The organism is Pseudomonas pergaminensis (assembly GCF_024112395.2).
GTDB classification, from domain to species: Bacteria; Pseudomonadota; Gammaproteobacteria; order Pseudomonadales; family Pseudomonadaceae; genus Aquipseudomonas; species Aquipseudomonas pergaminensis.
The window spans coordinates 5144159-5200386 of record NZ_CP078013.2 but is presented as its reverse complement, the minus strand read 5'-3'; the positions used below and the strand labels follow the sequence as shown (position 1 = coordinate 5200386).

The window sequence follows — 56228 nt, the reverse complement described above, 5'->3', positions numbered from 1 at the left end:
CGGCCGGTGTCAGTGTCGGCTTGCGGCTGCTGCGATCGAACAGCACCACATCCAGGTCAATCTCCAGGCTTGCCACCGCCGCGCTGACGGTTGACTGGCTCTTGCCCAGCTTGCGCGCCGCCGCGGAAAACGAACCCTGGGTGGCCGCCTGGACAAACGCTTGCAACACTTCGTGGGAGGCCATGACTATCGCCTTGATCGATGGTTATTAGTTATGAAGTATCGATTCAAAGGATAATCATGGCAACCATCACCACTCACGGAGACGGGTTATGCACCCCACCAAGTCGATGACTGAACGTGTTTGCCAAGCCTTGGGTTTCGAAGGCCTGGCCCTGTTGATCTGCACACCGCTGCTGGTCTGGATCACCGGCAGGCCGGCCCTGGAAATGGGCGCGGTGACCTTGGGCCTGAGCCTGCTGGCGCTGACCTGGAACATCATTTTCAACAGCCTGTTTGATCGCCTCAAGGTGCGCCTGCGACTCTCCGGCGGGGGCTGGACGCGGGTGCTGCACGCGCTGATGTTCGAAGGCGGGCTGATCATCGTCGCCGTGCCGTTGATCGCCGCCTGGCTGAATATCAGCCTGATGCAGGCGTTCATGCTGGATATCGGGGTGCTGCTGTTCTTCTTGCCGTACACCTATGTGTATCACTGGGGGTATGACGTACTGCGGGAAAAATTCATGCAACGCCGCGCACTGGCCCTGTAGGAGCCGGCAAGGGCGTGAGCGAGGCCACGAAGTCGAGGAACGCCCGCACTTTGGCGGCGGGCAAATGCCGCGACGGGTAGTAGGCGTACAACGGAAAGCGCTCGTCCGGCCAGTCGGGGAATAATTCCACCAGGGCGCCGCTGTTCAGCGCCGGCGCCAGGCCGAGGTCGAGCATCTGCGCCACCGCATGGCCGTGCTCGCACACGCTGTACAAGGTGCTGGCATCGTTGACCACCAGGCGGCCGTCAGTGCGCACGGTCATCTGTTCGCCGGGCCGGTGGAATTCCCAGGCAAACGGGCGGCCGGTCTGAGAGTCGCGAAAGTCCAGGCACATGTGCCCGGTTTCCAGCGCTTGCGGCGTATTCGGCCGACCGTAGTGCGCAAGGTAAGCGGGGGAGGCCAGGGTGAGCACGCGCACTTCCATCAGCTTGCGTGCGATCAACGAAGACGACTGCGGGATACCAAAGCGGATCGCCAGGTCGAAGCCGTCGGCCACCAGGTCGCCGAGTTGGTCGCGGGTGTGCAGGTCCAGTTGCAGGTGTGGGTACTGGCGCATGAAGTCGCCCAGCACCGGGCCCAAGACCAGTCGCGAAAAATAGGGGTCGATATTCACCCGCAGGCGCCCGCGCACGGTCAGTGCACTGTCGGCGGCGGCGTTGGCGGCCTCTTCAAGGCCGGCCAGCAGCGGGGCGATTTCCTGATAGAAACGTCGCCCCTCATCGGTCAATTGCACCGAGCGGGTGGTGCGGTCGAACAGGCGGATGCCCAGGCGTTTTTCCAGGCGTGAAATCGCGCGGCTGACCCCCGAGGGGGTCATGTCCAGGCTGTCGGCGGCGCGGGCGAAACTGCCACTGTCGACCACCGCTGCCAACACGCCCATGCCACCGGCCAAGCCTGGATCAAAACTCATCGATGATTGCCCGTCAGTGATCTGAAGGCATTGATGCTAGCGCAGAATGTTTAAAGAAACATGCCGCCCGAGGCCTCGATGCGCTGCCCGGTGATCCAGTTGCTGCCATCGGCCAGCAAGGTGGAAATCGCGCCACCAATGTCGTCTGGCAAACCGGCGCGACCCAGGGCGGTGTTGTTGGCGACCATCGTATTGAGCGCCGCATTGTCGCGCACGGCGCCGCCGCCGAAGTCGGTTTCGATGGCGCCGGGCGCGAGGATGTTCACGGTGATCCCACGGCCGCCCAACTCCTTGGCCTGATAGCGGGTCAGCACTTCCATCGCACCTTTCATCGACGCATACGCCGCATACCCCGGCAGGCTGAATCGCGCCAGACCGCTGGAAATATTGATGATACGCCCGCCATCGCTAATCAGCGGCAGCAGTTTTTGCGTGAGGAAAAACGGCGCCTTGAAGTGAATCGCCACCAGTTGGTCGAACTGCGCTTCGGTGGTCTCGGCAAAGCTGGCGTGGGCGCCGATGCCGGCGTTGTTGATCAGAAAGTTGAAGTGATCCTGTGCAAATACATCCTTGAGCAAGCGGCCGACTTCACCGACAAAGCCATCGAAGCTGCCACTCTGCCTCACATCCAGTTGCAACATGGCGGCGCGGCCACCCAGTGCTTGAACCTGTTCGACCACCGCTTGGGCTTCAGCCGCCGCGCTGTGGTAAGTGCCGATGATGTCAACGCCCTGCGCCGCCAGGTGCAACGCGGCGCTTTTGCCCAGGCCACGGCTGGCGCCGGTGATGAGTGCGATTTTACGGGTCATGGTGCGGTCCTCTCAGGTGATCAGTGGGGCCCAGTGTATTTATTCGCCCATAACGTGATAAACAGCGCTATACCGGAATCACTGGTCGGATAAGGCGAACAATCCCATGAACAAACTTGAGCTGCTGCGCACCTTCGTGCGCGTCACCGAACTGTCGAGTTTTACCCAGGCCGGCGAGAGCCTGGGCCTGCCGCGCTCTACCGTGTCGGAACATGTGCAAGCGCTGGAAGAGTTGCTCGGCGCGCGTTTGCTGCAACGCACCACGCGCAAGGTGCAGGCGACCCAGGATGGGCGTGTGCTGTATGAGCGCAGCAAGGACTTGCTGGCGCACATGGAAGAGTTGGAAGGGTTGTTTCGCCAGGATGAGGCGCAACTGACCGGGCGGATTCGCGTGGACATGCCCAACGTGATGGCGCGCGGCATGATTCTGCCGCACCTGCCGCTGTTCATGGAACGCCATCCGCTGATCCAGATGGAAATCAGCAGCTCGGACCGCCAGGTCGACCTGATCGCCGAAGGCTTCGACTGCGTGTTGCGCGTAGGCGCCCAGCCCGATCAAACCGTGGTGGCGCGCCGGGTGTGCAGCATGCCGATGGTCAACTGCGCGAGCCCGGCCTACCTGCAGCGCTACGGTGTGCCGCAGACCCTGGCGGACTTGGCGGATCATCAATTGGTGCATTACGTACGGCCGTTGGGCGCTCGCTCATCCGGCTTCGAATACCTGTCGGGCGGCAAAGTGCTGCGGGTGCCGATGGCCGGGCGTGTCACCGTCAACAGCACGGATGCCTATCAAGCGGCGTGCCTGGGCGGCTTCGGCATTACCCAGGTGCCGTTGCTGGGGATACGCACCTTGTTGGCCAATGGAGAACTGGTGTCGGTGCTGCCGGATTACCCGGCGCCGCCGTTGGACGTGTCATTGCTGTACGCCGGCCAGCGTCACTTGCCGTTGCGGGTGCGGGTGTTCATGGACTGGTTGGCGGCGACGTTGCACGCCCACCTTTAACGCCGCGCCGACAATTGCTGCGGTGCCAGGAAGGCGTCGTGGAAGTAATCGCGCACCGCCTGCATCGCCGGGGTGAACGCGCGCTCGCGGTGCCAGGCCAGGCCCACACTCATCGGCGTCACTGGATCGGTGACGGTGAGTGTTTCGATACGCTTGCCTTCCAGGGACCAGGGCCTGTGCACCAGGTCCGACAGGATCGCCACGCCGCTGCCATTGGCGACCATGCTGCGCACCGCCTCCACCGAACTGGTGCGCAGGCGCACCTTGGGCGTCTGCCCGGCTTGTTCCCAATAACGCATGGCGCTGTGTTCGGCCTCGTCGACGGTGAGCAGTATGTAAGGCTCCTGGGCCACATCCGCCAGGCTCACGGCGCCGCGTTCGCACAGGGGATGATGGCTGGGCAGCCATAGGCGGCGCTCCGAATTGAACAGGATTTCCGAGACAATATCCGGGTGGGTGAGGTTGGCGGTGAGCACCACCGCCATATCAAATTGACTGTCGAGCAAGCCCTGTTCGATGGCCTGGCGTTCCTGTTCGAAGACCTCGATGGTCACGTCCGGGTGCCAGTGTTCCATGCGCTGCAAGTGGTGCGGCAGGAAGTAGCCGAGCACCGTGTAGCTGGCGGCCAGGCGCAGCACGCCGCTGGCACGGTAGTCGGGCAGCGGGCTGTTCAGGGCATCGTCGACACTGCGCAGGATCACGTAGGCACGGTTGAGAAAGTGCCGGCCCGCGTCGGTCAGGTTCATGCCCTGGGCTGAGCGCACGAACAACTGCACGCCGAGCATGGCTTCCAGTTCCTTGATCGCCGTGGTCACCGCCGACTGGGAGATGTTCAGGTGGATGGCCGCCTGGGAAATCTGGCCGATTTCGGCGGTGGCGACGAAATAACGTATTTGGCGCAAGGTCAAGGACATAGCGGTATCTGTTTTTCAGAAGATGGGCCATCTGATAATAGATCTTCCCAAGGGGTCAAGCCGCAGCCTACTTTTCCAGCATCACTTAGGCGGAGCGACTCTGATGCAGGCAGTGGATTTCAACTCGGACATGGGCGAAGGCTTCGGCCCCTGGACCATCGGCGACGGTGTCGACGCGGAGCTGATGGCCTATATCAGCTCGGCCAACATCGCCACCGGCTTTCACGCCGGCGACCCCGGCACCATGCGCCGTACTGTCGAACGCGCCAAGCAACTGGGCGTGGCCATTGGCGCACATCCGGGCTTTCGGGACCTGGTCGGCTTCGGTCGTCGTCACATCAACGCCCCGGCCCAAGAGTTGGTCGACGACATGCTCTACCAGCTCGGCGCCCTGCGCGAAATCGCCCGCGCCCAAGGCCTGACCCTGCAGCACATCAAGCCCCACGGTGCGCTGTACATGCACCTGGCTCGTGATGAAGAAGCGGCGCGCCTGTTGGTGCAAAACCTGCGCATCATCGAGCCCACGTTGCGGCTGTACTGCATGCCCAACTCGGTAATCTGGCGCATTGCCACGGAACTGGGGCAGCCGGTGGTGCGCGAGTTTTATGCTGACCGTGAGTACGACCTGACGGGCTCCATCGTGTTTACCCGCACCGTGCGGGCGTTGGATCCTGCAACGGTGGCGGCGCGCGTCCTGCGCGCCTGTCAGACCGGGCTTGTGCGAACGGTAGAAGGCGAAAACCTGTTCATCGAATTCGATTCCATCTGCCTGCACAGCGACACCCCTGGTGCACTGGAGTTGGTGGAAGCCACCCGCGAAGCCTTGGACCAAGCCGGCATCACGGTCAAAACACCCCAATAAAAACGGTCCCCTATTTTTTTCGCCTGCCTTTCTACAATGATTCCAAGAGGAACAGACATGGCTGAAACGTCCCCCATCCGCTACAGCTTCGGCGGTGATGAACACCTGTTTGCCGAGGTCAGCGACAGCATGTCCCTGGAGGCTTTTTTCAAAGGCATGGCGGTGACCCGTGCAGTCGAGCGCCTGGCGCTGGAAGGCGTGCTGGATGTGTGCCTGGCCAATGCGTCGTTCCAGATTCGCTTCGACCCCGACCGCATCGCGCCCCACATATTGCTCGATGCGGTGCAGACCGCCGAAGCCCAGGCCGTGGCCGAACGCACCCTGCGCACGCGCATCATCGAAATCCCGGTGCTCTACAACGACCCCTGGACCCATGAAACCCTCATGCGTTTTCGCGATCGCCATCAAGACCCCAGCGGCACCGACCTGGAGTACGCCGCCCGCATCAACGGCCTGGCCGATGTCGACGCGTTCATTGCCGCCCACAGCGGTGCGCCGTGGTTTGTGTCGATGGTCGGCTTTGTCGCAGGCTTGCCGTTCATGTTCCAGATGGTCGAGCGCGAGCGCCAATTGCAGGTGCCCAAGTACCTGCGCCCGCGCACCGACACGCCAAAGCTCACCCTCGGCCATGGCGGCTGTTTTGGTTGCATCTACTCGGTGCGCGGTGCCGGCGGTTACCAGATGTTTGGCGTGACGCCGGCGCCCATCTACGACCCGGCGCAGCAGTTGGCGTACCTGAAGGAACACATGGTGTTCTTCCGCCCCGGCGATATCGTGCAGTTCAAACCCATGGACCGTGACGCCTATGACCAGGCAGTGACTGAAGTGGACGCAGGACGTTTCGACCTGCGCATCCGCCCGGTGGAATTTTCCCTCGATGCCTTTCTCGCCGACCCCACCGGCTATCCGAAAACCCTGCAGGAGGCGCTGGCATGATCAAGGTCCTCAAACCCGGCCTCGCCACCTCCGTGCAGGACCTTGGCCGCGAAGGTTACTACCACTTGGGCATCCCGCCGTCAGGTGCGCTGGACCAGTACGCGCTGAGTGCGGCCAACCACCTGGTGGGTAACCCGGCCAGTGCGGCGGGCCTGGAATGCACGCTGATCGGCCCCGAGCTGGAGTTTCAGCAGGACGCGCTGGTGGCTCTCAGCGGTGCCTTGATGTCGCCGCGCCTGGACGGTGAAGTGGTGCACCAGGACACCGCGTTCCAGGTGCGCGCCGGGCAGGTCTTGCGCTTTGAATTTCCCAAGGCCGGCGCCCGCACCTACCTTGCAGTGGCCGGTGGTATCGACGTGCCATTGGTGCTTGGCAGCCGCTCCACCTACACCCTCGGCGCACTCGGCGGGTTTCACGGTCGACGCTTGCAGGAGGGCGATGAATTGCCCATAGGTGAAGCCAGCGGCACGGGCCGGGCGGGCAACAGCCTGCCGATGGCGTTGCGCCGGTCAGTGGGTGGTGACGTGACCCTGCGCGTGGTGCCGGGGCTGTATTACGAGCGCCTCACTGATGCGGCCAAGAGCAGCTTCTTTGCCGAGCCGTGGACCGTGGGTTCCGAAGCCGACCGTATCGGCTATCGCTTCAAAGGTGGCAGTGCCTTGAGTTTCCAGCCACGGGAGCAGCCGTTTGGCGCGGGGTCGGATCCGTCGAACATCGTCGACAGTTGCTACCCGATTGGCTCGATCCAGGTACCGGCCGGCCTGGAGCCGATCGTGTTGCATCGAGACGCGGTGTCGGGCGGTGGCTACGCGATGATCGGCACGGTGATCAGCGCCGACCTGGACCTGATCGGGCAAATGCAGCCGAACCAGCGCGCTGGGTTTGTGCCGGTGACGCTGGAGGAAGCGTTGGAGGCAAGGCGGGTGTACAAGAAGCGCAGCAAGGCCATGGCTGGACTCTTCAGCAACTGAATACGGCAGGACAAAATGTGGGAGGGGGCTTGCCCCCGATAGCGGTGTATCAGCCAGTCTATCTGTAGCTGACCTACTGCTATCGGGGGCAAGCCCCCTCCCACATTTGATTCTCTGTTCAATTTTGCTTTTGTAGCGTGTCAGAAGAGTTGGGTGAACAGCCAGTACAGGCTACCTGACAGCAGGATGGCCGCCGGCAACGTCAGCACCCACGCCATCGCCAGGTTGCGGATCGTGCGCATCTGCAACCCGCCCCCGTTCGCGACCATGGTCCCCGCCACACCCGACGACAACACGTGGGTGGTCGACACCGGCAACCCATACATGTCCGCCGCGCCGATGGTCAGCATTGCCACCATTTCTGCCGAGGCGCCCTGGGCGTAGGTCAGGTGTGTCTTGCCGATCTTCTCGCCGACGGTCACCACGATGCGCTTCCAGCCCACCATGGTGCCCAGGCCCAACGCGATGGCCACGGCGATCTTCACCCACAGCGGAATGAAGCGCGTGGCGCTGTCGATCTGCTGCTTGAACAGTTGCAGCTTGCCCTGGGTGTCGGCATCGAAGTTACCGACCTTGCCCTTGTCCATCAGGCGAATGGTTTCGCTGGTCAGGTACATGTCATTGCGTACGTTGCCCACAGCCTCGGCGGGCACTTTGGCCAAGGAACCGTAGCCTTTGACTTCATCACCGATCTGCCCGGCCAGGGCGGCGAGGGCGGGGACCAGTTCCGGGGTAGCTTCCTTGGTGCGCACGTAGGTCGAGAGGATCGGGCGCGGGTCGCCGGTCAGTGCCTGCGGCGCGCTTTTCACCAGCGCCACTTGGGTAACTTCGGCCACGGCCGCGAACTGCAACGACTGCTCGGCCGGCATGGTGCGGTTCAGCGCGTAGGCCATCGGCAGGGTGCCTACCAGGATCAGCATGATCAGGCCCATGCCTTTTTGCCCATCGTTGGAACCGTGGGCAAAAGACACGCCGGTGCAGGTGGCAATCAGCATGCCGCGTATCCACCACGGCGGCGGGGTGTCGCCTTTTGGCGCCTTGTACAGCGCGCGGTTCTTGACGAAGGCACGCAGGGCCAGCAACAGCATCGCCGCAAACGCAAAGCCGATCAGCGGCGACAGCAACAAGGCGTAGCCGATCTTGATCGCCTGGCTCCAGTCCACACCGCTGGTGCCGTCACGCCCGTGCATCAAGGCATTTGCCACGCCCACGCCGATGATCGAGCCGATCAGGGTATGGGACGAGGACGCCGGCAAACCCAACCACCAGGTGCCGAGGTTCCACAGGATTGCCGCGATCAACAGGGCGAAGATCATCGCGAAACCGGCCGACGAGCCCACCTGCAAAATCAGCTCGACCGGCAACAGCGCAATGATCCCGAAGGCCACCGCGCCACTGGAAAGCAATACGCCGAGGAAGTTGAAAAAGCCCGACCACACCACCGCAAAATGCGGCGGCAGCGAGTTGGTGTAGATCACCGTCGCCACGGCGTTGGCGGTGTCGTGGAAGCCGTTGACGAATTCGAAACCCAGGGCGATCAACAGCGCCACACCCAGCAGCAAGAACGGTGTCCAGGTGGTGAGTTGGGCGCCCATTTCATGCATGTCGTGCATCAGGCTGTAGGCGGTGAACAGCAAGCCCATGGCGAGCACGGCGAAGAAGATGATCACTGTCACCAGGCTGGGCTTCTTGTCCAGCCTGGGTTTGGGGGCAGCAGGTGAGGCGTGGGGGGAGGCAGTCAGGGAAGGGGTGGCCATGCCGGGGCATCCAGTGTGGGGAGGATGTCGTTCATAGTCATTGCAGAATGTTACAGAGATGCTGCCACAGGTCAGTGTTTTTGGAATTAAGCGATCCTTGCGCTGTGATTATGGACAATGCGTCTTGAAGGCGGGGATTGCAGTGTTGTGTGACTCATATACGGCCTCGTTAACTATTTTAGTTTTATTGTTTTACGAGTACTCGCATGTACCTGTTATTTCTAACAGTAGACGCTTGTTAGTCGGGTTGTTCTAATCGTGGTGAAGCCTGTGTCTTACTAACGTTAAGAGGTATGTGCCATGAGTTTTCCTACACTTCGTCAAATTGAAATCCCTCAAGGTTCTCCAAATGCGTACGGTATAACTGTTCAGATAGGGCATTTTGATAGGTTGGAGGTTGTTGTTCCTGAAATTAAGAATCGCCCAACGTTTGGATTTACTACGGTCAAGGTAAACATTGATGGAAATCCAGCCCAGTCAGTGGTGCTCGGTCCAGAACATACTGGCCCTGTACTGGTTGAAATTCCTCCCTACGCGGTGCGGTGCTGCTGGCAAAAAATCGACTACACAGTGACGATTTTTGGTAATGAGGAACACTCAGAGGCGGTGATGGTGCTAAATGAGGGCAAGAAAAGTAAATCGGTCTGAAATGAATGTTTTAATGAGCGCCAACTTGGGTTGGCGCTTCCCTGTCATTCAGGTGATGTGCTTGTCTTTTAATGTGCCGCTACTTTAGCCTTGAGATTTAACTGGAACCTCCAGCTGTAGGGGGGGCTTAAATGGCTGGGTTAATAGTCTTTGCGTTTGCGGAACGCCCACCGCCCGGCGATCAACGTGAACGTCGCCACCAACGCCACCAATATCCAGAAGCCTTCCGGGTCCTGGGAAAGCGGCACTCCGCCCACGTTCATGCCAAAAAAGCCGGCGATGATGTTGATGGGCAACGCCAGCACTGTCACCACGGTAAGGGTGAACAGCGTGCGGTTGCTTTGCTCGTTAAGGTTGGCGGCGATCTCTTCCTGCAACAGCTTGATGCGTTCGCCCAGGGCCATCAGGTCGTTGATGATCAGCGCAAACTCCTCGGTGGATTTGCGCAGCTCCTTCACGTCTTCCTTTTGCAGCCACTGTGGCGGCCGGTTGAGCAGGCGCAGCAGCGAGCCCGGCTCCAGCGCCAGCAGGCGTTGCAGGCGCACCAGCACCCGGCGCGCCGCACCGAGTTCGGCGCGGTTGGTAGACAGGCGCGAAGACAGCAACTGGTCTTCGATATGGTCGACGCTGATGCTGGTCTTGCGCACGATCTGGGTCAGCACTTCACCCTGGTCGCGTAACAGGTGCACCAGCAGGGCCAGCGGCGAGCGAAAGCTTTCACCGGCTTTCACCGACGAGCGCAGCTTGTCCACCGAGTGCAGCGGTTGCAGGCGCGCGCTGATGAGCAAGCGACTGCGGGCGCAGACCCATAGCGTGGAAATATCCGACGAGACCATGCTGCTGAAGTTGAACACCACGTCGTTGACCACCGCCAGCAATGCCGAGTCGACGTGCTCGATGCGCGTGGAACGCGAGCCTTCATGCAGGGCTTCGAAGAACTCTTCCGGCAGGTCCAGGTTTGCCTGCATCCAGCGCTCGCACGCCGCGTGGGCGAGGTTCAGGTGCAGCCACAAAAATTCTTCCGGGTCGTCTGGTTGCCGCAGCGCCTGGAGCGCGGTGGCTGAATCGATCTGCTCGCCCTTTTCACCGGGGCGAAAGCGGAAACCGTAAAGCAAGCCAAACAGGTCGGAGTCCTGGTGGCTGTGGTCAATGCTGTGGTTCATGAGGGCTCGCAGGAGAAGCGCCCGTAGGAGATTTTACAGGTTCGCATGCGCAAATCATTGCAAGGAGATTTGACAGTTTTGTGACCGTTTACTGAGTTGACGGCCCGCCTGGGCGCTTGATCAGGCCGTTGGCAGGCGGAACGTAAATACAGTGCCGTGCTCGGCGCTGGTGGAGACGCTCAATTCACCGCCATGGGCGTCGGCAATCTGCTTGACGATATACAACCCCAGCCCCAGGCCGGCCTGGGGTGTGTCCTTGGCGGGGCGTGAGTAGGGCTCGAACAGGCGGGGCAAGGCCAATGCGTCGATTTGCCCGGGGTTCTTGACCGTCAGGTTGAAATGGCCTTGCTCGATCTTTGCCGTGACTTCCACCGGCCCCTCGTGACGGCCATGGTGGATGGCATTCGCGACCAGGTTGGAGAGCAACTGCGCCAGGCGGTCGCGGTCGCCACTTACGCCCTGCAGGTCGCCGATGTCCGCGTGGATCAGCCGTTGCGGGTGCACGCTTTGCACTTCCGAGACCACATGCAGCAAGGCCTCCTGCAAACCCAGGCAATCGCTGATGTTCAGCGGGATGCCGCTGCCCAGGCGGCCACGGGCAAAGTCCAGCAAGTCTTCGACCAACTGCGCGGCGCGGCGACCGCTGGCGAGGATATGGCGTACGAGGGTGTCGGTGGCAGGGTCGGGGAATTTGCGCAGCAGCCGCTCGGCACCGAAGTTGATCGCGAACAGCGGGTTGCGCAGGTCGTGGCCGAGCACGGCAATGAACTGCTCGCGCAGTTCGGCGGTGCCGCGCTCTTCCTGCAATTGCGCTTGGGTGTGAAGCGCGGCTTCCTCGGCTTCGATCTGCAGGGACAGCACCCGGGCGAATGACTCCATGGTCGACTGGATGCTGCTGCTGCGCAGGTCGGCCGGGTTGGGGTCGAGGGCGCAGATAGTGCCGAAGAACCTGCCGTCGGTGCGGAACACGGGAACCGAAATGTAGCTTTCGAATTGGTAGAGGCGCGGGGTGTGGTGGTCGTGGTAGAGCGAGTCTTCGCTGGCCTTGTCGATTACCACGGACACATGGGAGCCGCGAATTTCGTGGCAGATCGTGGTGGTGAGGTCCAGTTCACCGCCCACACCGAGGCCGAAGTCCAGTTGGTCGAGCACGGCGCAGGCGGTCCAGGTGTCGTCGGTCACCCGCGCTACGGCGGCAAAGCGCAGGCCGGTCATGTCGCTGATGACCTTGAGCATCGCGGGGACGGCACTGATGCGGCCAATGGTGGCGATGTCGGCGGCTTTTTGCCCCATGCAGCACTCTCGATCCGGAAGGTGGTGAGCGTTATGCCCCGGCCAATGAGTGGGATTTTAGCGACCTTGTGGGTTGTAGGTGTAATTTCATTCGTTAAGTGGGGATTTTCCTATGCGCGGGCACAAAAAAGCCGCGCTACCCGAAGGCGCGCGGCGTTGAATGAAGCGGTGACTCAGCTGTCGATCTTGTCTTCCAGCACAGCACCGGTCTTGGCATCGAGCTTCACTTCAAACTTCTTGCCGGCGGTGTCGGTCAGGTCGACTTCGTAGACCAGTACGCCGCTGTTGTTGTGGTCCAACTCGGTGTCAGTGATAGTGGCACCCGCGTGTTTGGCCACGGCGGCAGCATTGAGTTTTTCGAAAGGCATCACTGCGCCGGACTTGAGCAGGCCTTCAATCTGGTCTGGGCGAATATCTGCCTGGGCCAGGCCGGCGGTCAGGGTCAGGGCGGTAGCGGCGAACAAAGCGGTCAGGGTTTTCATGGTGTGTGTCCTTCTCTGGTGAGCTGTTTAAGTGGGGCCAGATTAACCAGCGCAACTTAATTCACCCTTAATTAATTCAAACAGTTGCGCAGTTTGTTCAATCCGCCAGGCGCGGGGGATTTCATGCTGGAGGCTCACTTGAAGGGAGACTCGGCATGAAACGGTTAGTGAGTTGGATCTATGCGCCGGCATTTCTGTTCGGCTTTATTGGCTGCGGACTGTGGCAGCCAGACACGCTGATTTTGCTGTTCATTGCAGCGGTTGGGGTGTCGTTCCTGGTGGAGCAGTGGTTGCCTTATGAACCGCAGTGGAATCGCAGCCTGGGCGATCGTCGGCGCGACACGTTGCACGCCCTCGTCAATGAAAGCCTGAATGCCGTGGGCTTGTTGATCTTGCCGGGGCTTACCGCGCTGTTGGCGATTGAAGGCCTATGGCCGCGCGGTTGGCCGCTGTGGGAGCAACTGCTGATGGCGATTGTGCTGGCCGATGCCGGTATCACCTTGATGCATTACGCCAGCCACCGCATTGCCGCGCTGTGGCGCCTGCATGCGGTGCATCACAGCGTGCAGCGGCTCTACGGCTTCAACGGCTTGATGAAGCACCCCCTGCACCAGATGATCGAGGCCACGGCAGGTCTGTTGCCGTTGATCCTGCTGGGTATTCCCTTGGACGTTGCACAACTGCTGGCGCTGGCCATTGCCCTGCAATTGCTGTTGCAGCATTCCAACGTCGACATGCGCCTGGGGCCGTTGCGTTGGGTGTTCGCCTGGGCGCCGGTGCACCGGTTTCACCACATGAAGTACGGTCGCGCCGGAGATGTGAATTTCGGGCTGTTCTTCAACCTGTGGGACTGGCTGCTGGGCACGGCGTTTTATCGCGAGGGCTATCGGATGGGGCCGGGGGACTTGGGGATTGGCAGCCGGCCGGATTTTCCGCGGGCGTATGGGGCGCAGCTGTGTGATCCGTTCAGGCCGGTTGGCCTGAGCAAGGAACCACCACTGCCGGACGATTTACGTTAACAGCTGAACATCCAGCTGGCGCAATGAGGCCGCCGCTGTCACACCAAACAACTGCTTCATGGTCCGCGAGAAATGCGCTGAATCAGCAAAGCCCGCGCCGTGGGCGGCCTCGGTCAATGTGCCGCCAGCCAGCGCCAGTTGCAGGGCGATGCGCAACCGTCGCCACAGCACCAGCCGGCGCACGGGCAAGCCGAGTTGATCGCAGAACAGCCGCTCCAGTTGGCTTAATGACAGGTGCGCGGCCTGGGCCAGGGCCTGGGCTGACACTTTGCCGGTGAGTTGTTGATCCAGTGCGGCGAGCGCACGCGCCAGGCGCGGATCATCCAGGCTGCGCCGGGGGAGTTGGCGCAAGGCCTCAAGCGACAGGTCCTGGTGCAGCAGAGGGGCGATATCAAACACGGCAGGTTCGGCATACAGCACCGTGACCTCACCTTGAGTTTCAAGAATGGCGTGAGCCTGTCGCGACGGGATAAACAGGCGATGGGCCGAAGTGACCTGCCCCTCCAGGCTGACCGTGATCGGCGCGCCGGGGCAGACCATCAACTGGTGGGCGTAGTGCGCATGGGGCGCGGTGCGCCCCAGCTCGCCGACGATCAGGCCGTAGTCACGCCCCAACCACAGGCGGCCTGACCATTCGGCCTTCACTCAGTACTTATAGTCGTTCAGCAGGTCCTGCACGCTGGACGACGGCCAGCGCTTGTAGAACTTCAGCAGTTCGGCGGCACGGTTGGTGAAGATGCCATCGACGCCGGCCTTCATCACTTTCTCGAAGTCCACCGGCTCATCGACGGTGTAGACGTGCACCAGCAAGCCTTTGTCGTGGGTCAGCTTGTTCATTTCCGGTTTGACCAGGTCCGAATAGCTCTGGTCGCCGTGGTCTGTCAGCTCAGCCGAGGGACCGGTGCCGATGGCGCCAAGGCTCTTGGCTTCGTCGACCCACTTTTCGAACTCGGCCGCGTCTTTCGGCTCTTGCTTGGCGTAGTAGGCGGCCTTGGTGGTTTCGCCGGATTCAGCAAATGTCTGCTTGTTCTTCGGCTCGATGCTGCCTTCACCCACCCACAGCAACAGGATCTTCGGGGTGTTGGGCATTTCTTTCTGCAGCTCTTTCAGGCTCGCCACTTCGAAAGTTTGCAGCACCACGCGACCCTTGCCCTGGCCGACGCCGGTGTTGCTCTTGCCCAGCTTGGAGCCGGCGGAGCTCAGCCAGCCTTTGTCCAGGAGCTTGTTCTTGAGGTCGGCTTCGATGCCCGGGAATTGCTTGGGCTCCTTGGTTTCGATGTACAGGCCGGGTTTGTGCTGCGGGTTGCCTTCGGCGATCTTGATGATGTCGTCCAGGCTCTGGATTTTCAGGCCGACGAAACCTGGGCGCGCGCGGTCCGGGTAGGCGGCGTTGAACCAGCTGCCGGCGTCGAGGGTTTGCAGTTCTTTCCAGGTGAACTCGTTGGCCGGGGCGTCCTTGCGGTCGGGGAACTTGGTGGCCACGTCGGTGGTGCGCTGCAGGTTGTTGTCATGCAGGGCGAACAGCACGCCGTCCTTGCTGCGCTGCAGGTCCATTTCCAGGTAATCGGCACCCAGGTCGCGGGCGACCTTGTAGGCGGCGGCGGTGGACTCGGGGGCATCAAAGGACGCGCCACGGTGGGCGATCACGGCCGGGTACGGAATGCCTTCGTTTGTCGCCAATTCAGCCGGGCTGATCGGGTCTTGCGCATGTGCCTGGCCAAGGCCGAGCATCAGGGCGAGCAGCAGGGCGCTCTTGGTAAACGTGACAGGCATATGCGAAGTCCTTTCGTGGAGGTAGCTTTGAGAAGGCCTCCTTTTTAACAATTGATTGCGAAAGGCGCTATCACCAAACCGACATTAACGTGCGCACGGGCAAAATTTTCGGGTTTTTAAAGGAGGCATTGCAGTATTCTTGGCCGCAGCTGCCCCGTCAGAGGGCGGTACTTCCCGCCACGCGTGTAAACCATCTTTCCAGTCCCAGTGGGACTTTTCAGTGAGGTTTACCATGCGCATCACTTCCGAGCTTATCTGCCAGGCCGCCGACCAACTCCACGGTTTTGTTGGCCTCAACCGCAAGACGGGCCAGTACATCGTGCGTTTCAGCGAAGATTCCTTCGGCATGGACGTGGCCGATGACGGCATCATCCCCACCGCCGAATTCGTCTGGCTACCGGCCCCGGAGCAGACCATGACGCTGTCCCGCGAACGCATCCAGTTGCTGCTGGACCAGAACATCGACGACCGCATCAATATCACCGAGCCGCTGCGGGTGTATATGCGGCGCGTGGAGATCCCGCAGATCAGTGCGTTGCGCAGTCTGGTGAGCTAGCCCTGTGGCGCTCGGCTTTTTTTGGCAGGCGTACTTGTTGTGGTGAGCGGGCTTGTCGAATCGTAGGCCCGTTCGACTTTGCATACCCGGGTCTGGAAGGCCGAGTACCAAGTGGCGCGCCCCTGTTCGCGCACCGCCTGGTGCTCGGCCTGCTGCTTCCAGGCCAGGATCGCCGCTTCACTCTCCCAGTACGACACGGTGATGCCCAGGCCGTCTTCCCGTGCGGACTCCACGCCGATGAACCCCGGTTGTTCACGCGCCAGTTCCAGCATGCGGCTGGCCGCCTGGCCGTAGCCTTGATCGCCTTCGGTGCGCAGTGAGCTGAAGATCACCGCGTAATAGGGCGGCGAAGGTGTGCGGGCGATCATTCGGACGTCGCCTGACAAGCTTTGAGCAGGGCCATCGCCAAGGGCGGGGTAATACCTTGCAGCGCGGCGCGTTCGGGTTGGAAGAGGGTGGCGACGAAGAACGGGTGGTCGAGCAGTTCCACCGCGCGCAGGTCGCCAGCCGAATCATGGCCGCTGGGGATCAGGTCGCCTTCGAGCAGGGCATCGAGGAACTCGGGGTTCACGCCGTAACGGCAGCGATAACCTTCCTGCACATCCAGGGTGCCATAGGCCTCGGCGATCCGGGTGTAGGGTGCCAGGCGCACGGTGTCGGTGGCCTCCACCAGGGCACAGCTCAGTGGCGCGATCACGGCGCGCTTGGCCTGCGGCGCGAGTTCGCCATGCTCGGCATCCTTCCAGCCCAGGACATTGCGCGCGTATTCCAGCACGGCATGCTGAAAACCGCCGCACGTGCCGAGGAACGGTCGGCGTTGCTCGCGGGCAAACCGGATCGCCCGCATTGCGCCGTCAGTGTCGCGGTAAGGGCTGGCGGGGACGCACCAGAAACCGTCGAAGTCATGCAGTGATTGGGGCAGGTTATCGGTGTCGAGCCACCGCACGTGCACCCCCAGGCCGAGGCTCTCGGCCGCCTGTTGCAGCGCCACGGGGATGGCCTGGTGGGCGATGACATCGGGGTTGTAATCGCCGATCAGGGCGAGGTGCGGAGGCGTGGTTTTCATCGTGTACATCCCATGGCTTGTGGTGTCCTGAGGCGCACTATAGATTGGCGTTCACGCAATCAATATTGGCGTTTTAGCACATGCTCAATGCAGCTACGCACTATTCAATTGACTACCCCGACCTGTCGCTGATCCTCGCCCTGGTGCGCGGCGGCACCCTCGCACGGGCAGCAGCATCGTTGCGGGTGGATGTGTCCACGGTGTTCCGCGCCGTGCGGCGCCTGGAGGCGGCACTGGGCCAGACGCTGTTTGAAAAAAGCCGCGCCGGTTACTTGCCCACCAGCCTGGCAAGCAATTTGGCGCAGCAGGCGGAACGCGCCGAACAGGCGTTGGAAGCGGCGCGCATCGGCGTGGAGCAGGGCGGTGAAGTGATCAGCGGCACGGTGCGCCTGACCTGTACCGACTCGGTGCTGCAAGGGTTGCTGCTGCCCGCCCTGGCGCAGTTCATGCCGCAGTACCCGGCGCTGACCCTGGAACTGAGTACGTCGAATGATTTTGCCAACCTCAGCCGCCGCGACGCGGATATCGCCCTGCGCTTGACCAAGGCACCGCCGGAGCACCTTGTCGGACGGTGCCTGGGCAGCGTGTCTTACCAAGTCTGCGCCAGTGTCGACTATGCCCGCCGTCACGAAGGCGGCGAGTTGGCTGAGCTGGCCTGGATCGCCCCGGATGACTTCCTGCCCGATCACCCCACGGTCGCTTGGCGCCGCGAGCATCTGCCCGGTGTGCGCCCCAGTTATCGCTGCAACAGCATGCTGTCGGTTACCGAGTTGGTCCGCGCGGGGTTGGGGGTGGCGGCGTTGCCGGATTTTCTGCTGGGTGAAGGCCTGCAACCGCTGGGCCCCGCATTGGCAGGGCACGATACCGCGTTGTGGTTGCTCACGCGTCCTGACTGCCGGGCGTTGCGCTCAGTGGTGACCCTGTTTGATGAGCTGGGCCGGCACCTGCGCTTGCCTTAGGTTTTGCGCACAAAGTGCTCATGCATTTCGCACGTCAGGCTTTCGATATGTTCGGTCAGTTGTTTGGTCATTTCCGTGAGCCGGGTGTTTTGCTCCAGCAGCTCCAGTAGCTGCTTGGTGGTCTGCGCGGCCTGGGCCTGGCGTTCGGTGTTGGCGATTGCCAGGGCTTCACGGTGCTGGGCGTCGGCATCGGACTGGGCTTTGTCGCGGGCCGCCTGGCGCGTCTGGGCCAGCAGGATCAGCGGCGCGGCGTACGCCGATTGCAGGCTGAACGCCAGGTTGAGCAGGATGAACGGGTACACGTCGAAGTGCGTGACACCGGTCATGTTCAACACCACCCACAGCACCACGATTGCGGTTTGCGCGCCCAGGAAGGTCGGTGTGCCGAAGAAGCGCGCGAAGGCTTCGGCCTTGAGGGCAAAGGTGTCATTGCCGAAGGTCGGTGCCAGGTGGGCGTGGGCGCGGTGAAAACGAAGGTGGTCGACGGGGGCGGCTGCAGGCTTTTCTGGGGTCATGGCGGGCTCGGGTCATCAACAAATAGTCAGTGAAGCACTATAGACCGAGCCCCCGGCCGCCCGCATGAAGATCGGGTCAGTTGGCCCCACGCTCATTGGCAAACACACTCACCGCTTGCACGGCCTCGCTGGTGCCTTCGCGAATCTGCAGGATCACCGTGCCGGCGCGGTTGGCCAGGTCGACGCCTTGCGCGGCACGGTCGCGGGTGCCGTCCATGCTGTGGATGGCCTGGCGGGTTTCATCCTGGATCATCGCGATCATGCTGGAGATTTCCGCCGTGGAACCACTGGTGCGCGCCGCCAGTTGCCGTACCTCATCGGCCACCACGGCAAAGCCGCGACCTTGTTCGCCTGCCCGCGCGGCCTCGATGGCGGCATTGAGGGCCAGCAGGTTGGTCTGGTCGGCGATGCCGCGAATGGTGTTGACGATGGTGGTGATCTGCTGCGAACGCTCGCCCAGCCTGGCGATCTTCTGCGAAGAGCCATCAATGTCGGCAGCGATTTCGCGCATGCCGCTGGCCGTTTGCTGGATCACCTCGGCGCCTTTCTCGGCGATGTCCCGGGTGTTCAGCGAGATGTGGTACGCCTGGGCGGCACTGGCGGCGTCGGCGGCATGTTGCTGCACCCTGGCAGTGACGTCCGAGGCAAACTTGACCACTTTGCACAGGCGCCCGCTGGCGTCGTACACCGGGTTGTAATTGGCTTCGAGCCACACCGTCTGGCCTTTTTTGTCCACCCGCTCGAACTGGCCGCTGAACAGTTCGCCCTGGTTCAAGCGCCGCCAGAAATCGCTGTAGGCCGAACTGTTGGCCAGCTCGGTGGTGCAGAACAGGCGGTGATGCTGGCCCTGGACCTGTGCCAGGGTGTAACCCATGCGCTGCAGGAAGTTCGCGTTGGCGGTGATGATGGTGCCGTCGAGGTTGAACTCGATCACCGCCATGGCCCGGCCGATGGCTTCGAGCTTGGCGTTGGCTTCGCTTTCGGCCTGCAGGCGCGGGGTGACGTCCATGGCGTACTTCACCACTTTGATTACCTGGCCGGTGCTGTCTTGCACCGGGTTGTAGCTGGCTTCGAGCCACACCGACTGGCCATCGCCGGCCACCCGTTCAAAGGTGCCGGACTGGAACAGGCCGTTGCGCAGGTTCGACCACAGCTGGCTGTACTCGGCACTGCGGGCGAACGCCGGGGTACAGAACATGCGATGGGACTGGCCTTCAATCTGTTCGGCGCGGTAGCCCATGGTCTGGAGGAAGTTGGCATTGGCCCGCAGCACGTTGCCGTGCAGGTCGAATTCGATCACCGCCATGGAGCGCTCGATGGCGTCCAGCAGGCTGGTGTGCTGGGCAAGGGTGTGTTGCAGGGACTCTATGGTTTTCTTGTGCGCGTTGAATAGCATGTTCGGGTGCTCGGACAAGCAGGCTGCTGGAGTTTCCTTGGTATGCGCCTGCCCCCGTAAGGCGTGCGCCATACGGTTGACTTGCTCATTGTCAGCTTCCTTGTGCTGACAGAGGGGGTGGAACAACGGGTTAAGAGTGATCAGCCTGACAAGAAGTTCGCCCCAAGGGCAGGACCTTTTTTGGGTAGGCGACCAGTGGTGGCATTATGCTTTCTTGTGGTGTGTCGGCAGGAAGATTCAGACGAGCTGTCGTGCCACCGTTTCAGGCGGAGTGGGCGACCTTCTCGTCGCTCACGTTGACCCGGTTACGCCCGGTGTCCTTCGCCGCATACAGGGCGCGGTCCGCTGCATCGAGCCACATGGCGGCATTGGTAAACGACGGCTGGAACCCCGCCAGGCCGATGCTCAGGCTTACGCGCAATTCAGGGATCTGCGGGTTGCGGTAATTGCTGAAGGTTTCGCGCATGCGTTCCATCACTTGGGCCGCTTGTTCCAGGGGCATTCGCGGAAGAATCACACAGAACTCATCGCCGCCGTATCGCCCGGCCAAGTCGTTTTCCCGAAGGTTGCGCCGCAGCTCCAGGCTCAATTGCCGCAGTACCGCGTCGCCGACGATATGGCCGTGGGTGTCATTGATCTGCTTGAAGTGATCGATATCGATCAAGGCGATGGTGGCGTGGCTTTGCTGTTGCTGGCACTTGTGAAACTTGAGGTGCAGCAGGTCCTTCCAGGAACCGTGATTGAGCAGGCCCGTGAGGCTGTCGATGCGGCTCAATGCACTGAGGGCGCGTTTGTGTTCCGACAGTTTGATCGCCAGTTGATAGCAGACCATGCCAATGGCCATGGGGTAGAGCGTGAGCATGGGCAGGCAGGCGTAGACCTGAACCAGGCTGACCGAAGGGTTGAACTGCAGGCCGAACAGCAGGGCGCCGATACCCGCGCCGAGCACCTGGGCGTAGGCACCGCGTATCAACAGGCGCTTGCCACCGGCGGCCACGTTGTTCATGGCAACCATCGACAGCAGGGTCACGGTGGTCAGCGGGGTGAACTGCAGGGTGGCAGCCCAGAAACCGCTGAACAGCGCGTCATACACCAGGTTGCGTTGCTCGGCGTCGTAGGGAAATTTAGAGCGGGTCGCCCATTGATACGCCAGGTGCGGCCAAACGAAACCATTGACCAGCAACAACGCCCAGATCCAGCCCGGCTTGGCCAATGGATACAGCGCCGCTATTACGCTGATGCAGCACATGGCTGTGCCGATGATCCTTGGCTTGTAGATGCGCCGGGCAAAGGAAAGCCCTTTGCCTTGTCTGTTTTCCATAAATTCCAGGGTCAGCTCTTTTGTGCAATACGACAACACGCGTTCGCAGGCTTAACCGTTGATCGGATAACACCCATGAATATTGTCAGTTATTCGCGTGGGAATAATCAGTGTCCTTCCAGGCCATTTGCGCAAAACAGAGGGCGAATGCGTCAAAAACGACCTGGGATGTCGTTTGCACAACAGCGTTACAGCGGGTGCGGCGGGGTGACTTCGTAGCCAGCCAGGAACAGGTCGATGGCAGACTCGATGACACTGGCCTGGCAGGCGGCATCGAGGGTGGGCTGGCCGAGGGTGATCTGTGGCCAGAAGGCGAAGGCCTTGAGCAGGCTTTGGATCTGGTGCGCGGCAAACGCCGGGTCGCTGCAATTGAGCCGGCCGTCTTCCTGGGCGGCGCGCACCCACTGGGTAAAGCCTTCTTCACGCTTGCTCAGGCGCGTCACCATGTCTTGCGCACGTTCCGGCGAATGGATGGTGGCAGCGATGGCAACCCGGGCCAGGTCAAGGAAGTTGGCGTCCGACATCATCTTCATCTTCGCCTCCAGCAGCCCGCGCAATTGGTCACGCAGCGGGCGGTCGCTGGCGTAGCTGACGTCGAGCTGGGCGACGCTGCTGGCCCAGAGTTGATGGAGAATTTCAGCGAACAATTCTTCCTTGCTGGGGAAGTGGTTGTACACCGTGCGCTTGGATACGCCGGCGGTGGCGGCGATCTTGTCCATGCTGGTCACCTCGAAACCGTTCGCGCGAAACTCGGCGATGGCCGCGGCCACGATGGCTTCGCGTTTGCGGTCGGTGAGGCGTTGAGGGGCAGTCATGGGTGGCGCTCGGCTCTTCAGGTCAGGGAAACTTACACTCGGTAGTTTACTTGCTCCGGATTTTGTTGCAATCTTGAAACTACACTGTGCAGTGTAATTTATGAGCGAGCCGTAGGAGTCACCCGGTCATGGCCACCCTCTCATCCCGTGTCGATTCATCGCCAGCCACGCGCAAGCCTGCCGAGCAGGACCAGAAGCACTTCAGCAATGAGGCGCCTGTGCAGCACGGGGGCTTCGGCAAAACCTTGCGTATTTTCTGGAACATGCTGTTCAACAAACCGCGCACCACGCGGCCGGTAGGGCAGATCCCGGTGCAACCACTGACCCGCGAACAGCTGCTGGCAGCCCCGGATCACAGCGTGTTCCGCCTCGGGCATTCCACCGTATTGCTTAAGATGCGCGGCAAATTCTGGGTCACCGACCCGGTATTCGCCGAGCGCGCCTCGCCGTTCAGCTGGGCCGGTCCCAAGCGTTTCCACCAGCCGCCCATCAGTCTTGAAGCGTTGCCGCCGTTGGAAGCGGTGATTCTTTCCCACAACCACTACGACCATCTCGACCGCAAGGCTGTCGTGCAACTGGCCGACAAGGCCCGCTATTTTCTGGCGCCGCTGGGCGTGGGTGACCTCTTGGTCAAGTGGGGCGTAGACGCCAGCAAAGTGCGCCAGTTGGATTGGTGGCAGGGTACCGAGGTGGAGGGCATTCGATTCGTCGCCACGCCTGCACAGCATTTTTCCGGGCGCGGTCTGTTTGATGCCAACCAGACCCTGTGGTGTTCCTGGGTGATGATCGATGGCGCGCGACGGATCTTCTTCAGTGGCGACACCGGCTATTTCGACGGCTTTAAACGCATCGGCGAACAATACGGCCCGTTTGACCTGACGCTGATGGAAACAGGTGCTTACAACGTCGATTGGCCCCATGTGCACATGCAACCGGAGCAAACCCTGCAAGCACATATCGATCTCAAGGGGCGCTGGCTCCTGCCGATTCACAACGGCACCTTCGACTTGGCCTTCCATACCTGGCACGAACCGTTCGACCGCATCATGGCCCTGGCTTGGGAGCGCAATGTGTCGATCACCACGCCGCAGATGGGGCAGGTGTTCAGCTTGAATCAACCTGAGCGCGGGGTGGCCTGGTGGCTGGAAGTCGAAACCCAAGGCGCGCAAGAGCACCTCGCCGGCTGAAGGCAGGCGCGTGCGAAAAAAGGAGTTTTCAAACTGTTTCAGTGCTGCGACAGGCGCCAGGCAACGGTGCGATGATCCCCGGCAAGTCATTTGTCGGGTGCGGGTTTCATGGAGCGCAAGTGTAAGAAATATTGGCAGCTGGGCTTGCCCTGTTCGACGGGGCTACCGGTGCCTGGGCCTGCTGAGTCGTCGGGTCTGGCAACGCCAACCCACGAGCCTGCAAGCCCGGGTGGTATCGCTTTCGGCGTCGATCCCCAGGCTCATGTCAGCTTGAGAGGCGGCGTCCCGATCCCGGGGTATGACGTCCCCGGATTACCCCTCAAACTCCAGCGCGACCCGTCGCTGTCATTGATTGCGCTGAGTGGCATTGACCCCTCCGGGCCGGTAATGGTGGAAGTGCCCCTGGTACAGAACAACACCACCTTTACGGCTGACAGTGCGTTGGAGGGCAGGCGCCTGGGGTTCGCCGAGCGATGGGTGGACGCTCAGGAACATCAGTTGATTGAGCACACCCCGTCCTTCCTGAGAGCGCTGGATATCCTGCGCCGCTCCGGAGTGGTGCTGGTTCCGGTGCATGCACACCGGACCAAGACCCTGCATGCCCGCAATGAAATCGATGAGCGTGTGCACGAATTCCGCTTGGACGCCTTGATATCCGACAGTCGCAGCGCCGCATTCCATGGGGCCTGCTGGAGTGGTTACCCGGGGGTTGGCGAGCCGCTCGATGATGGCGCGACACTGTGGTTCTACGGTGCGCGATGGGCAAAGGAAAGGTTGGCGGCCCTGATACGGGAGTATCGAAGCATCCTTCGCTTGATGGCCCCATAGGAAAGGCTACCCGCTGCGCTGAACTGTCCCACACCGTAAACGGCCCACATCCCGCTGCCGGGCAGAAGAAGAGTTTTTAGACTGGCCCACGGATCAACGTTGATCCTTCGTCATGTCTTACTCTTCGAGAGGTCTTATGTTCGGTATTGCATATGGAATGGGCTCCGTCGTCCGGCAAGTTGTACAGTCGTTTGCAGGAGACTACTCAGCGGTTGCTTCAAACCCCGTTTCCCCTGGGACCGAGTACCTCAGTGTCAAAGAGCTTGGCGAGCACATGGCCCGGCCAGGCGGGCTCAGCTCGGCCGACCTGGTCACGTACCTGCAGGCGCGCATTCGCAGCGTCGACCCGCAACTGAACGCCGTCATCGAACTCAACCCCGGGGCATTGGAGGCAGCGCGCGAGCTGGATCGCGAGCGCGCCAGCGGCAAGGTACGCGGGCCGCTGCATGGCATTCCCATTTTGCTCAAGGACACCATCGAAACTGAAGGCATGCAGACCAGTGCAGGTGCTTTCGGGCTGGTGGGTGAAGCGGCCGGCAAGAACGCCCCATTGGTCGACTACCTGATCAGGCAGGGCGCGGTGATCCTCGGTAAAACCAACATGACCGAACTGGCTGGGTTTCGTGGTGGTCCCGATGGCTGGAGCAGCCGGGGCGGACAAACCCGTAACCCGCACCATGCGGATGCCGACGTCGGAGGCTCCAGCTCCGGGTCTGCCGCCGCAGTCGCGGCAGGGTTGGCACCCTTGGCGGTGGGGGCTGAAACCAATGGTTCGATTATTGTCCCGGCCGCGCGCAATGGGGTCGTCGGGCTCAAGCCCAGCGTTGGCCTGCTGGACCGCAACGGGTTGATTCCCGCGAGTCAGAACCAGGACACACCGGGCCCGATGGCGCGTTCGGTGTTTGATGCTGCGTTGATGCTCAATGCCATGTCGGGCAGCGATCCACAGGATCCGGCGAGCGTGGGCGCACCCCAAGGCATTGATTACACGCAGTTGTTGGTTCCAGGCGCGTTGAAAGGCAAGCGTATCGGTTATCCCGCGACGTTTTCCAAAGATGGCGAAACCCTGTCAGTCGATAACAGCGAGCAATTCAATCGGACGTTGGACGTGTTACGCGAACAAGGCGCGGTATTGGTGCCGGTCAACCTGCGGCTGGCCGATGCATCACGTTACGACGAGTTGCTGCTCTCTGATGTTAAGGATGAGTTGAACAGTTACCTCGGCAAGCGTCCGGGCCTACCGGTCAAGTCGCTGACCGAACTGATCAAGTTCAACGACGAGCGCGAAGGGGCTGACGCGGATCACCAGCCCATCCTCAAGGAAATCAACGCCCAGACCCTGACGCCGGAGCAGCGTAAACCCCTTTGGGACGCGCTCATTCAGGACTTCCGCAGCACCATGGATGACCCGATCAAAGCGGAAAACCTGGACGCCATGGTGTCGGATTTCGAGACTTACAGTTATTTCGGTGTGGCAGTGGCCGGTTACCCTGGAATCACCGTCCCCTCCGGTAAGGATGAGGATGGGCTACCGACCAGTGCCTATTTTTTCGGGACCCGATGGTCCGAACCAACCTTGCTGGCCGTGGCCCATGGATACGAGCAGGCAGCCCAGGCTGATTTCAAGCCGGCACTTTGACGCCGTAACGGGCGGCGGGTGTGCGATGTGACAGCGTTGGCCCCAGGGCCGGGCGCTACGCACCATTCGGTTGAGGGGTGGGTGAGTCAAGTGATGCGGACGTTGTGCCGATCAAACGAGAGATGATCCCTTGCGCTACGGGTTCGGCTGCGGCAGTGTCAAAGCGGCGCACACTCATGCCCCACCCCGGCGCAAACCCAGGGAAAAACACCAGCCCTTCAGCCTCCAAACGAAACGCCAGGGCCAGGCGGGTTTCGTCACCCACGTCGCATTGGCTTTCAAACTGTTGAACCGCTTCAACCGTCACGCCAGCCTGAAGCGCCAGGTGTTCCCGGCTCCAGCCCAGCATCGCACGGGCCTGTGCGCTGTGCTTGGCGGTGAATTGATGCAGGACGATCTGCTGTTCTACAAAAGAGCTCATTGCCAGGGAGGACATGGGGTTTCTCCAGGGTTCGACGGGGGAGGACAAACTATACTGTGTTTTTGTACAGTTGTTTTGACCGCTCATCAACTGGATTATCAACGACCCCCTATTCCAGCCCTGGCGCCTCGCGAATGATCAGGTGATCCAGGTTCTCGATATTTGCGCTGAACACCCCGAACGTCTGCTCGGGGTTCTTCTTGCTGGGCACCTGCTGGAGTGCTGGCGTCACCCCATAGAAGAAGCAGTACAACGCCCGCTCACTGTCCACCGCCGCCTTGATCTGCTCCAGGAATGCCTTGCGCTTGCGGTAGTTGTCGATGAGTTTTTTGCTCAGGTAGACATTCACCGAGTAAGGCTTTTTGTCGAGCCACACTTTCTTTTCGAAGTCGATGCGAAAGCTGCTGGTGTAGTCCTTGATCGCCTTGATTTTGCCCCAGTAGATCAAGCCCTTGTTGTCCTGCAGGTATTCGATCTTTTTGAAGTACGTCCAGTAGGTCGCGGTGTGCTCGCCGATCTTCAACGGCATGGACTTGAGTTTGTCCTTGTCATCGATGTTGGACACAAAGCATTCCACCGGGTGGGCGAACACGCTGGTTTTGTCCGGGGTGCTGTCGTGGTTGCCGGGGAATGCAGTGGCACGGACAGAAGGTGCTTTTGCGGGGGCTTGAGGGCTATCTCCTTCGGTGCCAGCCAAGGGCGGCTTGCGTTCGTACTGTCTACGAGTCAGTACAAATTCCGAGGGGAAATTGTCCTCACGCTCGTCGTCACCTTCGCCGCTCGCGGTCTTGTGGGTGCTGGCATAACGACAACCGTCAATGTGTCGGGTACTGGTTTTGTTCTTGAAGTGCGGCGTGCGCACGTAGTTGACGTTCTTGGCGTTGAACGTGCTCAGCGCGTTGCTCGCATCAAACGCTGCACGGCACTGATCGTTGGGGCAGAGGAAGCTGTCGTGGTCGGAATCGAAATCAGCGGTTTCGTCGAAATTCAGGTCTCGTACGTCGTAGATCGACAGCTTGTCGTCGAGACTCAGGCTGTAGGCCGTGTCGAATTTCATGGGGCTCGGGTCCGTGAGAAGTTTCGCTATTAATAGCGGGATCCAGCGCAAATATCAGCAAGAACCTGCAACCCTTCGCCCGCTCAGAAAGCACAGCGTTCCACCGACCGCAGTCAGCGCCCCCAATGCATAGAACATGCTGGCCGGCGCCGCATTGATCAGCAGATAGCCGCAAATCACCGGGCTCATCGCCCCTCCAAACGCGGCCAGGTTCTGCGCGCCGTAGTAACTGCCGCGCAGTGCATCCGGCGCGATGGTGTCGATAAACAGGAACTCGGAGGGGTAGATGATCATCTCGCCGAGGGTGAATACGAACATCGCCAGGCACCAGGTAAGCAGGCTGTCCGCGAGGCTGAAACCGATCAGTCCGGCAATGAACAGCAGCGTGCCGAGCACGATCCAGTAGCGCAATTGTTCACGTTTGAGAAAGCGGCCGATCTGGTACTGCATCAGAATTACGGTGATGGCATTGCACGCCAGCACCGCAGACAGAATCTTCAGCGCCTCGGCGGGCTTGTAGGCCACCAGCAAGAATTGCGACAGATACAGGGTGTAGCGCCCATGGACAATGGTGCTCAGCAAGCTGCCGCTGGTGAACAGGATGAGTGTGCGGTCGCTGCGCAACGTGCGCAGGGTGGTGAGAAAACTCAAGGGCTTGTTGCTGTCATCCCGTTGGGTGGGCGGGATGCCGATCATCAGGAACACGCTGCCAAAGGCGATCGCACTGGCAATCAGGAACGGGGCCAGTTGCAGGTGGCCGGCGATCACTACGCCGACCATCGGGCCTGTGGCGTAGCCGACGTTGGTCAGGGTGTAGCGCAGCGAAAACACCTTGGCACGGTCACCCACCGGCAGGTTCTCGCTGATGATGGCTTTTGAGCCAATCAGGAACAGCGCCGACGCCGCTTCGGTGATGACCAGGGTCAGGGTGGTGAGGTAGAGGTTGCTGGCAAAAGTCAGCAACAGAAAACCGATGGAGCTGGAGAGCATGGCCAGGATCAGCAGCTTGCGCTTTTCCAGGCGGTCGATGATGTAGCCGCCGTACAGGCCCAGCAAGGTCGCAATAAAGACGGCAATCCCCATCAGCAGGCCGATGTCCTGCTGGTTCAGGCCCAGGCGAGTACTCAGCAACAGGGCCAGCAACGGGCTGGTCATGGCGCGGCTGACCACGATGGTCACCGAGCAGATCATCAGGCGGCGGATTACCAGGGAGTAAGTGGCCACGGTGGGGGCAAGTGTCCTTGTTATGTTCTCAAGACAACACACATCAAATGTGGGCGCTGGCTTGCCTGCGATAGCGGTGGTTCAGGCAATGATGATGCAAGCTGACCTGCCGCCATCGCAGGCAAGCCAGCTCCCACACTTGGATCGACTTACTGACCGGAGTTGATGGTGATCTTCTCGACTGCGCCTTGCTCCAGGTCCCACTTTTTCAGGATCTTGCCGTAGGTGCCGTCATCAATCATGCCCTGCAACGCTTCACTGATCGCCGTGACCAGTTCCGTGTTGCTCTTCTCAATCCCAAGCCCCGTGAATTGCTTGGCAATCGCCAGGCCCACCGGCTTGTACTTGCCCTTGTCCAGCGACATCAAGTAGGGAATGGTCTCGCTGCCCTGCATCGCGGCATCCAGGCGATTCTGCTGCAACTGCGCCCGCGCATCCGCCGAACCTTCGGTGCCGATCACCACGATCGCCGGCTTACCCGCCGCCTCGCAGTTTTCCTTGCTCCATGCGGCAATTTCCGACGGCCAGGTGGTACGGCGGCTGGTGCCGACTTTTTTACCACACAGGTCTGTCAATTCCTTGAGGTCTTCACGCTTGGCCAGGGTGTAGAACTGCGGGCCGCTGGTGAAGTAGTCGATGAAGGTCACGGCCTTCTGGCGTTCGGCGGTGTCGGACATGCCCGACAGCACGATGTCCACGCGCTTGGTGGTCAAGCCGCTGAGCATCTGCTCGAAGCCGGTTTCCTGCCACTTGATCTTCACGCCCAGGCGCTCGGCCAGGGCGTTGCCCAGGTCAAAGTCCAGGCCGGTGATCTTGTTGGTGGCCGGGTCCTTGAAATCCATCGGCGGATAGTTCGGCACGATGGCCGCGCTGATCTCGCCCTTGTCCTTGATTGCCGCCGGCAATGCCGCGAAAACAGCGGAGGAGGCCATCAGGCCTGCAAGCAACGTTGGGATAAACAATTTTTTCATGGGGGCGTTCTCGTTTGTTTTTTAGTTAAGTGCGAACGGCAGAAATAAAGCTTTGGGTACGCGGGTTTTGTGGGCTTATTAGAATTTCTTCCGGGCTGCCGGCTTCCACAATCTGGCCGGCATCCATAAACACCATGCGGTTGGAGACTTCGCGGGCAAAGCCCAACTCATGGGTGACCACGATCATGGTCATGCCGGTGGTGGCCAGGTCGCGCATCACCGACAGCACTTCGCCTACCAGCTCCGGGTCGAGGGCTGACGTGGGTTCGTCAAACAGCATCAATTTGGGTCGCATCGCCAACGCACGGGCAATCGCTACCCGCTGTTGCTGGCCGCCGGACAACTCCACCGGGTAGGCATTGCGCTTGTCCGCCAGGCCGACGCGGGCCAGCAGTTCCAACGCATCTTCGATGGCTTCCTTGGGCGAGCGCTTGAGCACCTGGCAGGGGCCTTCGATGATGTTCTGCAACACGGTCATGTGCGGGAACAAATTGAAGCGCTGGAACACCATGCCGGTGGCCAGGCGCTGGCGGGCGATCTGCGATTCATTCATCTCATGCAGCTTGTTGCCGACGACGCGGTAACCCACCAGTTCGCCGTCGACCCACAGGCCGCCCTTATCGATTTTTTCCAGTTGGTTGACGCAACGCAGCAGGGTGCTTTTACCGGACCCCGACGGGCCGATGATGCACATCACTTCGCCTTGCTCGACCTCGATATTGATGTCGCGCAGCGCGTGATACTGGTCGTAATACTTGTTCAGGTTGACGGCCTTGACGATGCTTCTCATGGGGCAAATCTCCTCAACCCAGACTTACGAACGCTTGCCGGCGCCGCGGGCAAAACGACGCTCGAGGCGGCTTTGACCAAATGAAAGAACAGTCACCACCGCCAGGTACCAGATGCCGGCCACGATCAGCAGCTCCATGACCCGCGCGTTGGCGTAGTAGATGTTTTGCGCGTTGTGCAGCAGCTCCGAGTACTGGATCACACTGGCCAGGCTGGTCATTTTCACCATGCTGATGAACTCGTTGCCTACAGGCGGAATGATCACTCGCATCGCCTGCGGGAGAATGATCCTACGCAACGCCTGCAGGCTCGGCATGCCGATGGACTTGGCGGCTTCGTACTGGCCGGTATCGACCGACAACAGGCCGGCGCGCACCACCTCGGCGGTGTAGGCGCCTTGGTTGATGCTGAGGCCGAGCAGGGCGGCCACGAATGGCGTCATCAGGTCGACGGTGTCGATGCTGAACAGGCCGGGAATCGCGATCACCGGGAAAATCAGCGCCAGGTTGAACCACAGCAGCAGCTGCAGGATCAACGGTGTACCGCGGAACAGCCAGGTGTAGGTGATGGCCACATAACGCAGGATCGGGTTGGCCGACATGCGCATGATGGCTGTGATCACCCCGATCACCACACCGAGTGCCATCGCCAAAATCGACATGACAATGGTGTTCACCAGACCCCAGAGGATGGCCTCAGACGTGAGGAACTGACCGATGTAGGACCATTCGATCTGGCCATTGGCGAATGCGCGCAACAGCGCGGCCAACACGATCACGATCAAGGTGGCAAAAAACATCCGCCCGTAATAACGACGCGGCACGTGTTCGTACTGCGTGATATCGAACTGGTTCTCGGACAACTTGCGCTCGGCTTCCAAGCGCTCTGCCGGGGTTTGGTTCATGGTGAATCTCCAAAACTTACAACGCTCTAACTACTGTACGCGGTCCAAATGTGGGAGCTGGCTTGCCTGCGAAGACGCCAGCCCAAACACCGCAGATTTAAATCCGGAACCCCTGATAACTCTCTGCCCACTGCTGTTGAGCCGCTAATGCGGACTTCAACCGCCCAATCTGCTCCCGAACCCGCTCCGGCGCCGTCCCACCCCACCCACTGCGCGCCGCAATCGCCGCTTCCAGTGTCAGGCAGTCGCGCACTTCGGGTGTGAGTCGTGCATCCACCTCCGCCAACATCGCCGGCGAGGCTTCCCACAACTCAATCTCATGCTTCTCACAGGCCTGTACCAGCGCGCCGGTGATTTCATGGGCTTCTTTGAACGGCACACCACGGGTCGCCAACCAATCCGCCACCTCAGTCGCCAAGGTAAAGCCCATCGGCGCCTGACGCCGCAGCTCTTCCACCTGCACCTTCATGGTCGCAACCATTCCCGCCATCGCCGGCAACACCAGCAGCAACGTATCCACACTGTCCAGCACGCTGTGCTTGTCTTCACTCAAATCGCGGTTGTACGACAGCGGCAGCGACTTGAGCGTCGACATCAACCCGGTCAGGTTGCCAATCAAGCGCCCAGCCTTGCCCCGCGCCAATTCGGCAATGTCTGGGTTCTTTTTCTGCGGCATGATCGAGCTACCCGTGGCGTAGGCATCATCCAGCACCACCCAACGAAACTGCCGTGACGACCATAGGCAAAACTCTTCGGACAGGCGCGAAATATTCACCCCGAGCATGCCCGCCACAAACAGGAACTCCGCTACATGGTCACGGCTGGCGACGGCATCGATGGAGTTTTCGCACGGCCCGGTGTAGCCCATTTCCTTGGCCGAATGCTCCGGCTGGCGCGCAATCGCAGAACCTGCCATCGCGGCAGCGCCCAAAGGCGACAAGGCCGTGCGCGCATCCCAATCCACCAGACGTTGCACATCCCTCAACATCGACTGCGCGTGAGCCAGCAAGTGGTGAGCGAACACAATCGGCTGCGCTTGCTGCAAGTGGGTAAAGCCGGGGCAGATGCTCTCGATATGCTGCTCGGCCTGCTCCACCAACGCCTGCTGCAAACCCAGCACCTCGGTGGTGATGGTGCGCGCATGGTCACGTAGGAAAAGACGTAGATCGTTGGCGGTCTGGTCATTACGCGAACGCCCGGCGCGCAACTTGCCGCCCAAGGCGCCCAGGCGCTCGGTCAATACGCGTTCGATAAAGGTGTGTACGTCCTCGTCATCCAGGGTCGGGTGCAAGCGGCCGGCGGCGAAGTCATGGCCGATCTGGTCCAGGGCTTCGAGGGTGCGCAGGGTCTCCGACTCATCGAGCAACCCGGCGCGCTGCAACTCACGGGCATGGGCACGGGAGCCGGCCAGGTCGTAGGGCGTCAGGCGGAAATAGCGCTCGGGGCAACGCGACAACGCGGCCAATGCAGCAGACGGGCCGGTCTTGAAACGAGCGCCCCAAAGGCGGTCGGTGGGCTGGGACATGGGTATTCCTCACGCTTGTTTTTAGAAGAGTCGGAGGCAGTAAAAATAAGGTTTCAACTAGACTGAATCAGCGTCTGACGCGCCGTATTCAAGGTTGCCAAGGGCGGATGTTTATGTTCATTATCGCCGCCTGGCTATGTTCAAGGACTGGGTTGAAGCCTGTTGAATATGGCACTTGAGGTCAACGCGTATTATGGAAACTCCACTTTCCACTTCTGGAAACCTGCCGCCAAAACCCGGCACAAGACCGCCCCTGCAGTTGAGCGGGCTGGACTTCAAATTGCTGCGCGTGTTCATGGCCGTGGTCGAAGCGGGCGGCTTCAGTGCCGCGCAAAACGAGCTGAACGTGGGGCTCGCGGCCATCAGCAAACAAATCTCCGACCTCGAGATTCGCATCGGCATGCGCCTGTGCACACGGGGCAGGGAAGGGTTCGGGCTGACCGAAGAAGGCAAGTTGGTGTATCAGGCATCCATCGAGTTATTTACCTCGGTGGACAGTTTTCGCGACAAGCTTAGTTCGGCGCAAAACGAGCTTATTGGCGACCTTAGTGTGGGCGTTATTGATAACACCGTGTCCGATGTTAATTCCCCGCTAATTGCCGCGTTGGGGAAATTACATAGCGAATCGCCAAAGATTAGATTGCGCCTACACGCCTCGCAACTGGACGAAGTTGAGCGCGGCGTGGTAGAGGGACGCTTGATCGTCGGCATCGTGCCGGTGTACCAGCGCCGCGAAGAATTCGATTATTTCCCGCTGTATGAAGAAAAGGCCCACGCCTACTGTGCCGTAGGACACCCACTCTTCGACGCAAACGACATCACGCCCGAGGTCTTGCGCCAATACGAAGTGGTGAACCATCGGTATGCGATCCACCGCGACAAGGCCAACTTCGTCAATTATGACAGCCAGTCCGCCTCGGCCTCACAAGTCGAAGCCGTCGCGATCCTGATCCTTACTGGCCGTTTCCTCGGCTTCTTGCCCGAACACTACGCCACGCCCTTGGTAAGAGAAGGGCGCCTGCGCGTACTGTGCCCGGAGCACGTTCACCTGAGCACCGCCTTCAACCTCATCCTGCGCCACAACGCCCCGCGCAGCCCGATGGTAAAAGCCTTCGCCACAGCCCTGGGCGTAAACCTCAAAGCCACGACATAAACGCCCGTTGAACACCGATTAACGGGCTCACAAAGATCAAATGTGGGAGTTGTCGAGCCCCGGCGAGGCTACGAAGGGATCGCCTCGGTCTCCTGACGGACCCTCAACTCGGGTCGCTGCCCTTTAGGTTTTTATCGTTTTAAAATGAAATGGCTGATTTGTTAGCAAATTTAAGAGCGCATTAGCGTTTTCGTACTCACAAAATTATCGTTTTCGCCTACTATTCCCCAATAGTTATCGTTTTTTAGGGTTCGTTAGGGGATTCGACCATGCAGGCAGGCTTCAAGGCACTCGCTGATCGCTACCGTATAGCGCTTGCTCAGCCACTACGCGTCGAATCGGTAATCGGTACGACCCGCATGAGCCACGAGAGCAATGGACATGTCGAGCGTAAGTACCCCCTCAGCTACCAACCCTCGGACGACTTTGCAGGGCATTTCGAGTTCGGGCTTAAGTACGAAGAAATTCACCTCGAATTCTTCGCTCGCCTATTTGCTGCAGCCGGCCCTGACCCCGTCGAAGCCTGGTGCCGGCAAACGCCCTTTGGTCAATATGCCCGTCGGACCGGATTCCTGTACGAGTGGTTAACGGGACGGCACCTTGATGTGCCTGATGTCACCAACGGCGGCTACGTCGATGCCATTTCATCACAGCATTACCTGACCCGCGTTGAGCCTCTGCGGGTACGCCGCTGGCGCATCAACGATAATCTGCCCGGAGTGCCTGCGCTCTGTCCCTTGATTCGTCGCACTGAAGCCGTGCAGGAAGCGCTGCAATTTGATCTGGGGGCGTCACTGCTGCAGCTGAACCAGGCCTTTGGCGCTGATATCCTGATGCGCACGGCAAGTTGGCTGACGTTCAAGGAGTCGCGTGCCAGCTTTTTGATCGAGAGAGAGGCAGACAAAGCCGACAGGATCCAGCGGTTTGCCCACGTGATCGCCAAGTACTGTGGGCACATCGACAATCCGTTGAGTAATGAAAGCCTGCACACCTTGCAAGCCGGTATCTTAGGGGAAGAGGCGCTCGGGCTGGGCCTACGGCACTCACCGGTCTTCGTGGGGCAGGCCACTATGCGCGAGGACATCGTGCACTACATTGCGCCGCAATTTGAGGTGCTGACGCAACTGCTTGATGGCTTGAAGGCATTCGAGTTGGCAACACGGGGCGCTGAGCCGCTGGCCCGGGCAGCTGTAATCGCTTTCGCTTTTGTCTATATCCACCCCATGCGAGACGGCAATGGTCGGATCCATCGCTTTCTGATCAACGACACCTTGATCCGTGATAAGGCGGTGCCTGATGGCGTAATCCTGCCAGTGTCGGCCTCAATCACAAGCTCGATTGATTTGCGGGCGCGTTACGATCGTACGCTGGAGGCATTTTCGCGGCCATTCATGCAACGCTACGCTGGCTCCTATCGATTTGGAGAACTTGTAGTCTACGAGGACGGAACCCGCAGCAATCTGGTCTTCGATGACTACGACGATGCGCAATTCGCGTGGCGCTACCCCGACTTGACCGAACAAGTCTTGTATACGGCACAGGTAGTGGCGCACACGGTTCGTATAGAGATGGCTGATGAAGCGCGTGTGTTGGTCATCTTTCAGCGCGCCCAGGAACGGCTAAAAGAAGTGCTGGAAATGCCTGATCAGGACGCAAACCGAGTCATTCGCTCGTTGAAGGAAAATGGCTGGCAGGTATCGGGGAAATTAAAAAAGGCTTATCCGCAGCTGGAAGTGATTGACCTAGCCGAACGGGTTGTGGACGCGGTGCGATCCGCATTTGAAGATCAAGAATCGGGAAGCGGTGACGATTGATCGGAATGGGCCATCCGCGCACTAGCACCCCATGCTAGTGCGCGCCCCTCGGTGCTCATCCGCTCAAATGTGGGAGCTGTCGAGCCCCAGCGAGGCTGCGAAGGATTTACCCGCTAACCCCACCACCGCATCACCGCTGCAACCGAGCCCGCTTCTTCTTCGCATGAAAATGCCGAAAATGCGCATCCTGCGCCGCCGCCAACAACTCCCGATCCCCACGCGTATCGCCCCAGGCCCGCAACCGATACTCGCCCAAATCCCCGTACACCGCTTCAAGTCGCAGCACCTTGTTCTCACAGCGGCAGTTGTTCCCAGTGAGCTTACCGGTCAACACCCCGTCGACCACCTCCAGCTCAGTCCCAATCAACTTGATCCCGAGCCGATTCGCAAACGGCTGCAACACCAACGCCGGTGACGCCGAACACAGCGTGACCTCCGCTCCGGAGCCCAACTCCTGCTCCACCGAAAGCACCCCCGCCGGGCGCATCAACCGCGCCCAGTTGCGCTGGCAATACTCCTCGGCCTTCTGCTGCACCCACGTCTTCTGCACCCCAGTCATAAAGGTGCGGATCAACTGCGCCTTCAACTCATCCCGGCTGATCTGCCGCACCAGAAAGCGCAGCCCCGGCACCGCCAGCTTGACCATCCGGCCATAAAACTCACCGGTGCCAAAGGCAAACTTGAGGAAGGGCACGAAACTGTCGTGGTGGGTCAGGGTGCCGTCGAAGTCAAAGACGGAGAGTACTTTGGCGTCAGCGGGGCCGGCTTCGAGCATGTCTGGGTTCACGGGTGGTCCTTGATCGTTTGGAGCGGGTTCTCATAACTGTGTGACTGGTGCCCACTGCATGGGTTCAGGCTGATAACGGTTATGCAATTCAGATCAGCCAGATTTAGTGATGTTGTGCTTTTGCTGGCAATGATCAGGGGAGTTTACCCGGTCGGGCATAGGAATGAACGTAGGAAGGCGTCCCGCATTGTTACAGCGCGGGCTGGGAAAGGAATGTAGGTGCTCCGTCTGAGCATCAGCCCGGTCGGACTACCTTTGGGATTTCAGAGTGTTGAATGGCCGGATGGCTGGAAACGCTCTGCCATTTTTTGAAACCAAGTCTTACTCGGTGGCGCTCGTCGGCGAGTCCTGTTGAGCAACATATACGGCATATCTCGTAATCGAATCCAACCTTCATCCTGCCAATGTAGAAGACTCAACGACATCTCCGGCCAGTCCAGCAAGTTCAACATTGGACGGTCTGTAGATCGTGGTTGATGCTTATCACGCAAAGTCGCCACCACTTGATGAGTCAGCCATTCACGCAACAAGCGATGCCCTGGTGAGTAGTGATACACCAGCAATGCATAGAAGCCGGACTCGCTGAGCATCAGCATGTTTTCAGGCTGACCGTGATAACAGATTTCCAGCGTCTGCCGCTGATCCTTGTCGAGCTTGCTCACCATTCGCTCTGCGAGATACAGCCCCATCAGGCGACCAAGATCGCGAGCACAGAACCATGGCTGGTTCTCTAGAAGCAGGGCATGCAGCTGCAGGTTTTGGCGGGTAAAGACTGTAGGTTCATGCATGACACACCTCCGAGCCGGAGCGTGTTTGAGAAATGGCGCAGGTGCTGCGAATAACCTGCGCAGGGGATGCAAAGTATCCAGGCATTTCCGTTACCTCTGGTTGCTTTCTTAGGGCATGCGTTATGGGTGTCGGGAGCTAAGAAACCCACCAGAGACGGGCCGGACATATTCCCCTTTCGGGTCTTGTATTCGCCCACTCCCGACATAACGGGGATTTTTTCACAGACGTAGAGAAACCGCTGGCGAAAAAAAGCCGCATGGCTGTCGGGTGCGGAGGACCGCTCTGGTTGAGGCGTTTCTTAGGCGCCGAGTTGAGTGGGTAGGTGGGCGGTTGAAGGTGGTCACGCTATCAACATTATTCATCATATTTCAGCGGTGGGGCGCTGACTATCGAGTTCGGGGTCGATCATTTTTTGGATTTCAGTTCGCAAAGCATCTCTGTTTTTTGTCTGGCATTCCCAGATGATCGATACACGCCAACCTGCTGCTTCAAGTGCTCGCCGAGCCTTCGTATCTCTCTCAACGTTTTTTGCGAGCTTAGGTAACCAAAAATCTAATCTGCTTTTGGGCGTATATGCGTATTTACATCCGGGGTGCCTGTGCCAGAAACAGCCGTGAACGAATAAACATAATCGGTGCTTCGAGAATACCAAGTCTGGCGTTCCCGGTAGGTCCTTTCGGTGTAGACGATAGCGAAGCCCCAGCTCATAGCACGCCGACCGAACAATCATTTCGGGCTTTGTATTTTTTCCTTTAATTCTGGACATGTTTTGAGAGCGTTGTTCGTGTGTGACGATGTCTGCACTCATTCAGGGCTTGCCCAATGAAGAAATGTTTTTAGACGAGGCAGATCCTCGCCCTTGGTTTTTGTACATCTATTCCCCTCAGAGAATCTAGCAGGGTTTTCCCGCTGGAGTCATTGCTACGTGATTGTTATCCACGTTTTAGGTGTGATCAATGGAGCATTGAATCGCCTCGGGTTTCGTAGACACCTCTTTGCCTTAAACTGAGGCCAATTAGGAGGTGCCATGAGCAACCCACGTTATCCCGAAGAATTCAAAATCCAAGCGGTCAATCAAGTGGCCGAAAAGAAGCTGCCTGTCGCTGAGGTGGCAGCACGTCTTGGTGTGTCGACGCATAGCCTCTATGCCTGGATAAAGCGCTACAGCAAACCTCTAGAAGAACGACAGCAAGACGATGATCAACACGCTGAACTGCGTCGTCTGCGAGCGGAGCTCAAGCGCGTCACTGAAGAGCGAGATATCTTAAAAAAGGCCGCCGCGTACTTTGCCAAGGAGTGCGGTTGAAGTACGCCTTTATCAAGCAGCGAGCCGGCGACTATTCCATTCGACGGCTTTGCCTGACGCTGAAAGTCCATCCAAGTGGCTATTACGCCTGGTTGTCTGAGCCGCAATCTGCACGCGCCAAAGACAACCAGCGACTGCTGGGTTTGATCAAGCATTCATGGCTGGAAAGTGGCGGCGTTTATGGCTATCGCAAAATCCATGACGATCTGCGCGAGGTCGGTGAAGTTTGCGGGCGCCATCGCGTGGCAAGGCTGATGCGTCTTGAAGGGCTGCGCTCTCAGACAGGTTATCGACGCCGCCCTGGAAAGTACGGCGGTAAGCCAGCGGTCGCCTCACCCAATTTGCTGAAGCGCCAGTTCGATGTCGTGGAACCCAACAAGGTTTGGGTCACCGACATCACCTACATTCGTACGTATGAAGGCTGGTTGTATTTGGCGGTGGTGCTGGATCTGTTTTCTCGTCAGGTCGTTGGCTGGTCAATGAAGGCGCAGATGACCAGTGATTTGGCTATTGATGCGTTGTTGATGGCGGTTTGGAGGCGTAAACCGAAGCAAGAGGTGATGGTTCATTCCGACCAGGGCAGCCAGTACAGCAGCTCCGACTGGCGCAGCTTTTTGAGCGCAAACAATTTGGTTGCCAGCATGAGTCGCCGAGGCAACTGTCATGACAACGCCGTGGCCGAGAGCTTTTTCCAGCTTCTAAAACGGGAACGGATCAAGCGAAAAATCTACATCACGCGGGAAGATGCTCGTAGTGATGTGTTCGATTACATCGAGATGTTCTACAACGTAAAACGCCGCCATGGTTTCAACAATCAGCTGTCACCGGTAGAGTTTGAAAAGCGTTACGCAATGAGCTTGCAAGGTGTCTAGAGAATCCGGGGCGATTCAATAAATGGTAACGGTTCACTAGGTACTCGGCAAGAAATGAACCTCGGAAAGAGGGACCGAGGTTCACCGTGTACAGATGCACGGCGGGGCGTGGAGCTCGCCCCAGTATCCAAGCGACCAATAAGGGACTGAAACCTAGCTTTTACCGACCCACCTGCGGATATTCGCCGGTCTACAGTCGTGAGACGAAGCCCGGTAAGCTATAGCTTTGTGATTGTGGTTAGCTCGCGCGTAAGGTGTAGGTCTTTGCGGGCGCGACCGTCCAGTAGGAAGTCTGCATCAGTCACTCTGTGGGTGACGTTCGCGTGAGGTTTCAGTTTATTCGTTGAATACAAAAAAGCCCTGAACAGATCAGGGCTTTCTCGCAGGTCTTAGCTATTCGCTCAAGCCTGAAAAATTCGCTGGCTCGGAAATTAATCCCAGCTCAACGCCCCACCCGTCTGATACTCAATCACCCGAGTCTCAAAGAAATTCTTCTCTTTCTTCAAGTCCATGATCTCGCTCATCCACGGGAACGGGTTAGTCGTCCCCGGATACTCTTCCTTCAAGCCAATCTGCGACAGACGACGGTTGGCGATGAACTTGAGGTAGTCCTCCATCATCGCCGCGTTCATGCCCAGCACGCCGCGCGGCATGGTGTCGCGCGCGTATTCGATCTCCAGTTGAGTCCCTTGCAGGATCATTTGGGTCGCTTCTTCCTTCATCTCGGCATCCCACAGGTGTGGGTTTTCGATTTTGATCTGGTTGATCACGTCGATACCGAAGTTCAGGTGCATCGACTCGTCGCGCAGGATGTACTGGAACTGCTCGGCGACGCCGGTCATTTTGTTGCGACGGCCCATCGACAGGATCTGAGTGAAGCCGCAGTAGAAGAAGATGCCTTCCAGGACGCAGTAGTAGGCGACCAGGTTGCGCAGCAGCTCTTTGTCGGTCTCGACGGTGCCGGTTTCGAACTTCGGATCGGAGATCGAACGGGTGTACTTGAGGCCCCAGGCGGCTTTTTTAGCGACCGATGGAATCTCGTGGTACATGTTGAAGATCTCGCCTTCATCCATGGCCAACGATTCGATGCAGTACTGGTAGGCGTGGGTGTGGATCGCTTCCTCGAAGGCCTGGCGCAGGATGTACTGGCGGCACTCCGGGTTGGTGATCAAGCGGTACACGGCCAGCACGAGGTTGTTGGCCACCAGGGAGTCGGCGGTGGAGAAGAAGCCGAGGTTGCGCATGACGATGCGACGTTCGTCGTCGGTCAGGCCTTCAGGGTTTTTCCACAGCGCGATGTCGGCGGTCATGTTGACCTCTTGCGGCATCCAGTGGTTGGCGCAGCCGTCGAGGTACTTTTGCCAGGCCCAGTCGTACTTGAAGGGTACGAGCTGGTTGAGGTCGGCGCGGCAGTTGATCATGCGCTTTTCGTCAACGGCGACGCGGGCGGCGGAGCCTTCCAGCTCGGCGAGGCCTTCGGCGACGTCGAGTTTGTCGAGGGCGGCCTTGGCGCGCACGATGGCGGCGGAGTCACTGGCAGTGACGGCGCGGGCTTCGATGGCGGCGGCAGCGCCGGCGCCGTCGAGGCGGTCCATGTTGGCTTCGGTGGCGTGGCCGGCGTTGGCGCCTTTGGTGGCTACTTCGCCTTCTTCTTCTTTGTCGAATTCGTCCCAGCTCAGCATGACGTGTCGTCTCCTGCGTGAGGGCTCAAAGGTGCCCGTGTGAAACCGGATGGTTGGGTGTTCACACGGCCCTGAGGCCGCGGTGGATCTTAAGGAATCGTTTGTTGCAGCTAGCGCACGCATTAAACGGAATAGGGTTACGGGTGCTCTGCGTGAGGCTTGAGGTGCGGAGCGTTAGGTGCTTGCTCCAGCGAGAGGCCTCAGGTCTGGCTCTTCATCCCGGTGTAAAGGGATATTGCAGGCCCGATTTACCCGCGCATTATAGGGAAAAAATCGGCTTTGTGTTGCGGCGGATGCTCACGGATCGCAGACAAAAAGCCTACTTTTCAGGCCAAGACGCGGGTTTGCTGGGGTTGGTCGGAGGGACGAGCGGCAGGATTTTTTTCGAGGGGGCGCAGCGAGGGGCGGAGGGGGCCGGTTCTTTGCCGCAAGAACGATTTCTTGCGGCGAATAAGATCAGGTTCAGATCGAACGCATCAAGTTATTACCCGTTAGAGCAACCATTGCCCATCACATGGTAATTAAGAATATGCCGCTGACCTTGTGAGTCTTCATATTCCATCTTCACCGGTACAACTTCGCATACTTCCGGGATGTTGCTCATGGACAATACTTTGGCGACGTCCAAGTGGGTGCTGTAAGTGTAATCCTCAACGATCGGGGTGTTCCGGCCAGCTACGTCAGTCGGGGCTTCGTCGGCCAGGGCGGCGGTTGCGCACAAGCTGCTGAGGGCCATAACTACTAAAGCTTTCATTTCTCTATTTACCTTATTCAGGGCGAGTGGGGTCACGGGGCCCTTGTGAGGCCGCGTGTGTAACTTAAGAGTTGGGAAGTTCGGATTAACGTTGCCTTCGTGGGGGCTGTTGCGTTGTTAATCACTGTGTCGTGTTGACGGAAGTGATTTTAGGCTGCCAGGTTATATTCATATACCCGTACTTTTGATAAACACTGTTGGCGGTTTTTGTAACAATCCTGTGGTAAAGCTTTTTTCACAAAGGCGCAAAGCACCACGGCCCGCGGGCTAGAGCCGTGCAGGGGCATATCAGGGCAATTTGTAGGGGCTTGTTACTACCATCGTCGAATGGTTCTATAGACCCGCCCCGGCTACAACAGGGCCATACAACAACAACTATGTCACCGAGGTAAGAAAGATGAGTGCGGCTTCCCTGTACCCCGTTCGCCCCGAAGTAGCAGCCAACACGCTGACCGACGAGGCGACCTACAAGGCCATGTACCAGCAGTCGGTGGTCAACCCCGATGGCTTCTGGCGCGAGCAAGCCAAGCGCCTCGACTGGATCAAGCCTTTCACCACGGTGAAGCAGACCTCGTTCGACGATCACCATGTCGACATCAAGTGGTTCGCCGATGGCACCCTGAACGTTTCCTACAACTGCCTGGACCGGCACCTCGCCGAGCGCGGCGACCAGATCGCGATCATCTGGGAGGGCGATGACCCTGCCGAGAGCCGCAACATCACTTACCGCGAGCTGCATGAAGAAGTCTGCAAGTTCGCCAACGCCCTGCGCGGCCAGGATGTGCACCGCGGCGACGTGGTGACTATCTATATGCCGATGATCCCCGAAGCCGTGGTCGCCATGCTGGCCTGTACCCGTATCGGTGCGATCCACTCCGTGGTGTTTGGCGGTTTCTCGCCGGAAGCCCTGGCTGGTCGTATCATCGACTGTAAGTCGAAGGTGGTGATCACTGCCGATGAAGGCATTCGCGCCGGTAAGAAAATTCCGTTGAAGGCCAACGTCGACGACGCCCTGACCAACCCGGAAACCAGCAGCATCCAGAAGGTCATCGTGTGCAAGCGCACCAATGGCCAGATCAAGTGGAACCAGCATCGCGATATCTGGTACGAAGACCTGATGAAAGTGGCGGGCACCGTGTGTGCGCCCAAAGAGATGGGTGCCGAAGAAGCGCTGTTCATCCTCTACACCTCCGGTTCCACCGGCAAGCCCAAGGGCGTGCAGCACACCACCGGCGGCTACCTGTTGTACGCCGGCCTGACCCACGAGCGCGTGTTCGACTACCGCCCGGGCGAAATCTACTGGTGCACCGCCGACGTCGGCTGGGTCACCGGCCACACTTATATTGTCTACGGCCCGCTGTCCAACGGCGCGACCACCGTACTGTTCGAGGGCGTGCCGAACTACCCGGACATCACCCGGGTGGCGAAGATCGTCGACAAGCACAAGGTCAATATCCTCTACACCGCACCGACCGCGATCCGCGCGATGATGGCTTCCGGCACCGCTGCCTGTGAAGGCGCCGATGGCAGCAGCCTGCGTCTGCTTGGCTCGGTGGGTGAGCCGATTAACCCAGAGGCGTGGGACTGGTACTACAAAAACGTCGGCCAATCCCGTTGCCCGATTGTCGATACCTGGTGGCAGACCGAAACCGGCGGCAACATGATGAGCCCGCTGCCGGGTGCCCATGCGCTCAAGCCGGGTTCGGCGGCACGGCCGTTCTTCGGTGTGGTGCCGGCACTGGTGGACAACCTCGGCAACCTGATCGAAGGCGCGGCTGAAGGCAACCTGGTGATCCTTGATTCGTGGCCAGGCCAGGCGCGTACGCTGTACGGCGACCATGACCGCTTCGTCGACACCTACTTCAAGACTTTCCGTGGCATGTACTTCACCGGTGACGGTGCGCGCCGTGACGAGGACGGTTACTACTGGATCACCGGCCGAGTGGACGACGTGTTGAACGTGTCCGGCCACCGCATGGGCACCGCCGAGATCGAAAGCGCCATGGTTGCCCACCCCAAAGTCGCCGAAGCGGCGGTGGTGGGTGTGCCGCACGACATCAAGGGGCAGGGCATCTATGTGTATGTCACGCTCAAAAATGGTGAAGAACCGAACGAAGCGCTGCGCCTGGAGTTGAAAAACTGGGTGCGCAAGGAAATCGGGCCGATTGCTTCGCCAGACGTGATCCAGTGGGCACCGGGCTTGCCGAAGACGCGCTCGGGGAAAATCATGCGGCGGATTCTGCGCAAGATTGCCACGGCTGAATACGACGGGCTGGGGGATATCTCCACCCTGGCGGACCCGGGCGTGGTGGCGCATTTGATTGAGACGCACAAGACCATGAACGTCGCTTAAGGCAGATTTGAGCGATGGAGCCCCATTCGGCGTAGGCCGGATGGGGCTTTTTTATGCGCTCTCAAAAACACTGAAGATCAGCTGTGGGAGCGGGCTTGCTCGCGAAGGCGGTGTAATGAGTTGGCTGATATGCTGACTGACACACCGCCTTCGCGAACAAGCCCGCTCCCACAGTTTGATTGCATTCCAAGGCTGCTCATGGGTGGGACGACTTACATAAGGTCAATAAATATCGGATTGTGTTGTGGGATATTTCTGAATGTTACCGTCGAGCGCAAATGTGTAACCCGCCGCCCAAACGTGAGGCAAAGCGCTACGCCCATGCCTCGAAAAACCGCGTTTTAGACACCCCCGGAAATAAGATTAAACGCCAGACTTGCCGTGCTAGAAGGGTTTGCGAATAATAGGCCCGCAATTTGCAGCGTCTACAGGTTTAATGTCTTTTGTCTCTGCATAAAATTCAGAGGCTGTCAATGAGCTGGAGCCGCTTTCTCGGTGCTTCTGTAAATTGTTGTCGCATTGAGGAAATATCGACTTCCGGCCTGTCGTTAGAATGCCGATCACTCGCTCGTCGTCTCCAGTGTGTAACTGGTGTGGGACGCAGCACCGCAATTCGGTTTCCCTTAAGTCGCATCGTGGGCCATGGCTCATACTGCTGTTTTGCCCTATACCGATGGAGTCCCAAGATGAAGAAACTCGTGCTGTTGGGCGCCCTGGCGCTGTCCGTGCTGTCCATGCAGGCTTTCGCTGAAGGCAAGCCCCTGAAAATTGGTATCGAAGCGGCTTACCCTCCGTTTGCCTCCAAAGCTCCCGACGGCAGCATCGTCGGTTTCGACTACGACATCGGCAACGCCCTGTGCAAGCAGATGGACGTGAAGTGCACCTGGGTCGAGCAAGAGTTCGACGGCCTGATCCCAGCGCTGAAAGTGCGCAAGATCGACGCGATCCTGTCGTCCATGTCCATCACGGATGACCGCAAGAAGTCCGTGGACTTCACCACCCGCTACTACCTGACCCCAGCGCGCCTGGTGTTGAAGGAAGGCACCACCGTCAGCGATAGCCTGGATGAATTGAAGGGCAAGAAGATCGGTGTGCAGCGCGGTTCGATCCACGACCGTTTCGCCAAGGAAGTCCTGGCTCCGAAAGGCGCCACCGTGGTGCCTTACAGCTCGCAGAACGAAATCTACCTGGACGTGGAAGCCGGTCGCCTCGATGGCACCGTGGCTGACGCTACCCTGCTGCAGGACGGTTTCCTGAAAACCCCTGCCGGCAAAGGCTACGCGTTCGTAGGCCCGGCCTTTACCGACGCCAAGTACTTCGGCGACGGCATCGGCATCGCCGTACGCAAAGGCGACAAGGAAAACCTGGACCGCATCAACGCAGCCATTGCCGCGATCCGTGCCAACGGCGAGTACAAGAAAATCCAGGACAAGTACTTCGACTTCGATATTTACGGCGCTGACCCTAAGTAAATCGTCGCAGCTGTCTGTCCCAAATGGCGCAAGCAACAGAATTCCTGAGGTTTGCGCCATTTTTTCATCCCCTTTTTCGAGGACCTGAATCATGTTGAAAGGCTACGGGGCCGTCATCCTCGATGGCGCATGGTTGACGCTTCAGCTCGCCTTGTCGTCCATGGCCTTGGCCATTGTTCTGGGTCTGATCGGGGTCGCGTTGCGCCTGTCGCCGGTGCGCTGGTTGGCCTGGCTGGGTGACTTGTACTCCACGGTGATCCGCGGGATCCCCGACCTGGTGCTGATCCTGCTGATTTTCTACGGTGGTCAGGACCTGCTCAACCGCGTCGCGCCGCTGCTCGGCTATGACGACTATATCGACTTGAACCCCTTGGCCGCCGGTATCGGCACCCTGGGTTTCATCTTTGGCGCCTACCTGTCGGAAACCTTCCGCGGCGCCTTCATGGCCATTCCCAAGGGCCAGGCCGAAGCCGGCCTTGCGTATGGCATGAGCAGTTTCCAGGTGTTTTTCCGGGTGATGGTGCCGCAGATGATCCGGCTGGCGATCCCCGGGTTTACCAACAACTGGCTGGTCCTCACCAAGGCCACCGCGCTGATTTCGGTGGTGGGCCTGCAAGACATGATGTTCAAGGCCAAGCAGGCGGCAGACGCTACCCGCGAGCCTTTTACCTTCTTCCTCGCAGTGGCGGCGATGTACCTGGTGATCACCAGTGTGTCGTTGCTGGCCTTGCGTCATCTTGAGAAGCGCTACTCGGTAGGCGTAAGGGCGGCTGATCTATGATCTTCGACTACAACGTCATCTGGGAGGCCATGCCGCTGTACCTTGGCGGCTTGCTGACCACCCTGAAACTGCTCGCCATCTCGCTGTTCTTCGGCTTGCTCGCTGCCTTGCCTTTGGGCTTGATGCGCGTGTCCAAGCAGCCGATTGTCAATGGTGCGGCCTGGCTCTACACCTATGTGATCCGCGGCACGCCGATGCTGGTGCAGTTGTTCTTGATCTACTACGGCCTGGCCCAGTTCGAGGCGGTGCGCGAGAGTTTCCTCTGGCCGCTGCTGTCCAGCGCCACCTTCTGCGCGTGCCTGGCCTTTGCGATCAACACCAGCGCCTACACCGCCGAGATCATCGCCGGTAGCCTCAAGGCCACCCCCAATGGCGAGATCGAAGCCGCCAAGGCCATGGGCATGTCGCGCTACAAGCTGTACCGCCGCATCCTGCTGCCGTCGGCCCTGCGCCGCGCGCTGCCGCAGTACAGCAACGAAGTGATCATGATGCTGCAGACCACCAGCCTGGCGTCGATCGTCACGCTGATCGACATCACCGGTGCTGCACGTACAGTGAACGCGCAGTTCTACCTGCCGTTCGAAGCGTATATCACCGCCGGTGTGTTCTACCTGTGCCTGACCTTCATCCTGGTGCGCCTGTTCAAGTTGGCCGAGCGCCGCTGGCTGAGCTACCTGGCGCCGAGGAAGCACTGATATGGAACGTATCGATCACCTGTTGCCCTGGGGCCACTTGGGCTGCGAGCGCCAGCTGAGCGTGTTCCGTTTCGGCAAGGGCGAGCGCAAGGCCTATATCCAGGCCAGCCTGCACGCCGACGAATTGCCCGGCATGCGCGCCGCGTGGGAGCTGAAAAAGCGCCTCGCCGAACTGGAACAGCAAGGCGCCCTCAACGGCGTGATCGAGCTGGTGCCGGTCGCCAACCCGATGGGCCTGGGCCAGTTGCTGCAAGGCAGCCACCAGGGCCGTTTCGAGGTGGGCAGCGGCAAGAACTTCAACCGTGATTTCGTCGAGCTGAGCGAGCCGGTGGCCGAGCTGCTCGAAGGCAAGCTGGGCGATGATCCCCACGCGAACGTGCGCATGATCCGCCAGGCCATGAGTGATGCACTCGCCTCATTGCCTGAGCCGAGCAGCCAGTTGCAAGGCATGCAGCGCATCTTGCTGAGCCACGCCTGCACCGCCGATGTGGTGCTTGACCTGCATTGCGACGCCGAAGCTGCACTGCACATGTACGCACTGCCGCAGCACTGGCCGCAGTGGCGCTCGTTGTCGGCGCACTTGAATGTGAAAGTCGGCCTGCTGGCGGAAGACTCCGGCGGCAGTTCGTTCGATGAAGCCTGCTCGCTGCCGTGGTTGCGTTTGTCCCAGGCATTCCCTGAGGCGCAGATCCCGCTGGCCTGCCTGGCGACGACGCTGGAGTTGGGTGGTCAAGCCGATACGGGCCGCGACGAGGCGATCTTCCACGCCGAAGGTATCCTCGCGTTCCTCGCCGAGCAGGGCTTGATCAAGGGGGAATGGCCCGCGCCACAGTTCGAGCCCTGTGAAGGCTTGCCGTTTGAAGGCACCGAATTGTTGTTCGCGCCCCACGCCGGGGTGATCAGTTACCTGCGTAAAGCCGGTGATGTGGTCGAAAAAGGCGAGCCGATTTTTGAAGTGATTGACCCCCTGGAAGACCGCGTCAGCACGATTTGCGCGGGCACCTCGGGGGTGTTGTTTGCCGTTGAACGGCTACGTTATGCCCAAGCGGGTTTCTGGCTGGCCAAGGTGGCGGGGCGCGAAGCGCTGCGTCACGGGCGCTTGCTCAACGACTGACCACCTGTTTTTGTGAGAACCGACCGCATGTACAAACTTGAAGTCCAAGACCTGCATAAACGCTATGGCAGTCATGAAGTGCTCAAAGGCGTGTCCCTGGCCGCCGCAGCCGGTGATGTGATCAGCATCATCGGTTCCAGTGGTTCGGGCAAAAGTACCTTTTTGCGCTGCATCAACCTGCTGGAGCAACCCCACGCCGGCAAGATTCTGCTGAACAACGAAGAGCTGAAGCTGGTGGCCAACAAGGACGGCGCCATGAAGGCCGCCGATCCTAAACAGCTGCAGCGCATGCGTTCGCGCTTGTCCATGGTGTTCCAGCATTTCAACCTGTGGTCGCACATGACCGCGCTTGAAAACGTGATGGAAGCGCCGGTGCACGTGTTGGGCATGTCGAAGAAAGACGCGCGTGAAAAGGCCGAGCACTACTTGGCCAAAGTCGGCGTGGGCCATCGCAAGGATGCGTTCCCAGGCCACATGTCCGGCGGCGAGCAGCAGCGTGTGGCCATCGCCCGCGCCCTGGCGATGGAACCGGAGGTGATGCTGTTCGACGAACCCACCTCGGCCCTCGACCCGGAATTGGTTGGCGAAGTGCTCAAGGTGATGCAGGACCTGGCCCAGGAAGGCCGCACCATGGTGGTGGTGACCCACGAAATGGGCTTCGCCCGTGAGGTGTCGAACCAGTTGGTGTTCCTGCACAAAGGCATCGTCGAAGAGCGTGGCAACCCGCGCGAAGTACTGGTGAACCCGCAGTCGGAGCGTTTGCAGCAGTTCTTGTCCGGCAGCTTGAAGTAATCAAGACTGCCGTTGTGCACTGACTTAGTGCATGCTTTGCAGTCTTGAATTTGGCCTCGACCCCCTGTGGGAGCTGGCTTGCCTGCATAGCGGTGTATCAGAAACAGATGTGCCCACTGACCCACCGCTATCGCAGGCAAGCCAGCTCCCACCTCGATCTCCATTTGTGTTGAGCTTTGTGTTGCTTTACGGGCTAGCATTGGCCCTTGTCTTCATTACTGTTACTGGCTTCGGATAGCACTCCATGACCGCCCATAAAATTGGTTTCCTGATTTGGCCCAGCACAAAAGCACTGACGCTTGCGCTGGCTGAGGAGGCCTTGCGCGTTGCCCAGCGGGTGCATCCGGACGTGGTCTATGAGCTGTCGTTCCTGCAAGCCGAGCCGCCGAGCGATGGCGCCTGGCAATTGCCGGGCGAGCCGTGGGCCGGCAAGCTCGAGGGTTTTCAGAAACTGTTCCTGCTGGCGGATGAGCCGCCAACCGTGATCGCCTCGCAACTGAGCACCGGGCTCAAGCAGCTGGTGCGCGCCGGCTGCGTGATCGGCGGCTTGTCGGCGGGCGTTTACCCGCTGGCCCAACTCGGTTTGCTCGATGGTTACCGCGCCGCTGTGCACTGGCGCTGGCAGGACGATTTCGCCGAGCGCTTCCCCAAGGTCATTGCCACCAGTCATCTGTTCGACTGGGACCGCGACCGTCTCACCGCCTGCGGTGGCATGTCGGTACTCGACTTGCTACTGGCGGTGTTGGCCCGTGACCACGGCGCCGAACTGGCCGGTGCGGTGTCCGAAGAGCTGGTGGTGGAGCGCATCCGCGAGGGTGGCGAACGCCAGCGCATTCCGCTGCAAAACCGCCTGGGTTCCAGCCATCCCAAGCTGACCCAGGCCGTGTTGCTGATGGAAGCGAACATCGAAGAGCCGCTGACCACCGACGAAATCGCCCAGCACGTCTGCGTATCGCGACGACAACTCGAACGCATCTTCAAGCAGTACCTCAACCGCGTCCCCAGCCAGTACTACCTGGAACTGCGCCTGAACAAGGCGCGCCAGATGCTCATGCAAACCAGCAAGTCGATCATCCAGATCGGCCTGTCGTGCGGCTTCTCCTCGGGGCCACACTTCTCCAGCGCCTACCGCAACTTCTTCGGCGCTACCCCGCGTGAAGACCGCAACCAGCGGCGCAGCAGCAGCCCTTTCGAGCTGTCCTCGGTGCCGTCAGAGCGGGGCTAGGCGTTATTCTTCCATGAGTTCCTCGTCCACCGATTCCAGTGGATTGTCGTTTTCGTCGACAGTGACTTCCAGAATCTGGAAATCATTTCCGGTTCGCTGGTAGTACTCCCTTAGAAGCTCGATGCTTTCCGGTGTCCAGGGGTTGTTATGCAAATCGCTGTCGTTGTCGAGCACTTGCTGCATTTCCATTATGTCCGCAGGAATATCACGTAGCGCGTTATTGCTCAGGTCCAGGTTTTGCAGCCCGTGCAATTGAAATAATCCGGCGGGCACCTGACTGATCTGCGTGTTGGACAGCTGCAGCGTGGTCAACTGCTGCAGGGCGCTGACATCCGGCGCATTGCCCAGTGGGTTGTTGTTCAAATGCAAGAACTCAAGGTTGTCCAGGTCGCTGATAGAGCGTGCTTCGGCTGGGGTAAGGGCTATTTCGCAGCCGGAAAGTTCAAGGCCGCTCAGCTTGGGCATTGCGAAAATCGCAGAGGGTAACTTCCCGAGCGTGCAATTCGTCACGATCAGGGTTTGCAGGCAGGGAAAGGCTTTGAGAGTGCCGTTTATATCGGTGATGGTGAACGCTCCCTTGAGCTCAAAGTACGTCACATGGTTCAGGCGTACGCTCAGTATCGGCAATGTGCCGATGATGGGTTGGTCGAGCACAACTTCATAGGTGGTGCGGTCATCCAGGCTTTCTTCATCTATCGGGCTTTCGCGTCGCCAGGCCTCTTCGAGCAGGCGCTTGTATTGCTGACGACTGACCTCGTCGGCAATGCGCAGGTCGTCCGATAAGACGCCACCGGTCAGTGGGTGCTGCTCGGGTGTATCGTTCGCCCAGTGCTGCAGTTCGGCGACCAGTCGCTGGTAATCACCCTCCAGTTCAGTCAATTTGGCATCAACGTTCTCCAGAGTTCCAGGCAGCCCGAAAATCAGCCTGTCCGTGTCTTTTTCGGCCATTCTTGGATAGAGCTGCCGGGCCCTGTTGCGGTGCTCGGCGGGTGTCTGGACGTGGAAGCATTCATCGGTGCGCTGGCAGTAGCTTTTGATCAGCTCAAGGCTCTGGTATGTCAGGGGGTTGGCCGAAAGGTCGAACACTCGGCCCAGATGCTTTGGCAGGGCGAACAGTTCGGGGGGGAGTTGCGTGATGGCATTGCCGCTGAGGTTTATGGTGTAGCGCTGGACGTGTGTCAGCAGGGTCAAAGGCACCGTGTTGAGCCCGGTATCACGCAGGTGCAAGGTGGTCAGTTGAGTCAGATGGCTGAAATCAATGGGAGCGCCCAACGGGTTGCTGTTCAGGTTCAGGTGACTGAGATTTGACAGGCGCTCCAAGCGTGCGCGGCTGTTGTCTGAAAGGCGGATTGCGCAGTTTTCCAGACGCAGGTGCGTGAGCTTGGTCCGTGACAAAATCTCGGGCGGGATGTCGCCGAGTACCGTCTGACTGAGACTGATGGACATCAATTCGGGGAAGTGGGTAAGGAAGCTGTCGACATCCAGTGGGGCGTTATTGCCCTGTATGATCAGCACGGTGATGTGGTCGAACGAGGCGTCAATGGCGGGCAGCGCGCCCGTCAGTTCTTTTGGGATGAACAGCGAATGGCGTTGCACGCCGCTCTCGGTCAATTCATGGCGCCAGCATTTTTCCAGGCGTATGCGCAGCGCGATTCGCCTGGCGAACTCTTGACCACTAAGGTCAGGCGCGCCCTCCCATTGTTGGAGTTGCGCTTGCAGTGTTTGCAGCTCAGCCGCCCTGCGTGCCAATTCCACCTGGCCAGCTTCGACCGTGCCGGGGAGGTCGTAGATCAATCGATTGAGCGCTGACTTGCGCAAGCTTGGATAGAGCTGGTGTGCGTCGCGCAAATCAATGTGGAGTGCGTTGGCTTCAAACGTGAGGCCGTGGCTTTGATAGTAGGATTTGATCTGCTCCACTGCCGCCCGCGACAGCGGGTTGTCGCCCAAGTCGAAGGCGCTGCCCTTGTTCGGCGGCAATGAAAAAAGGGCCGGCGGTAGCTCGCGGATCCGGGTGTTGCTGAGCAGTGCAGTTTGAAGGTTGGGGCGGTCGACTATGCCGTCCGGTAGCTGTTCGATCTGGGTGTGGGATAAGTCGAGGTGAGTCAGCTCCGTCATGGCTTCGACGCTGGGCGCCAAGTCCAGAGGGTTGTCATGCAAAACCAGGGATTGTAAACCTCGCAGCGAGGCGATACGTGCCTGGTCTGCGGGCGTCAGCCTGATATTGCAACTGCTCAGGCTCAGGGAGTTCAAGTGTGGCAGGTTGAAAATGAGCTCCGGCACGCTGCCGAGGTTTAAACCCCTGACCGTCAGTTGGCGCAGTTGCTGGAAACGCCCCAGAAACGCAAGGGCGCTAGCGGTTTGCGGGCGACCGCTGAGGGTCAGCAGCGACACGTGATCGAAATTTGCCGTCAGTTCCGGCAACGCGCCGAGAATCGGGTAATCCAGGCGCAGGCTGTAGCCGTCTACGCTTGGGTCCAGGAAGAGATCGGCGGCTTCTTCACGGCGCCAGCATCGGCGCAATTGTCTGGCGATCATGCGACGGTTCTGGCGCTCATTGCGCCGTTCGGCGACGGATAGCCGCGCGCCGGTTTCGGGGTGGGCGGTGGGGATTTGGCGCTGCCAGCTTGTCAGGTCGTTGCGCAGTTGTCGGTATTCCTCGGCCAGTGCCGCGAGGCCATTGGCTGCGCCACCTGGTTGGGTGTGCAAGTGGGTGAGCAAGTCTTGGAGTTGCTGCGGATCGAGCGCGGGGTATATCGCGCGAGCACGTTCCTCCAAGCTCGCGACTGGCGCAGGCGGCGCGTCCTGGATCGGGTAACCGGCATCCATTCCTAGCAAGCGCAGCGTTTCCAGTGTGGGCGGTTTGATAACGGAGGTGTCCAGTACCTGGCGCAGCTCTTCACGTGGCAGCGGTCGTTGTCGCAGTCGCTCTCGCAGCGCAGGCCCCTGATTGACGCCGAGCCCCAGGGCGTCGCGTTGTGCGTCAGGCAGGGCATTGAGTATGGCGGTGTACAGGTCGGTCTCACCTGACAGCGGGCCTTTTTCATCGTGGGGCACGTAACGGCCGTCGGCGGTACGCACCAGCGTGCGAACAACCGTGGCGTCCTTGACGCCAATCTGCAGCCACATTTCACCCTGGACAGTGAGGTGCCTGGCCTCGATGCGTACGTTGCCCGGCCAGCCGGGTTGAGTTCTCAGGGTGTTCAGTGCCAGGCGTTCGCTGTCGACAGTGGGCATTGCCTCAAGATGCAGACCTTCGTAGGCACGGTTGATCCGCAGTTCATCCAGCGTGCTGCGGGCAAGGTCGGCCAGGCGCGGCGGGGTGTGTTGGTTGTCCAGCTCTGTGAGCTCCTCAGCGCTGGCGTGGTCGAGCACGTGAGTGATGACCTGGGTTGGCAGGCCGGGGGCGCTCTGTATCAATTGTTGCGCAGGCGCGTGCGCTGTCGGTTGCAGCTGGGCGTAACGTGAATCGAACAGCGTGGCGCGATGCCGCTCGGCCACTCGCGCGAGTTTCTTGCGCCACTGATAGGCGCGGTTGTCCAGGCTCAGCTCAGGGTCGGCCGCGCGTTCGCCGAACAGCGTGCGGATCTCTTCCGGTGTCAGCCTTTGCAGCAGTTCCTTGAGCAATTGACCCTTGTTCAATTGCGCCTCTTGGATCTGCACCACCGGTTTGTTGGTGTCTCCAAACGCCCAGGCTGTATTGCCGTGGGCATCGAGTATCTGTAGGCAGCGGGTCTCGGGCCATTCGCCGTAGGCGGTGAGCAGGTGCAACACGTCTTGTGGATCGACGTGCTGGTACGTGGTGGGATCGTCACTGCCAAGCTGGTCGATAAGGGTGCGCAAACTGCGGTCAATACGCACACGTTCAAAGGTGTCAGCCAGGAGGGGCGGTACGGGTTCGCCCAGTACATGCATTCTGCGCAGCGCGCCGTCATCGACGCCACTGAGCGTCAATGCCAACTCCCGGTCGGCCTCACTCAATTCACTGACGTTATGGCCAAGACGGCGTAACAGGGTGGGACGGTCCCAATGCAAGGGGTCTTCCAGCTCGCTGTGCCAGGCTCCCGCACCGTTGTGCTGTAGCTGCGGGGTATAGGCGTCTGGGCGCGTTGGATGTCTGATTACATACTGTTCGCTGTCGGTCAGCGGTTGCACGGCATACAGATCACCCTCAAGAGGTAACACTGACTCACCGCGCAGGGTGTGCAGGCCCTGTTCATTGATCCCCAGGCGTGGCGGCAGGGTGGTTTTTTGCCGGTAGGCCGTCAGGTCCTTGTTCCAGTAGCGGCCGCTGCCATTGGCGAGGGTGACTGGCTTGAAACGCTCGATAAACGCCAGCACATCGGGCGGCGCGACCTGGCGCAACAGCTTCACCCCAATCGTGCTCCCGGCCGCAAAGGCGCCGATTTGCACCAGCGACTCCAGCATGCTCATCACGTGACCGAAGGCTTCACTGGACTCACCTATAGCCCAGTCGATGATGCCTTCAAACACCTCATCCAGCAGTTGGTAGGCCATGTAGCCCAGCATCAACTCGCCCAACCCGGGAATGAACGGCGCCACCACCATCACCACCGCATTAACGATCGAAGACGCCACGTTGACGAAGGCATCCCAGGCCGCCCAGCGCGCCTTGCGGTCAGCCTCGGCAGTGGAGACGGCCCGTGTACGCGCATCATTGATGATCTGGTTGAGTCGTTGTTCATAGACGTGCTGCCAGAGATCGCCGGCAATGGGTTGCACAGAGAAGTTCAGCCGAGGATCCGTGGTGGGCTCCTTGCGCCATGGCGCCTGGTCGCTTCCCGATTGCGGTGGGTGCCAGGTAATGCGCGCCAGGCGTTGGCTGAGCCCGGAAAAAAATGGCCCGTGATGTTCATGGTTGACAAAGCGGCTGAAAAAACCTTGATATTGCTCGTCGCGCAGCTTTTCGGTCAGTGCTTGCTTGAAGGCCAGTGATGAGGGGTATTCCTTGATCGGGTGTCGAGGGTCATCAGGCACATAGGCGACGACGCGCTGCACGGAACGGGGGTGTTCAAGGTCAACGGCAAACAGCAGGACGCCGTTCAACGGGGCCTCCATCATGTGCAAATCATAGGCGCGCAGGGGCTGACCGTCCTGGAGCCGCGCAGGCTTGCCCTCGATCAGCTCGCCAATGGCAAGCCACATGTCTTCGGCAATGTCCCCGCTGATGCGAGCCAGGTGCAAGGCATTGCGCAAGGCGGCAGTGTGGCTGGCTATGACTTTGTGTTGCAGTGCGCTGGCGGCCACGGGCTCATCCAGGCCTAAAGCCTCACGCACATGACGAGCGTATTGGGCGCCGATGTCCAGCTCGCGGCACAACCGAGTGAACGCCGTAATCGACAACACCTTCTTGACCGCCGGCAATGTGTCGAATTGGCCGCTGGCGGACGGGCGGGTGATGAACGTTGAATCCGCCTCGTAGGCGTCGACCTCGGTCTCCGTGCTCTCGAAGTTGTGCAAGGCCGCATCGAGCAATGACACCGTCCACGTGCGCGCAGCCCCTGTGCGCACGGGAAACCAGGGGGTGGTCTGTGGGATGTACAGGCGTAGATAAGTGGTTTCGCAATTCAGCTCCAGGTTGAAGCGCTTGAGCAGGGCGTCTTCAAGAATGGGCTTGGCGAACGCCTTGGCATCTTCAAGCTGCTTGAGCGTTTGCTCGACCTTGTTGCGTGCTGTCCAATGCTCAGCCGTTGCCTTTGTGAACGCCGACTTCAAGGGGCTGGGGGCTGTGCCAAGCGCCTGACCCAGTGAGAGTTTGGCTGTTTTTAGGGCATTGCGTGCCTGCTGTGAGGATTGGCCCAGCCATGGAGGGATTGCGCTCTTGAGCACCTCGTAGTGGCTGTCGGGTTGGGGGTTGCCGAGGGCTGCTGGCAATAAGGAAGACGGGGTGGTCATGCGCGCTGATCTCCAATGGACGTGAAAACGCCAGTAGATCAGCCGCCTGGCGACGGATGAGCTTAGATAGATATGCGTGGACGCCTGGTTTTGGTCCTGCCGCAAAACCGCTGGGCAGTTTAAACTGCGCCTTTGCGACGGTAATTGTCGCATTGGCGTAAACCCGCCAAAAACGCGGGTTGGCGCTATAAGAAGTTGTCGCTTGGCGGCAAGGCCGCACTGAAAACTGTCCTTACAATCCCTGCATCGCCCGCCAGTTCCAGGCAGGCGTTCCTCTTCAGGAGACTCCGATGTCCGTTGAGC

At 59.8% G+C, this 56228-nt stretch carries 52 protein-coding genes (2 of these 52 running past the window's edge); 23 read left to right on the top strand and 29 right to left on the bottom strand.

Annotated features, from left to right (window positions below; translation table 11 throughout):
• Positions 1 to 184, bottom strand: the start of a protein-coding gene (locus tag KUA23_RS23605) for a LysR family transcriptional regulator (protein ID WP_252992942.1). Its footprint begins 671 nt before the window's first position; the window shows 184 of its 855 coding nt (coding positions 1-184); its start codon is at positions 182 to 184; the stop codon falls past the left edge of the window.
• 88 nt (positions 185 to 272) lie between these two features.
• On the opposite strand from KUA23_RS23605, the gene KUA23_RS23600 reads away from it, so the two are divergent.
• The gene (locus tag KUA23_RS23600) at positions 273 to 710 is read left to right on the top strand and encodes a multidrug/biocide efflux PACE transporter (RefSeq protein ID WP_078049929.1); all 438 of its coding nucleotides are present in this window, start codon (positions 273 to 275) and stop codon (positions 708 to 710) included.
• Here KUA23_RS23600 and KUA23_RS23595 read toward each other — a convergent pair.
• Both KUA23_RS23595 and KUA23_RS23590 read right to left on the bottom strand, forming a co-directional pair.
• The gene (locus KUA23_RS23595) at positions 682 to 1620 is read right to left on the bottom strand and encodes a LysR family transcriptional regulator (RefSeq protein WP_252992941.1); all 939 of its coding nucleotides are present in this window, start codon (positions 1618 to 1620) and stop codon (positions 682 to 684) included. The two genes, KUA23_RS23600 and KUA23_RS23595, sit on opposite strands and share 29 nt — an antisense overlap.
• Positions 1621 to 1670: 50 nt before the next feature.
• Complete coding sequence (locus tag KUA23_RS23590) at positions 1671 to 2429, bottom strand: SDR family NAD(P)-dependent oxidoreductase (RefSeq protein ID WP_099494338.1); 759 nt, start codon at positions 2427 to 2429, stop codon at positions 1671 to 1673.
• 106 nt (positions 2430 to 2535) lie between these two features.
• Between KUA23_RS23590 and KUA23_RS23585 the strand changes: the two genes are divergently transcribed.
• A complete protein-coding gene (locus KUA23_RS23585) occupies positions 2536 to 3432 on the top strand; it encodes a LysR family transcriptional regulator (RefSeq protein ID WP_122685441.1) in 897 nt (298 codons plus the stop codon).
• On the opposite strand, the gene KUA23_RS23580 is transcribed toward KUA23_RS23585, so the two are convergent.
• Positions 3429 to 4346: a LysR family transcriptional regulator gene (locus KUA23_RS23580; protein ID WP_252992940.1), complete on the bottom strand. Its 918-nt coding sequence runs from the start codon at positions 4344 to 4346 to the stop codon at positions 3429 to 3431. The genes KUA23_RS23585 and KUA23_RS23580 overlap by 4 nt on opposite strands.
• Before the next feature lie 103 nt (positions 4347 to 4449).
• Here KUA23_RS23580 and KUA23_RS23575 point away from each other — a divergent pair, with 103 nt between their 5' ends.
• Genes KUA23_RS23575 through KUA23_RS23565 form a run of 3 tightly spaced genes read left to right on the top strand, consistent with a single transcriptional unit; the run spans position 4450 to position 7115 of the window.
• Complete coding sequence (locus KUA23_RS23575; protein WP_252992939.1) at positions 4450 to 5208, top strand: 5-oxoprolinase subunit PxpA; 759 nt, start codon at positions 4450 to 4452, stop codon at positions 5206 to 5208.
• 57 nt (positions 5209 to 5265) lie between these two features.
• A complete protein-coding gene (locus KUA23_RS23570) occupies positions 5266 to 6144 on the top strand; it encodes a 5-oxoprolinase subunit B family protein (protein WP_252992938.1) in 879 nt (292 codons plus the stop codon).
• Positions 6141 to 7115 (top strand): 5-oxoprolinase subunit C family protein, encoded by a 975-nt coding sequence (locus tag KUA23_RS23565; protein WP_252992937.1) that lies wholly within the window; start codon positions 6141 to 6143, stop codon positions 7113 to 7115. Before KUA23_RS23570 ends, KUA23_RS23565 begins: the two co-directional genes overlap by 4 nt.
• 140 nt (positions 7116 to 7255) lie before the next feature.
• On the opposite strand, the gene KUA23_RS23560 is transcribed toward KUA23_RS23565, so the two are convergent.
• Positions 7256 to 8872, bottom strand: a complete 1617-nt coding sequence (locus KUA23_RS23560; RefSeq protein WP_099494343.1) for an inorganic phosphate transporter — start codon at positions 8870 to 8872, stop codon at positions 7256 to 7258.
• 300 nt (positions 8873 to 9172) lie between these two features.
• Between KUA23_RS23560 and KUA23_RS23555 the strand changes: the two genes are divergently transcribed.
• Positions 9173 to 9520 (top strand): hypothetical protein, encoded by a 348-nt coding sequence (locus KUA23_RS23555; protein WP_252992936.1) that lies wholly within the window; start codon positions 9173 to 9175, stop codon positions 9518 to 9520.
• 140 nt (positions 9521 to 9660) lie between these two features.
• Here KUA23_RS23555 and KUA23_RS23550 read toward each other — a convergent pair whose 3' ends face one another.
• The 3 genes from KUA23_RS23550 to KUA23_RS23540 all read right to left on the bottom strand — a co-directional run bounded on the left by KUA23_RS23550 (position 9661) and on the right by KUA23_RS23540 (position 12458).
• Positions 9661 to 10683, bottom strand: a complete 1023-nt coding sequence (locus KUA23_RS23550) for a transporter (protein WP_078049920.1) — start codon at positions 10681 to 10683, stop codon at positions 9661 to 9663.
• Between the two features lie 120 nt (positions 10684 to 10803).
• Entirely contained in the window at positions 10804 to 11976 is a 1173-nt protein-coding gene (locus tag KUA23_RS23545; protein WP_252992935.1) for a GAF domain-containing sensor histidine kinase, read from the bottom strand.
• Positions 11977 to 12149: 173 nt separating this feature from the next.
• Positions 12150 to 12458: a PepSY domain-containing protein gene (locus KUA23_RS23540; protein WP_214497357.1), complete on the bottom strand. Its 309-nt coding sequence runs from the start codon at positions 12456 to 12458 to the stop codon at positions 12150 to 12152.
• 155 nt (positions 12459 to 12613) lie between these two features.
• Between KUA23_RS23540 and KUA23_RS23535 the strand changes: the two genes are divergently transcribed.
• Positions 12614 to 13477, top strand: coding sequence for a sterol desaturase family protein (locus KUA23_RS23535; protein ID WP_078049917.1), 864 nt, complete (start codon positions 12614 to 12616; stop codon positions 13475 to 13477).
• Here the strand turns inward: KUA23_RS23535 and KUA23_RS23530 are convergent.
• Both KUA23_RS23530 and KUA23_RS23525 read right to left on the bottom strand, forming a co-directional pair.
• Complete coding sequence (locus tag KUA23_RS23530; RefSeq protein WP_100492263.1) at positions 13469 to 14122, bottom strand: helix-turn-helix domain-containing protein; 654 nt, start codon at positions 14120 to 14122, stop codon at positions 13469 to 13471. The genes KUA23_RS23535 and KUA23_RS23530 overlap by 9 nt on opposite strands.
• Positions 14123 to 15250 carry a glycerophosphodiester phosphodiesterase family protein gene (locus tag KUA23_RS23525; RefSeq protein WP_078049915.1) on the bottom strand — a complete coding sequence of 376 codons (1128 nt, stop codon included), beginning with the start codon at positions 15248 to 15250 and terminating at the stop codon, positions 14123 to 14125.
• A 232-nt stretch (positions 15251 to 15482) separates the two neighbouring features.
• Between KUA23_RS23525 and KUA23_RS23520 the strand changes: the two genes are divergently transcribed.
• Entirely contained in the window at positions 15483 to 15806 is a 324-nt protein-coding gene (locus KUA23_RS23520) for a DUF2025 family protein (protein WP_032891062.1), read from the top strand.
• Here KUA23_RS23520 and KUA23_RS23515 read toward each other — a convergent pair.
• Positions 15803 to 16174 carry an antibiotic biosynthesis monooxygenase family protein gene (locus KUA23_RS23515; protein WP_078049914.1) on the bottom strand — a complete coding sequence of 124 codons (372 nt, stop codon included), beginning with the start codon at positions 16172 to 16174 and terminating at the stop codon, positions 15803 to 15805. The two genes, KUA23_RS23520 and KUA23_RS23515, sit on opposite strands and share 4 nt — an antisense overlap.
• Positions 16171 to 16872 carry a CTP synthase C-terminal region-related (seleno)protein gene (locus tag KUA23_RS23510; protein WP_252992934.1) on the bottom strand — a complete coding sequence of 234 codons (702 nt, stop codon included), beginning with the start codon at positions 16870 to 16872 and terminating at the stop codon, positions 16171 to 16173. The genes KUA23_RS23515 and KUA23_RS23510 overlap by 4 nt, the downstream gene beginning before the upstream one ends.
• A gap of 80 nt (positions 16873 to 16952) precedes the next feature.
• Here KUA23_RS23510 and KUA23_RS23505 point away from each other — a divergent pair, with 80 nt between their 5' ends.
• Entirely contained in the window at positions 16953 to 17831 is an 879-nt protein-coding gene (locus KUA23_RS23505; protein WP_252992933.1) for a LysR family transcriptional regulator, read from the top strand.
• On the opposite strand, the gene KUA23_RS23500 is transcribed toward KUA23_RS23505, so the two are convergent.
• The 4 genes from KUA23_RS23500 to KUA23_RS23485 form a co-directional block, all read right to left on the bottom strand.
• Complete coding sequence (locus KUA23_RS23500) at positions 17828 to 18346, bottom strand: DUF1003 domain-containing protein (RefSeq protein WP_078049911.1); 519 nt, start codon at positions 18344 to 18346, stop codon at positions 17828 to 17830. The genes KUA23_RS23505 and KUA23_RS23500 overlap by 4 nt on opposite strands.
• Before the next feature lie 76 nt (positions 18347 to 18422).
• A complete protein-coding gene (locus tag KUA23_RS23495; protein ID WP_078049910.1) occupies positions 18423 to 19742 on the bottom strand; it encodes a methyl-accepting chemotaxis protein in 1320 nt (439 codons plus the stop codon).
• Positions 19743 to 20004: 262 nt separating this feature from the next.
• A complete protein-coding gene (locus tag KUA23_RS23490) occupies positions 20005 to 21063 on the bottom strand; it encodes a diguanylate cyclase (RefSeq protein WP_078049909.1) in 1059 nt (352 codons plus the stop codon).
• Positions 21064 to 21251: 188 nt separating this feature from the next.
• A complete protein-coding gene (locus tag KUA23_RS23485) occupies positions 21252 to 21878 on the bottom strand; it encodes a TetR/AcrR family transcriptional regulator (protein ID WP_078049908.1) in 627 nt (208 codons plus the stop codon).
• 128 nt (positions 21879 to 22006) lie between these two features.
• Between KUA23_RS23485 and KUA23_RS23480 the strand changes: the two genes are divergently transcribed.
• The 3 genes from KUA23_RS23480 to KUA23_RS23470 all read left to right on the top strand — a co-directional run bounded on the left by KUA23_RS23480 (position 22007) and on the right by KUA23_RS23470 (position 25532).
• Positions 22007 to 23065 (top strand): MBL fold metallo-hydrolase, encoded by a 1059-nt coding sequence (locus KUA23_RS23480; RefSeq protein ID WP_252992932.1) that lies wholly within the window; start codon positions 22007 to 22009, stop codon positions 23063 to 23065.
• A gap of 108 nt (positions 23066 to 23173) precedes the next feature.
• The gene (locus KUA23_RS23475; RefSeq protein ID WP_250883562.1) at positions 23174 to 23893 is read left to right on the top strand and encodes a hypothetical protein; all 720 of its coding nucleotides are present in this window, start codon (positions 23174 to 23176) and stop codon (positions 23891 to 23893) included.
• A 136-nt stretch (positions 23894 to 24029) separates the two neighbouring features.
• Positions 24030 to 25532: an amidase family protein gene (locus KUA23_RS23470; RefSeq protein ID WP_252992931.1), complete on the top strand. Its 1503-nt coding sequence runs from the start codon at positions 24030 to 24032 to the stop codon at positions 25530 to 25532.
• 55 nt (positions 25533 to 25587) lie between these two features.
• Here the strand turns inward: KUA23_RS23470 and KUA23_RS23465 are convergent, their stop codons facing one another.
• The 7 genes from KUA23_RS23465 to argH all read right to left on the bottom strand — a co-directional run bounded on the left by KUA23_RS23465 (position 25588) and on the right by argH (position 32423).
• Positions 25588 to 25968 (bottom strand): helix-turn-helix domain-containing protein, encoded by a 381-nt coding sequence (locus tag KUA23_RS23465; protein ID WP_078049905.1) that lies wholly within the window; start codon positions 25966 to 25968, stop codon positions 25588 to 25590.
• Between the two features lie 94 nt (positions 25969 to 26062).
• Positions 26063 to 27010: a hypothetical protein gene (locus KUA23_RS23460; RefSeq protein WP_252992930.1), complete on the bottom strand. Its 948-nt coding sequence runs from the start codon at positions 27008 to 27010 to the stop codon at positions 26063 to 26065.
• Between the two features lie 54 nt (positions 27011 to 27064).
• A complete protein-coding gene (locus KUA23_RS23455) occupies positions 27065 to 28234 on the bottom strand; it encodes an MFS transporter (protein ID WP_078049903.1) in 1170 nt (389 codons plus the stop codon).
• Between the two features lie 149 nt (positions 28235 to 28383).
• Entirely contained in the window at positions 28384 to 29205 is an 822-nt protein-coding gene (locus KUA23_RS23450) for an ABC transporter substrate-binding protein (protein ID WP_078049902.1), read from the bottom strand.
• 25 nt (positions 29206 to 29230) lie between these two features.
• Positions 29231 to 29995, bottom strand: coding sequence for an amino acid ABC transporter ATP-binding protein (locus tag KUA23_RS23445; RefSeq protein ID WP_010208290.1), 765 nt, complete (start codon positions 29993 to 29995; stop codon positions 29231 to 29233).
• A gap of 24 nt (positions 29996 to 30019) precedes the next feature.
• Positions 30020 to 30898: an amino acid ABC transporter permease gene (locus KUA23_RS23440; protein WP_016979819.1), complete on the bottom strand. Its 879-nt coding sequence runs from the start codon at positions 30896 to 30898 to the stop codon at positions 30020 to 30022.
• Positions 30899 to 30995: 97 nt separating this feature from the next.
• A complete protein-coding gene (argH, locus tag KUA23_RS23435) occupies positions 30996 to 32423 on the bottom strand; it encodes an argininosuccinate lyase (protein WP_078049901.1) in 1428 nt (475 codons plus the stop codon).
• A gap of 193 nt (positions 32424 to 32616) precedes the next feature.
• Here argH and KUA23_RS23430 point away from each other — a divergent pair, with 193 nt between their 5' ends.
• Positions 32617 to 33576 (top strand): LysR family transcriptional regulator, encoded by a 960-nt coding sequence (locus tag KUA23_RS23430; protein ID WP_099494362.1) that lies wholly within the window; start codon positions 32617 to 32619, stop codon positions 33574 to 33576.
• A 269-nt stretch (positions 33577 to 33845) separates the two neighbouring features.
• On the top strand, positions 33846 to 35390 hold the full coding sequence (locus KUA23_RS23425; protein WP_252992929.1) for a Fic family protein: 1545 nt from the start codon (positions 33846 to 33848) through the stop codon (positions 35388 to 35390).
• A gap of 130 nt (positions 35391 to 35520) precedes the next feature.
• Here KUA23_RS23425 and KUA23_RS23420 read toward each other — a convergent pair whose 3' ends face one another.
• The 3 genes from KUA23_RS23420 to KUA23_RS23410 form a co-directional block, all read right to left on the bottom strand.
• Positions 35521 to 36165 carry an HAD-IB family hydrolase gene (locus KUA23_RS23420; protein WP_068932303.1) on the bottom strand — a complete coding sequence of 215 codons (645 nt, stop codon included), beginning with the start codon at positions 36163 to 36165 and terminating at the stop codon, positions 35521 to 35523.
• Between the two features lie 275 nt (positions 36166 to 36440).
• Positions 36441 to 36965: a BRO-N domain-containing protein gene (locus tag KUA23_RS23415; protein WP_252992928.1), complete on the bottom strand. Its 525-nt coding sequence runs from the start codon at positions 36963 to 36965 to the stop codon at positions 36441 to 36443.
• A gap of 362 nt (positions 36966 to 37327) precedes the next feature.
• On the bottom strand, positions 37328 to 37774 hold the full coding sequence (locus KUA23_RS23410; protein WP_078049897.1) for a very short patch repair endonuclease: 447 nt from the start codon (positions 37772 to 37774) through the stop codon (positions 37328 to 37330).
• A gap of 219 nt (positions 37775 to 37993) precedes the next feature.
• Between KUA23_RS23410 and KUA23_RS23405 the strand changes: the two genes are divergently transcribed.
• Positions 37994 to 39144 (top strand): IS3 family transposase gene (locus KUA23_RS23405; protein ID WP_100490110.1). Its coding sequence is split into 2 segments (ribosomal slippage): positions 37994 to 38228 and positions 38228 to 39144, totalling 1152 coding nucleotides; the frame shifts between segments, so codons are not numbered across the junction.
• A 431-nt stretch (positions 39145 to 39575) separates the two neighbouring features.
• Here the strand turns inward: KUA23_RS23405 and KUA23_RS23400 are convergent.
• Entirely contained in the window at positions 39576 to 40826 is a 1251-nt protein-coding gene (locus tag KUA23_RS23400; protein ID WP_005790649.1) for a ribonucleotide-diphosphate reductase subunit beta, read from the bottom strand.
• 484 nt (positions 40827 to 41310) lie between these two features.
• Positions 41311 to 41580 (bottom strand): DUF2790 domain-containing protein, encoded by a 270-nt coding sequence (locus KUA23_RS23395; RefSeq protein WP_015885484.1) that lies wholly within the window; start codon positions 41578 to 41580, stop codon positions 41311 to 41313.
• 397 nt (positions 41581 to 41977) lie between these two features.
• On the opposite strand from KUA23_RS23395, the gene acs reads away from it, so the two are divergent.
• From acs to KUA23_RS23360, 7 genes are all read left to right on the top strand, one after another.
• Entirely contained in the window at positions 41978 to 43933 is a 1956-nt protein-coding gene (acs, locus tag KUA23_RS23390; RefSeq protein WP_078049889.1) for an acetate--CoA ligase, read from the top strand.
• Between the two features lie 686 nt (positions 43934 to 44619).
• Positions 44620 to 45405 carry an ABC transporter substrate-binding protein gene (locus tag KUA23_RS23385; protein ID WP_078049888.1) on the top strand — a complete coding sequence of 262 codons (786 nt, stop codon included), beginning with the start codon at positions 44620 to 44622 and terminating at the stop codon, positions 45403 to 45405.
• A 91-nt stretch (positions 45406 to 45496) separates the two neighbouring features.
• The gene (locus tag KUA23_RS23380; protein ID WP_024077013.1) at positions 45497 to 46186 is read left to right on the top strand and encodes an ABC transporter permease; all 690 of its coding nucleotides are present in this window, start codon (positions 45497 to 45499) and stop codon (positions 46184 to 46186) included.
• Positions 46183 to 46881 carry an ABC transporter permease gene (locus KUA23_RS23375; RefSeq protein ID WP_010208307.1) on the top strand — a complete coding sequence of 233 codons (699 nt, stop codon included), beginning with the start codon at positions 46183 to 46185 and terminating at the stop codon, positions 46879 to 46881. The genes KUA23_RS23380 and KUA23_RS23375 overlap by 4 nt, the downstream gene beginning before the upstream one ends.
• Before the next feature lies 1 nt (position 46882).
• Positions 46883 to 47995, top strand: a complete 1113-nt coding sequence (locus KUA23_RS23370; protein ID WP_252992927.1) for a succinylglutamate desuccinylase/aspartoacylase family protein — start codon at positions 46883 to 46885, stop codon at positions 47993 to 47995.
• A 27-nt stretch (positions 47996 to 48022) separates the two neighbouring features.
• Positions 48023 to 48787: an ABC transporter ATP-binding protein gene (locus tag KUA23_RS23365; protein WP_003214336.1), complete on the top strand. Its 765-nt coding sequence runs from the start codon at positions 48023 to 48025 to the stop codon at positions 48785 to 48787.
• A 244-nt stretch (positions 48788 to 49031) separates the two neighbouring features.
• Positions 49032 to 50012 carry a GlxA family transcriptional regulator gene (locus tag KUA23_RS23360; RefSeq protein WP_252992926.1) on the top strand — a complete coding sequence of 327 codons (981 nt, stop codon included), beginning with the start codon at positions 49032 to 49034 and terminating at the stop codon, positions 50010 to 50012.
• Positions 50013 to 50015: 3 nt separating this feature from the next.
• Here the strand turns inward: KUA23_RS23360 and KUA23_RS23355 are convergent, their stop codons facing one another.
• Positions 50016 to 55925, bottom strand: coding sequence for a dermonecrotic toxin domain-containing protein (locus KUA23_RS23355; RefSeq protein WP_346356360.1), 5910 nt, complete (start codon positions 55923 to 55925; stop codon positions 50016 to 50018).
• Between the two features lie 290 nt (positions 55926 to 56215).
• Between KUA23_RS23355 and KUA23_RS23350 the strand changes: the two genes are divergently transcribed.
• Positions 56216 to 56228, top strand: the beginning of a protein-coding gene (locus KUA23_RS23350) for an aspartate aminotransferase family protein (RefSeq protein WP_252992923.1). It continues 1208 nt past the right edge of the window; only the first 13 of its 1221 coding nucleotides appear in the window; the start codon lies at positions 56216 to 56218; its stop codon lies beyond the right edge, outside the window.

Excerpts from the sequence above, each read along its gene's own strand:
- KUA23_RS23425 (WP_252992929.1), top strand. The coding sequence starts at position 33,846 with ATGCAGGCAGGCTTCAAGGCACTCGCTGATCGCTACCGTATAGCGCTT.
- KUA23_RS23535 (WP_078049917.1), top strand. The coding sequence starts at position 12,614 with ATGAAACGGTTAGTGAGTTGGATCTATGCGCCGGCATTTCTGTTCGGC.
- KUA23_RS23555 (WP_252992936.1), top strand. The coding sequence starts at position 9,173 with ATGAGTTTTCCTACACTTCGTCAAATTGAAATCCCTCAAGGTTCTCCA.
- KUA23_RS23600 (WP_078049929.1), top strand. The coding sequence starts at position 273 with ATGCACCCCACCAAGTCGATGACTGAACGTGTTTGCCAAGCCTTGGGT.
- KUA23_RS23375 (WP_010208307.1), top strand. The coding sequence starts at position 46,183 with ATGATCTTCGACTACAACGTCATCTGGGAGGCCATGCCGCTGTACCTT.
- KUA23_RS23355 (WP_346356360.1), bottom strand. The coding sequence starts at position 55,925 with ATGACCACCCCGTCTTCCTTATTGCCAGCAGCCCTCGGCAACCCCCAA.
- KUA23_RS23380 (WP_024077013.1), top strand. The coding sequence starts at position 45,497 with ATGTTGAAAGGCTACGGGGCCGTCATCCTCGATGGCGCATGGTTGACG.
- KUA23_RS23480 (WP_252992932.1), top strand. The coding sequence starts at position 22,007 with ATGGCCACCCTCTCATCCCGTGTCGATTCATCGCCAGCCACGCGCAAG.
- KUA23_RS23550 (WP_078049920.1), bottom strand. The coding sequence starts at position 10,683 with ATGAACCACAGCATTGACCACAGCCACCAGGACTCCGACCTGTTTGGC.
- KUA23_RS23575 (WP_252992939.1), top strand. The coding sequence starts at position 4,450 with ATGCAGGCAGTGGATTTCAACTCGGACATGGGCGAAGGCTTCGGCCCC.
- KUA23_RS23515 (WP_078049914.1), bottom strand. The coding sequence starts at position 16,174 with ATGATCGCCCGCACACCTTCGCCGCCCTATTACGCGGTGATCTTCAGC.
- KUA23_RS23565 (WP_252992937.1), top strand. The coding sequence starts at position 6,141 with ATGATCAAGGTCCTCAAACCCGGCCTCGCCACCTCCGTGCAGGACCTT.
- KUA23_RS23545 (WP_252992935.1), bottom strand. The coding sequence starts at position 11,976 with ATGGGGCAAAAAGCCGCCGACATCGCCACCATTGGCCGCATCAGTGCC.
- KUA23_RS23365 (WP_003214336.1), top strand. The coding sequence starts at position 48,023 with ATGTACAAACTTGAAGTCCAAGACCTGCATAAACGCTATGGCAGTCAT.
- acs (WP_078049889.1), top strand. The coding sequence starts at position 41,978 with ATGAGTGCGGCTTCCCTGTACCCCGTTCGCCCCGAAGTAGCAGCCAAC.
- KUA23_RS23415 (WP_252992928.1), bottom strand. The coding sequence starts at position 36,965 with ATGCATGAACCTACAGTCTTTACCCGCCAAAACCTGCAGCTGCATGCC.
- KUA23_RS23460 (WP_252992930.1), bottom strand. The coding sequence starts at position 27,010 with ATGAAATTCGACACGGCCTACAGCCTGAGTCTCGACGACAAGCTGTCG.
- KUA23_RS23520 (WP_032891062.1), top strand. The coding sequence starts at position 15,483 with ATGCGCATCACTTCCGAGCTTATCTGCCAGGCCGCCGACCAACTCCAC.
- KUA23_RS23570 (WP_252992938.1), top strand. The coding sequence starts at position 5,266 with ATGGCTGAAACGTCCCCCATCCGCTACAGCTTCGGCGGTGATGAACAC.
- KUA23_RS23590 (WP_099494338.1), bottom strand. The coding sequence starts at position 2,429 with ATGACCCGTAAAATCGCACTCATCACCGGCGCCAGCCGTGGCCTGGGC.
- KUA23_RS23470 (WP_252992931.1), top strand. The coding sequence starts at position 24,030 with ATGTTCGGTATTGCATATGGAATGGGCTCCGTCGTCCGGCAAGTTGTA.
- KUA23_RS23485 (WP_078049908.1), bottom strand. The coding sequence starts at position 21,878 with ATGACTGCCCCTCAACGCCTCACCGACCGCAAACGCGAAGCCATCGTG.
- KUA23_RS23510 (WP_252992934.1), bottom strand. The coding sequence starts at position 16,872 with ATGAAAACCACGCCTCCGCACCTCGCCCTGATCGGCGATTACAACCCC.
- KUA23_RS23420 (WP_068932303.1), bottom strand. The coding sequence starts at position 36,165 with ATGCTCGAAGCCGGCCCCGCTGACGCCAAAGTACTCTCCGTCTTTGAC.
- KUA23_RS23595 (WP_252992941.1), bottom strand. The coding sequence starts at position 1,620 with ATGAGTTTTGATCCAGGCTTGGCCGGTGGCATGGGCGTGTTGGCAGCG.
- KUA23_RS23475 (WP_250883562.1), top strand. The coding sequence starts at position 23,174 with ATGGAGCGCAAGTGTAAGAAATATTGGCAGCTGGGCTTGCCCTGTTCG.
- KUA23_RS23395 (WP_015885484.1), bottom strand. The coding sequence starts at position 41,580 with ATGAAAGCTTTAGTAGTTATGGCCCTCAGCAGCTTGTGCGCAACCGCC.
- KUA23_RS23560 (WP_099494343.1), bottom strand. The coding sequence starts at position 8,872 with ATGGCCACCCCTTCCCTGACTGCCTCCCCCCACGCCTCACCTGCTGCC.
- argH (WP_078049901.1), bottom strand. The coding sequence starts at position 32,423 with ATGTCCCAGCCCACCGACCGCCTTTGGGGCGCTCGTTTCAAGACCGGC.
- KUA23_RS23430 (WP_099494362.1), top strand. The coding sequence starts at position 32,617 with ATGGAAACTCCACTTTCCACTTCTGGAAACCTGCCGCCAAAACCCGGC.
- KUA23_RS23410 (WP_078049897.1), bottom strand. The coding sequence starts at position 37,774 with ATGAGTGCAGACATCGTCACACACGAACAACGCTCTCAAAACATGTCC.
- KUA23_RS23450 (WP_078049902.1), bottom strand. The coding sequence starts at position 29,205 with ATGAAAAAATTGTTTATCCCAACGTTGCTTGCAGGCCTGATGGCCTCC.
- KUA23_RS23445 (WP_010208290.1), bottom strand. The coding sequence starts at position 29,995 with ATGAGAAGCATCGTCAAGGCCGTCAACCTGAACAAGTATTACGACCAG.
- KUA23_RS23495 (WP_078049910.1), bottom strand. The coding sequence starts at position 19,742 with ATGCTATTCAACGCGCACAAGAAAACCATAGAGTCCCTGCAACACACC.
- KUA23_RS23440 (WP_016979819.1), bottom strand. The coding sequence starts at position 30,898 with ATGAACCAAACCCCGGCAGAGCGCTTGGAAGCCGAGCGCAAGTTGTCC.
- KUA23_RS23465 (WP_078049905.1), bottom strand. The coding sequence starts at position 25,968 with ATGTCCTCCCTGGCAATGAGCTCTTTTGTAGAACAGCAGATCGTCCTG.
- KUA23_RS23580 (WP_252992940.1), bottom strand. The coding sequence starts at position 4,346 with ATGTCCTTGACCTTGCGCCAAATACGTTATTTCGTCGCCACCGCCGAA.
- KUA23_RS23360 (WP_252992926.1), top strand. The coding sequence starts at position 49,032 with ATGACCGCCCATAAAATTGGTTTCCTGATTTGGCCCAGCACAAAAGCA.
- KUA23_RS23400 (WP_005790649.1), bottom strand. The coding sequence starts at position 40,826 with ATGCTGAGCTGGGACGAATTCGACAAAGAAGAAGAAGGCGAAGTAGCC.
- KUA23_RS23490 (WP_078049909.1), bottom strand. The coding sequence starts at position 21,063 with ATGGAAAACAGACAAGGCAAAGGGCTTTCCTTTGCCCGGCGCATCTAC.
- KUA23_RS23505 (WP_252992933.1), top strand. The coding sequence starts at position 16,953 with ATGCTCAATGCAGCTACGCACTATTCAATTGACTACCCCGACCTGTCG.
- KUA23_RS23500 (WP_078049911.1), bottom strand. The coding sequence starts at position 18,346 with ATGACCCCAGAAAAGCCTGCAGCCGCCCCCGTCGACCACCTTCGTTTT.
- KUA23_RS23585 (WP_122685441.1), top strand. The coding sequence starts at position 2,536 with ATGAACAAACTTGAGCTGCTGCGCACCTTCGTGCGCGTCACCGAACTG.
- KUA23_RS23525 (WP_078049915.1), bottom strand. The coding sequence starts at position 15,250 with ATGCCTGTCACGTTTACCAAGAGCGCCCTGCTGCTCGCCCTGATGCTC.
- KUA23_RS23540 (WP_214497357.1), bottom strand. The coding sequence starts at position 12,458 with ATGAAAACCCTGACCGCTTTGTTCGCCGCTACCGCCCTGACCCTGACC.
- KUA23_RS23385 (WP_078049888.1), top strand. The coding sequence starts at position 44,620 with ATGAAGAAACTCGTGCTGTTGGGCGCCCTGGCGCTGTCCGTGCTGTCC.
- KUA23_RS23370 (WP_252992927.1), top strand. The coding sequence starts at position 46,883 with ATGGAACGTATCGATCACCTGTTGCCCTGGGGCCACTTGGGCTGCGAG.